Raw genomic sequence first — 57,671 nt, forward strand, 5'->3', positions numbered from 1 at the left:
TATATGCGCTACTACAACGAAGACCGGATTCTCGAAAAATTAGGCTACCTGGCACCCAAGGAATTTGGGGCGCAAGCAGCCTAATAAAGGTGTTTTATATGTGTCTCAAATCGCTATGTCAGTCTAGAAAGGTTTTTGCGTTCTTATTTATTTATCATTTTTTCTTTTTCAGCGTCTTCGTCCACTTTGGAATCTTCTGTTGCATCGTCCATGAGGCCTTTAGTCGAGTTTTTAAATTCTCTCAAAGTTTGTCCTGCAGCACGACCCAACTCCGGTAATTTCGCTGGTCCAAAAAAGATTAATGCAATGATAAGGATTAAAATTAATCCCGGTATACCTATGTTTGGCATAGTGTTCGCCTCCCGTCAATTAGTAATACTATTCCTTTTCAGCCGTTTCTGCAAGTCATTCGTAAAGCGCACTGCAACTTACATTTGAGCAGTGGCTCGTTATGGAAATAAGACTGGAATCTCCATTAGAAGAACGTCAAAAGATTTGTTTTCCTCATGCGGCTATTTTTAATTTAGCTTTAAAAATGGCGGCGTTTATTTTGGTTCCACGTGAACATGCGCTTCAATCACTCCGTGGCGTTTCATCAGGAGATCCTCCACTTCGTTCGAAATATCGTGCGCTGCCGCTATCCCTAATTTAGAATTGACCAATATGACCACATCCACTACAGGGTTATTGCCATATTTTCGCGCCCGGATGTTTTTGACCCCTTTTACCCCGGCTACCGTATAAACTGCTTGCTCATATGTTTTTAGTTTTTCTTCGTCAAAGCCGTCTGTCAAATCATGGGAAGCTTCTCTAAAGATGTCCCACCCGGTTTTGCAAATTAGAAAGCCAACGACTAATGCCGCTGCTGGATCCAGCCAAGGCAAGCCAAACTGAGAACCGAAGATGCCAATTGCGGCCCCAACACTGACCCAAGCATCTGACCGATTGTCTTTCGCTGCAGCCATAAGCGACTGGCTCTGAATTCTTAATGCCAATTTTTTGTTATATCTATATACCATGTAAATAACAACAGCACACAACAATCCAGTCCAAGCCGCAATGGGATCAGGTGCTTCCGGCTGCCGGAGAAAAGCAGAAATAGCAGCTCCATAAAGAACCTGGAGGCCAACTGCGATCATCACAAAAGCCGCCACCAAAGAAGCCACCGGTTCTGCTTTCCAATGTCCGTAATGATGATTTTCATCAGGCGGCCGCCGCGATATCTTCAAGCCAATAAGAACAGCTAAGGAAGCCACTATATCAGTGGTGTTATTAAATCCGTCTGCTTGCAATGCTTCCGAACCGGTCAAATGCCCGACAAGCAATTTAACTGCCGACAAAAAAAGATAAGCAACGATGCTGAGGTATGCCCCCCGTTCGCCGCGTTTTAAATCCTGGTATTTCCGTTCCATGCGGTTCCCTCCAAAAGACGTCCTCGAACAGCATAACAGAGGGATATTGAGTGGGTCTACAGCAATCTTCTTTCCTCAATCAACCAAAATAGCTCTACTAAAATAATTTTTCTCTAAGGAAACAGACGGAAAAATCCAACTTTCGTTATTTATAAAATAATGCGTATTGAAAACTACTCGCTTCTTAAAGATAATTCTGGAAAATTGTCTATTGTTCGCCGGCTTCAATTTTCTTTATCACTTTTGCAGGCACTCCCCCTGCGATGGTGTTAGCCGGAACATTCCGTGTAACGACTGCACCAGCCGCAATAACAGCTCCGTCTCCGATTTCAACGCCGGGAACCACCGTGACGTTTGCGCCAATCCAGACATTTTTGCCAATGGCAATAGGAGCGGGATGCATCGTGCTGCGCTTTTGGGGGGCCATGTCATGATTCAGCGTCGCTAACACGGCGTTATGCCCGATAAGCGATCCATCGCCTATCGTAATGCCTCCCTGATCCTGGAAGCGGCAGCCTGAATTGATAAAGACATTCTTGCCAATACGGATGTTTTTGCCGCAATCCGTGTAAAAAGGTGGGAACAAGGCAAAAGTAGGCTCTACTGGTTTGCCGGTCAACCGGGAAAATAATTCCTGGACTTCTTCAGGCGTATGGTATTCCCCATTCAATTCCACCGTTATTTTTAAGGCTTCCTGCGCCAGATTATGCATCGTTTGGTGCATCTCCGAACCGCCCTCAATTGCTTTCCCACTGTTTAGATGTGCTAAAAAGTCGTTGGTATCCATAGAAATCCTCCTTGTTTTATTAATCAAAAAAACCAAATAGAAAACTCCCGTCATTAGGTTATGAAGAGGAATTCTATTTGGCCGTTGCAGTGAATGGAATGTATTGCTGCCAATCGGTTATTGAAGATTAAGCATTCATAGCAAAGCTCAGCTTATTTCAACGCCATGAATGGCTGGTCTACATCGTGCTGATGTCGATAACAAAGCGGTATTTTACATCTGAAGCCAATACGCGTTCATAAGCTTCGTCAATCCGGTCCGCTGATATCACTTCAATTTTCGGAGCAATATTGTGCTCTGCACAGAAATCCAGCATTTCTTGCGTCTCACGGATGCCGCCAATCATGGATCCTGCAAATGAACGGCGATGGCCGATCAGCGAAAAGACATTTACCGCGAGTGGTTCTGCAGGCGCACCGACGTTTACCAATGTGCCGTCCAGCGTTAACAAAGAGAAATACGCATCCATGTCGATCTTGGCGCTTACCGTGTTGATGATCAAGTCGAACGTACCGGCAAGTTTTGAGAAGGTTTCAGGGTCGCTCGTGGCATAATATTCTTTCGCGCCAAACTCCAAGCCGTCTTCTTTTTTGCTCAAGGTCTGCGACAACACCGTGACTTCTGCCCCCATCGCGCTTGCGATTTTAACAGCCATATGTCCGAGTCCGCCCATACCGACGATCGCCACTTTTTTGCCTGGCCCGGCTCCCCAATGGTTCAACGGTGAATACGTCGTGATGCCAGCACAAAGCAAAGGCGCAGCCGCGTCCAATTCAATGTTGTCAGGAATCCGGACTACGAAATCTTCCGTGACCACGATATGCGTCGCATACCCGCCTTGGGTTGGTTCCCCGTATTTATCTACTCCGGCATAAGTCGGAACATTGCCTTTTAGGCAATACTGTTCTTCGCCTTTTTGGCAATTCTTGCATTCGCCGCATGAGTCCACCATGCAGCCAACCCCTACCCGGTCGCCGACTTTGTATTTGGAAACATTCGATCCAACTTCCGTAACAATTCCGGCAATTTCGTGTCCCGGGACCAATGGATAATTTACAGGACCCCATTCGCCATGAGCCGTATGGATATCGGAATGGCAGATCCCTGAAATTTTGATTTCAATCAGAATATCATTGATATCCAAGTCGCGGCGCTGAATTTCTGTTTCATAAAAAGATTTGTCCGGCCCATCGACCGCTCTTGCTTTTGCTGTAACCATATCGAAAACCTCCAGTATTTTTTAAGAACGCTGTTGCAGGCATCCACGAGGAATCAATTGCAGATTCACTACTAACGCTTTCTACCCTGCTCCGTCCTCTTGAAAACCCATGATAATCCTTAGAGTTAACTCTAGGTCAAGCGATAAACTGCGCGAACCTCACACCGCATTGATTTTGACTTCCGGCGCCATACGTGATAAAGTCTTTCCAAATTCCAGCTTTCATTCAAGGTGGAAGTTGAATGGAGGAACGAACGATGAAAACATATTCGATAGGCGAAGTTGCGAAAGAATTAAATTTAACGGTCTACACGATCCGTTACTACGATAAGGAAGGGCTAATCCCGTTTGTTGAGCGTTCAGAAAGCGGCATCCGTCTGTTTAAAGAAAGCGATATTGCCGCATTGAATGTCATAGAATGCCTGAAAGCAAGCGGCATGCCGATAAAGGAAATCAAAAATTTCATCGACTGGTGTTCGGAGGGGGATGCTACGCTGCAGCAGCGCTATGATATGTTCATGGAGCGAAAAGCGACGGTAGAAGCCCAGATGGCCGAACTAAGAAAGACGATGGAAGTCATTGAACACAAATGTATGTACTACCAAACGGCGTTGGAAGCCGGCACTGAAGACATCCATAAGCAGAAAAATATCGCTGCTTCCATCCCTGCCAGCCGGTAATCAAAAGGAAAACGGCTATCTATTATTCTTTTGGCCATATAGCCACAAGTTTCTTATTTGATGCAGTGTGAGTTACAAATATCTATTATTTATCAATGCCCAACTGGTTGATCCGTCCAATTTTACTTGCAAAAATGAGCCTTTCCACTCGGGAAGGCTCATTTCTATATCTATGTAGGGTCTATCCTTCAAAGCTTGGCATCAACTAATGCCTCTGCCTCTTCACCGCAACAATTCAACATTTCCCATTGGATTTTCTAGCGTCCGGAGCAACAACCCGATCACTACTGGAAAAAGTGCCAGGTAGTCCTGAAGTGGAAAATGATTAAAGCAGGTCTGCGGCCATTCCGTTAACTGTTGCTGCAAGTGCATACCATACAGCACTAGCCCAATCGTAATCGTCCAAATAAGCGTCATATCAATTATAGGGTAAGAAGATGAAACTATTTCATTTGTTTGGAGATAAAATGAGAAATCCACTTATTGTTTCAACGAACGGATATAAAAAAATAGAAGTTATTTTGAAGTATAAACCTTATGTATCTGCGCCTTAGTGAGGCTGGTATTTATGGGTATTTGTGGTATTATTCAGATAATTAAATAACACAAGCTTTGCGAACGGTTTTTAATTGATTTATTACTTAATTTGCGGAAAGGAGCGGATGGATGATGTGGATTTTTTTCATTCCGATAACATTTCTTTTGTCTTTTGGACTAATGATTGAATGGAAGCGAAAAAGAAGAAATGATGATGTCTTTAAAACAATCAACCCCCACACCAGACCTGGAGAAAGCACTAATTACAAAATGGGGGACAACAACTACACCAGCGGAGGAGAGTAAGAATTAACTAGTGTACACTTTGGCGACTCAAGAGAAATGCTTCCAAATTAACGCTTCTTTTTCAAGCTGGAATGCTGTCCATTTCATTGTATTGTTAAAAGTATGTTTAAAAAGAACTGGACTGAGCGGCAATCACTTTTAAAGTGCTGCTATTCAGTCCAGTTCTTTCATTAAATCATTTAAGTTCTTCCACTACTAAATCCTCTAGCTGTTTAACTTGCTGGGATGCCAATGTCTTCAACTCTTCTGACAGGAACAAGAGCCTTTTCTTTATTTCTTCTTTATTGCCATAACGGATCATCGTTTCTTCTGTTAAGTTCTCCGCTAACAGCTGGCGATGGATGTTTGCAATTTCAAGCAGTTGCAGCAATTGTTCCCCTTTGACTTCTGCAGCAACCTTTTGATCCCCTGCACTGTATCCTTCCATAAATCCTTTTGCCATCATTTTTAACTGCCGGTCACATGCTGCAAACCGGTGCTTTTTATAACGCTCCGTTTGCGCCAAAGCGATAAAGTAAGTTTCATAGAGATTCATGAAATTTCCAGCCATCCCTCTCGGGTAATAGATGCTTGGGTAAGGATCTATTAAACACACACGATTGCCGTTCATCAAAATATTTTCAGGAGATGCATCCTGATTTACCAAAAGCAGCTTTGAAAATGATTTTTTTCTTAGGTCAACAGCCAGTTGAATCGTTTGAAAGAGAACTTTGTCTTCGAATTCCGAATAAGCTGCGCATAGGGCTTGATAATCTGCTAAATGCTCTGCACTTTCTTCATCAAGAAACTTCCTTGCGTCTCCGCTTATCTGCCTCGCAATCCCTTTTCTTCTGACCAGGTTAAATAGCCGAAACCGTCCAAACCGTGCGGAACTTCTTCTGTCTTCCGATGAATCTCTCCTATTTCTTTCCCTATCTGAAAAGCGGTTGCTTCTGTCGTACTATGTAAATCAATTTGTTCCCCACCATAAGTTTCCAGCGTATATGCCAGTTCCGTTGAAACATGGAATTTGAAGAATTCAGGAGCTGCTCCTCCCACTGCTTTATTGACGGATCGATAGTACAGTTCCGTTCCTCCATACTCAGCTTTTAATGCTTCTTCGTTGAAAGGAACCGGTTTGCCATAAGCTATATCTTTTGGAATCCGAAGGACCAATTTATCACTGCCTTTCTTTACTTTCCAGGCATAGTGCCAGGCCCCTTCACCAAGAAATTCAACTACTTCAACATCCGCATGCATTGTTGCGGCTTTTAATTTTGACTTTTCCATCCGTGCACCTTCAATCCGCTTAAAATTTTTTCTTCAAAGCAGTTAATCCCTCATTTGCTTTTTCGAATCAGTAAAATCAGTTATCGCGTTCTTAACTTACGCACTAATTTCTATAAAGTTTCACTTTTCTTTTTTCTTTAAAATAGACAGCTTTGCAAATTTCTCGCCTGAACTTTTAGCCGCTGCTTTTTACGACTGATGTTGGTGTAAGTTGCAATAGTTTATCTAACTTCATCTGGGTATTTTAATGCTTGTAAAATTTCGTTGAATGCGAAAAGATAATAGGACATGTGTCCTTTTAATCTCCTTTTATTCCCTGTACATTAAAAATACAGAAAGGTGTGGGAATTTTATGAAAGGGATATTTTTTGCACTGGCTGGCGGTTTTTTCCTGACCTTGCAAAGCGTAGCGAATGCGGAAATCAGCAGCCATATCGGCACCTGGCAAGCGGCCGCCATGACGCAGTTAACGGGATTTTTATTCGCATTGCTGATTGTTGTCCTGATTAGAGACAAAACTTATCGCCAGCTTAACCGGGTATCGCCTCTTTATGCATCCGGCGGGATGCTGGCGGCCATTGTGCTGTTCTGCAATATGACAGCTGTCCACATCATGGGCGTCACGCTGACAATCGGCGTGTTTTTGATCGCCCAGCTTGTTATGGCACTTGCCATTGACGGCAAAGGCTGGTTTGATATGTCCAAAAAGAAAATCAGCCGGACTCAAATCATTGGGGTCTTGTTGATGATTGCCGGCGTTATCGTATTGAAATGGTGAGGAGGAAAACAATGGATCCGCGTGTAATTGATTATTTAAAGCAGTTTCAATTAATGGATTTGTTCCCGCCTGGGGTAACGCAAGAAATGACTCTGGCTACTTTTAAAAATGGTGAACGCCTATTTTCTCAAGACGATGAAGCCCATATCCTTTATTTTCTTGTTAAAGGAAAGCTGAAAATCTCGATGTTGTCTCCGGAAGGAAAACGATTGATCCTGGCTTTCAAAACACCCTTCGATATTGTAGGCGACATTGAATATGTGCGGAACTGCCCTTTCATCAACACCGTGGAAGCCGTTACAGATATTGAAGTGATTGGAATTTCACACCACATCCTGCGTAAGCAGTTGAATGAGAATGCTGCATGGCTGCAATTTTTGCTTCGGACGATCACTCAAAAATTCGAAAGCAAATCCAGAGCGATGAACTTCAACTTGCTATATACCGTCGATGTCCGTGTCGCGAGCTACCTTCATTCCATGACGCCCACGCAGCCGGTATTGGATTCCACATCGCTCGTCGATATGGCAGATTTGATCGGCACCAGCTACCGCCATTTGAACCGGGTCCTGCGGCAGTTTGAAGAAGCGGGTTGGCTTGTGAAAAAGCGCGGAAAAATAACGCTGCTCGACCGAAAGGCACTGTTGGCGCAGGCAGGCCAGAATATTTACGAACAGGAGGAACGCAAATGATTAGCGGCATCTTGCTGGCACTTATCGGCGGCGGATTTGTCAGCCTGCAGAATACGTTTAATGCAAACGTCAAAAAACAGGTCAGCGTCTGGACGACCACTGCACTTGTGCTGATTCTTGGATTTGCTGCATCGTTTGTGGCTGGCCTAGTTTCTAAAGGAAGCGGGTTGTTCAGCTTCCAGGCAGAACCTTGGTTTTGGTTCAGCGGAATCGTCGGAGTCGGAGTGGTGGCTTGCGTCACCCAAGGCGTGCAGATTCTCGGTCCAAGCCACGCCATTTCACTCGTCATGGTTTCTCAGATATTCTTCGGTTTGGTATGGGATGGACTCGGCTGGTTCGGACTCGAGCAAATTCCGTTCACTTGGCAATCGCTTCTTGGCGTCCTGCTGATCAGCGGCGGTGTGCTCCTGTTCCAATTAGGGCCGAAACTGGAACAAAAGCGTTTGCTGAATCCAAACGCATGGCCCATTAAGCCGAACAACTGATGGTAAAACTAAGAAACCCGGCACTCCTGTTCCTAGAGGTTTGCCGGATTTCTTTTGCGGAAAATTTGATTGTTTAGAGCTAAATGAAAAGAATTAAAGTTGGCCCCTGATTCCACTTATTGAAAAAGGCTGTTTGAACCTTGGTTTCCCGAGTTCAAACAGCCTTTTGTTTTTAAAAACCAGATTCTTTAAAGTATCAGTGAAAATATTAGTTTTTCGCCAAATCTTTAGAAGCTTTGTGTAAAGCAAAAACTTTCTTGAAGTTCACTTTCTCTCCTTCTTTCAAACGCTTCTTGTATTCAGCTGTTGCTGTGAAAAGAACGTCTGTAGAAGAGTTAAGCGATGTTTCGAAAGAATCCTGCAATACGCCGATGATGAATCCTACACCGACTACTTGCATCGCTACGTCATTTGGAATCCCAAACAAGCTGCACGCAAGTGGAATCAACAGAAGCGAACCGCCGGCAACACCCGATGCGCCGCATGCACAAACTGCAGCAAGCACACTTAGGATGATAGCTGTCGGAATGTCCACTTGGATGCCGAGCGTATGAACCGCAGCAAGCGTCAAAACGGAAATCGTTACGGCTGCACCGGCCATATTGACCGTTGCACCAAGCGGAATGGAAACCGAATACGTGTCCGGATCCAAGCCCAGTTTTTCACATAGCGTCATGTTTACCGGGATGTTTGCTGCTGAACTGCGCGTAAAGAACGCCGTAATTCCGCTTTCCCGAATACATTTAAATACCAATGGATAAGGATTTTGGCGAATATTGATGAATACAATCAACGGATTGACTACTAAAGCTACAAAAAGCATACAGCCGATAAGCAGAGCAAGCAGTTTCCCGTAGCCAAGCAAAGACTCCAGCCCGTTTGTCGTAATGGACTCAATTACTAAGCCCATGATGCCAAGCGGAGCCAGTTTAATGACCCAACCAACCAATTTGGCCACTGCATCCGAGAAATTTGTGATCAAGGTTTTCGTCGAATCCGCGGCATTTCTAAGAGCTAATCCAAGGACAATCGCCCAAGCCAGGATGCCGATGTAGTTGGCATTGATCAGCGCGTTGACCGGATTGTCGACAACGTTTAAAACCAGAGTTTTAATGACTTCAATCGCATTGCCAGGAGGCGCTAAATCCTTTGCCCCTTCAGTAAGCGCTATATTTAACGGGAAGATGAAGCTGGCAATAACAGCAACCAATCCGGCTAAAAATGTCCCTAACAGATAAAGAAAGATGATCGATTTCATATTGGTCTGCTGGCCCTTTTTGTGTTGTGCGATTGACGCCATAACCAGGAACAATACCAATACAGGAGCGATCGCTTTTAATGCCCCGACGAACAGTGCGCCGAAAATAGTCAACGATTTCGCTGCTTCCGGAATCAAAAGAGCCAAAGCCACCCCAACAACCAAGCCGATCATGATTTGCTTCACAAGACTGATTCGATTCCACGTGCTTAATAATTTCATTAGTGCATCCCCTTTGTTTTTAAAAATCTTGCAGCCGAGCTGTTATTTTGATGTCTAGTCTAGCAGTAAAGTACCTCCTCAAACAGCGGGAATTTTTCAAGCTAATCCTATTCTATACAATTTGTAGCCTGAATAAAACAAATTTTTTATAAAATCAATCATTATAGTTCATTTAATTCGGTTTAAAGTTAGGAATTGAGCGATTGTATAGTGCGTATTCCTTATTAGAAACATATGTTAGTTGCATAGATTTTCATTTTAAGGAATCTTCTCATAAAAAAGCTTTGGACATGTTGTCCAAAGCTTTTACTGTGTTTCTATATACTCGAGGCCGTTGTTTTCAATGACGGTATCGGAAATGCGCAGCTGATTGAGGGCGTCTTCGATATACGGCTCACAACGGGCATCTTCAACTTTTTTTCCACTTTCGATGGAATAGCATTCTCCCGATCCGGGAGCGGTCGTCAAATCAGGTTCGAAATACAAATCTCCTTTGCGGAACGAACCGTTGCGAAAGACGGTGAGGCGTTCGGTATCTGACAACAGCGAGGTTCCAAGCATGAACCCTTGGTCGATGCCTGCCACTTCCAAAATGGTTGGCGCTACATCAATTTGGCCTCCGGCAGTTTCAACGGTTTCGCCTTTTGCAAGACCCGGCGGCTTGACCCACAAGGGGACCGTCCGGAACAGTTCAAATTGTTCCGTTGTGCCTTGAACACTTAACTGATTCGCCATTTCGCCTCCGGCTTCGACTAAGCCGCTGTCATGGTCCCCGTAGAAAATGACGAGCGCATCGTCCCACATGTCCTGTGCTTTCAGTTCATTGACGAAAGACTCGACAGCCCCGTCGACGTAATGGACGGAGTGGTAATAATTGCGGACGAGTTCATCTTCGTAGCCGGGCAGTTCCAATTGCTTTCGATCTTCCGGCATTTCAAACGGTATATGGCTGCTCAAAGCAACCAGGAAGCTGTAATAGGGTTCCTCCAATTGCTTCATGTGCTCGATGGAAGTTAAGAAGAAGTCTTCATCGTTAATGGCCATGCCGATTTTTTCGGTGTCCGGGTAATCCTCTTTGCTGAAGAAATGGGAAAATCCAATGTTCTCGTAGACGGTATCCCGGTTCCAGAAACTTTTTTCGTAGGCGTGCATGGCCGCGGTATCGTAGCCGCCGTCGCGCAAGGTTTCCGGCAAGGAATTGAACGTACTGTCCGCATAGCGGGTGTAGACCGAGCCGGTGCGCAGCGGATGAAGCGATGTGTTGATCGTGAATTCGGCATCCGACGTGCGCCCTTCGTGGGTTTGGTGATGAAAAGCCGGGAAATAAAGCATTTCGTTTTTCAGTTTGTTCAAGTACGGCGTCACTTCCTCCCCGCCGATTTCCTGTCCAATGAGGGAAGACTGGAGGGATTCCAGCTGCACGAGAATGACATTCGGCTGTTCACCGGTGTTTTCCGTGATGCTCGCCGCAAAGGCTTCCTGTACCAGGGCCTGATTTTGCTCGGACGGTGAAGCATCACGAACCAACGAAACGGCTCCTTTTGCGAGGTCATAGCCATGGTAGCCCCAAAATCCAAGTTCGTAGTATTCCCGCATATCACTGACCGCGTTGCCGGAGAGCCACGGTTCTCCTTTTACGACACTGGACAGGAGAGGTGCTGCAAAAATGACAAGTCCACTAGCTAAAATGACGCCTGCCAACTTCTTATTCGATGTACTTGGTACAGGTTTCTGGCGCTTCCGAAGAACCAGGATGAAGGCCAGGAAAACGAAGAAATCAGCGAAGAAGAAAAAATCCGTCCAGCGGATTAGACTCATAAAGCCGCCGCCTACGTCGCTCATTTGCGTCATCGATGATATCAGCTGCACGGACAGCAAATCACCGAAATATCGGTAATACCAAACATCGGAAATCAGCAAGGTGCTATGGAGTGCCAACAGCGAAAGCAAAATCCACCGGCGTTTTTTCGCGCCTATCAATAAAGTCCAGCTTGAAAGGACAAGCGCTCCTGATAAACTGATCAGAAAGAACCTAAAGCTGAACGGTGTGTCGGTGTAGATGCTGAACATATACAACTTGCCTGCAGTAAGGACCAGGTAGACCCAATAGTCGAGTGTTTTCATGATGCTGCTCCCTTTTGCGCTTTGAACGCCCCTTTTCTTATTCACTACCTTTAAAAGAGCTGGAGAAAACATCAAAATGAAGAAAATACCAATCGACCTAGTAGATTTTAAAAACTTATACACAAATTATACAAAAAGAAGCTGGATGGTCCCGGAGGAACATTCAGCTTCTTTTTAAGATTTATGTATAGTGTACTTTTTTAAAGGGATTGTTCTCTTTCATTCACTATTGAATTCAATAGTAGAATAAGCTGATAACCAGGTCTTCTCCTTGTAAATTTAGTTTTTCTTTCATTAAAACATTAATTAGTAATGTTGAAGTATAAAAAATCTTTCTTGTATTATAAGGGACTTACAAGTTTTAAATTTATAAGCATCCACATAATGGAAAACAATACTCTTAATTATTAATCCGATTTCGATATCTTTCCTTAAAGGATTTAGGCAAGAAAAAGGAACTAGCTCCCATTAGTATTCCGCCAAGCCCAGAAAGGATTATGCCAACTATAATCCATGATTCAGTTAAAAAAGTAGAGACATATATGCCTGTAGTTAAAATCAATAAGCCCAGTAACAAACATACAATAACTTTATTCATATTATCCTCCTCTAAAAAAATCCTGTTTATTAGTTTCATCTTCTTTTAAGTAACCAAAAGAATTAAAACGTCATTTAGTGCAAAGCAATTGTTCCTTCTCGCCTCATAAAAATTCTCTGCCAAGTCGCTTATCTGTACTTAGTAAATTTAAAAAACCATCGCCAATATCTTTTTAAATTGTTCTTCGTTTGCTTCTACTCCGACTTTTCGGCATAAAATAAGATTCAATCTTAGAATTTCGGGCACCATGCTCGTTAATATTCTCATAATTTCACCAGCTTCTTTCCCGCATTGCCACTGTTTTAACATAGAGTGTTGTCCTTTAGTCAATAGACTTCTTTTCCCCTCGACTTTTGACCAACTGCCTGGAGATGCATCAAAATGCTGATCCATTTCCATAAACCAGCCAGAAACAATCAACCAGCGAATTCTATCTAGATTAGCTTCGGCATAGTATACTTCTTCTCTCATGACGGCTCGATAAGTTTCATGAACGAAAGCAAGGAGTTTTCCTTTCCAAAGTTCCACATCTTTCGAAAGCAGCTCATAAGAAATAGCAGATGATGACTTAACGACCGGATTTATTAAATCGTTCGGATCATAAAGCACTATTGCCCCTTTTAACCAGATTGAAGGTTGAATTTCTTCAAGGGCATGATACCAGCTATCAACTTTGACGAAACAATCGTAATGAGTAACTACTGCTGGACTTAATGGATGAGCATCCTCATAGAATAGCACTTCTCCCCACATTTTTGCCCTTTTACGCTTATTTTCAATAAATCCGCTTCTTTTTTCAGCTTGAACAATCGTATGCAAATCAATGTCCGAGTAATTGTCGTCATTTTGTTTTGCTAATGATCCACTCAGATAAATAGCAAGAACATCTGCATCTGCTGCTAAATCCTCCAAAGCATTGTGTAAAAGCACTTCCCGTTGTACTGGTAAAGATGCATCTCTTTCCATATGTCCAGTTGTATAGCTCATATATATCAATCCAATTCTTTTGAATTTTACAGACTTTCAATATCATACATTCGTCTTGAAAGAATCGAATTCCTCTTTAGCTGTTGGGCAAAAATCTTGTTAACGTTTATTCAGGCAAGATTATAGAACTCTATGAAACTATGTATTTTATACAAAAAGGAAACCTTCCTAAAACAAAATTTCATAAACTTTCCGACTTGCTTTCGAACCTAATTAGTATTTTGTAAGATTTTATTTTCTGCATTAAGTTCATGTATTACACATGATTTGTAAAAAAGTCTTCACTTAGAAATACTTCGTTTTTCTCGAAATCCAAATGCTATAATAAAGTACTTATTAACAGTACTTGAAGCAGATACAGCAGACAAAATCAAACTGATTTTTCATTTTACATCCGTCAGAAGGAGGTTGAATATGAAACTATTTTTCAAATTTTCGTTTTGGCTGCCTTTCTTTAGTTTTATGCTGATTTTGTTTGAGTTGTTTGTGCAGCCGGCAAAGCCTCTTGTTTGGATGGGATTAGATCCTGTATTCAGTTTTATTCGTTCACTATTGCCGCATATTATGGATACACTCCCCTTTCTTCTGCTTCTCCATTTTCTTTTAGCACTACTTTATGGCTTTGCCTTAGATGCATTAATAAAAAAAATTAACGAAGCGCAAGGAAACGAATAAAATATTATTGCTCCTAGAAAATCAAAAAAATTTAGGCCCCCGCAAACACTTTTAATCTCTCTTAACTTACAAACAGCAGAACTCATATTCATAATGTATCTCCATGCATTTACACCAACTGCTGGATATTATTTATCTTGACCATTAAATAATCCTGATAAAGCCTCTTAAAAAAACGAAACTTTATTGGAAATTAATTGGTATAGTAATAGAACAAACAAAACAAAGAAAGGAGAAGATTTCATGTATGCAGTTGAACCTTCTTTTTGGCTAAGGTTAATTCTCGTGCTCACTGTTTTTATCGGACTGACCACGTTATTTAATGCCATCATACGAAGATGGTTAAAAGTTGAGAAGCCAAAAGCTTTTTCCCATAACCATGTAAATGACCGACATAAAAAAATTGATTGGACTCTAAGGATTTTCTTCATTGTCTTGATGGTAATCGGAGCTTTTGTTAATGCGGGAAGAATCGGCCAGGAACCCTATTTGTTCCTGCAGCCCTGGGTTTTGCTATTTGTGTTGGTGTTCACTTCTGAAATCATAAGAGCCGTCATGGAACGAAAATATGCGGAAAATCCAAATGCCTATCTCTCTACAATCTACCAATCCGCTTTCATCTTAGTTTTGCTTATTGTATTATTCTCCACTGATTTTTTCGGAATTCTGTGACAAGAAGGATCACTTGTAAACTAATAATGGCGCTTTTTAATACATAGAAACACTACTCAATTGAATACGTTTTCGAATCCGTGTCTTTTTCGATGTTCTTATGCCTTCTTTTTCTGCCGTTGTTGGTATACTTGTTTCATGCAGCCTGAAAACGGCGCAAAGAAGGACGGGATGATTTGAAAAAACTAACACCAACAGGTGAATTCCTTTATACATACGCCTATCATCAAGACGAGAAAGACCTATGCTTCTTGGAAATGCGCTCATTTTTTGGAGCGGATTCTGAAGAGAAAGTCGTTAAAAGCACGCGCGGTATAGACCCGAGCAGAAGCCCATTCATCAAAGAGCGCATCGAAGTGCTGTTTGATGGCGCAGAATTATCGGATATTCTGGAGCGGGCTGCCCAAGTGAATATGGGCAGTGCCACGTTTAAAGTGATTTTCCCGAAAATCAACGGGTTGACACTCGAAAATAACGTGGATTATGCGGAAAAACGTGATATTGAACGCCAAATCGGCTTTGTCATCACCGGAAAAGCAGACGTCCATAACCCGGATGTCGCATTCGGACTCATGCCGTTTGGCGGCCGCTGGTATTTCGGCACATACCTGCAAAGTGAGTCGGTCTGGTTCAAGCACCAGCAAAAACCGCGTGAATATTCTACGGCTTTGAGCACAAAAGTGGCGCGTGCGATCGCCAACATTGCCGTTCCGGAACCCGCGGGAGTCAAAGCAATCGATCCGTGCTGCGGCATTGGAACTGTGCTGGTCGAAGCTTTATCGATGGGAATCGATATTGTCGGCCGGGACATCAATCCGCTTGTCGTGGATGGTTCACGTGAAAACATTGCGCATTTCGGTTTGACGGGCAGTGTTGACTTAGGGCCGATTGCCGACATCCGCCAGCAATATGACGTCGCCATCATCGATATGCCTTATAACCTTTATACGCACGCCACACCAGACGAACAACAGGAAATCCTTAGCCATGCCTTGCCCTTCGCCGAAAAACTGCTTGTCGTGACCATTGAGTCCATCGATCACATGATAGAAGAAGCCGGATTCACGGTAACCGACCGCTGCATCGCGAAAAAAGGATTGTTTCTGCGGGAAATCTTGGTGTGTGAGCGAACTATTAAACCAGCCATCTTGGTTGAAGAATTAATAGAAGTTTAAAATCTTTCGCCTAATTGAAAAAAATAGGCTGCCGATAAAATATCGGCAGCCTCGAACTTCCGAAGTCTTAATAATGACTCCGGAAGTTTATTTTTTATAAAATTTAATTTAATGATGATGCCCAGATGAGCCTTGTTCTGGCTTGGATCCTTGCTTCAGACTTTCCAATTCGCTGTCCGAGAGCTCGCCGACGATGAATTGCTGCTGAGGGCTTACAACAGATCCCTTATTCCCGGCATGCACTTCGAAGTAGTAGAGGCCTTCGCTTTCAAATTCAAATTGCATTTGATATACGCCGTTCTCGGTATTTTCCGCTTCCTCCATTGGAAAGCGGATTGAACCATCCTGTTTCTGGACTTCGAAATGGACAAAGTCTGCGCTATCCACCGGCGCTCCATTTTGGCTTAATGAAACTTCAAGTACGACTTCTTCATTCACCGAAAGATCCTCCGGCACGTTCATTTTTACTTGAAGCGGGCTTTCTTGCTTGTACAGGCTAGCTGCATCGCTGTTAAGGGAACATGCGCCTAGAATAAGCATACATAGAAGCAACAATGCCAGCATTCCTGATTTTCTCATTGCGGTCTCCTCCTTTTTGCATTAAGCATTCAGCCATTTTTTTACAGAAGGAATGCGTTGGATTAAGAGCCAATCAATCAGCCAGACGGCGAGTAAGGACAGACCGACCAATGGGAATAAAATCCCCAATCCAATCATAAGGAACAGAAAAGCTTTCGTGTTGAAAAGGGCTGGTGCTGCTGGCGCCCCTATTCCGTTCTGGGGTTTACGTTTCCACCATAAATATATGCCGCTGATGGCTACAAAAACAACGCTTAAGCAGATGAACAAGCTGATCAATTGATTGGCAAGTCCGAATTGAGAACCTTTATGGAGCGTGATGCCCCATGCCACAATTTTCCCAATGACGCCATAGTTTTCGTAACGGTAATCTGCCAAGACAGCCCCTGAATACTGGTCAATATGGATGGTCGCTTCATCCTGCGCTTTTGGCGGGAAGACGGAAAGCGTATAAACACCTTCTGGTTCTTGTGGGATAAAGATGGAATAACTCGGATAAATGCCTTCTTGTTCCGCCACCTCCACTACTTTATCCAGTGAAAGCGGAATTTGGCCTTGTATAGCGGAAAGAGGCACATCCAAAGTTTCGGCAGCCCATGGCACTTCGGCAATATCCTGTGTCTGGATATTCGAAGTTGGTGCATCCCCAATCCAAACGGATGGCGGATAACCTTCCCCTGTATTCGTCGTGAGGGCTTGAAAATTGGCTCCCCACAAACCAGACCAAGGCAGCCCGGTCAGCACCAAGAACAACAGCCCTCCCGTTACCCAAAAAGCCGGAACGACATGGAGATCCCTCCTCAGGATTTTCTTGCCTTTTCGCAATCGAGGGATCAAGGTCCCGGCGATGCCGGTTTTCTTTTTGGGGAACCATAAAAAGAAGCCCGTCACCATCAGCACAATAGCCCAGCAGGCAGCCAGTTCAACAATTCGGTCCCCGAGTGTCCCGGCCATCAATTCCCCGTGGATTTCTTCAATCTTATCCATGATCCGGTCGTCATTGTTCAATTCCCCAATGGATTCTCCGGTATAGGGATCCATAAATACAGTGATGGACTCGCCGTTCGAACTGATGGTCACTTCGCTGGAGCGGGTTTCGCTTTCACCGGGCCGGTATTTCGTCACCACCGCATCCGGATACAGCCGTTTCACTTCATCAAGCTGTTCTGTAACGGCAGCTCTTTCATCCTGCGGACTAACTTGATAGTAATCTTTGTATAGTACTTCTTCAATTTCAGCTTTGAACAAATAAATAGAACCAGTTATGGCTAGCAGCACGAGAAGCGGCGCGAAAATAATGCCTGCATAAAAATGCCATCTCCACACGGTTTTATAGAATCTGCCATTCACTGATTTTTTTGGTGCTTTAGCAGCACTCGTTTTCTCTGTATTCTTTTCCATTTGTTGCTCCTCTTTTCCCGAGCCGCCTTGAAATTTTCCGGTTCTTGATAAGGATTCGAACTTCACTTACTTACATTTTCCATAAGAATTGTTGAAGTTGGTCGGCTGTGCTTCATCAGTACTAACGCAAAGAATTTGGATTTAGATTTCTCTTTTTAAGAAAAGCATTTAAATTTAAGTGCTCATGAAAGTTGTTGAAAGACGCTAATTCACCCGTTGCTCTTCTGATAGAAAACTCGCTGAATTTAATTCAAACCCGCGAAGCTGGTTTTCAGCTTCAGAACGTAGAATGATAAAAATATGGAACGGCCAGCGCTAAAAGCGATAAAAGCCAACCAAAGCCCGTGGTTATCTAATAATGGAACTGAAACAAAGTAAACTACCAAGAAGAAAAGAAAGGCAAAAATCATCGACTTTCGGACAGGTGCAGTTTCTGTAGCTCCTGTAAAAATCCCGTAAAAGATGATGCCGATACTTGTTGATATGGGAAACAATAATAGCCAATCGCTATAAGTCATTGCAATTGCAATGACTTCCTGATTGTTCGTGAAAAGCTGAATGATTCTTTCATGAAATAGTCCGTACAAGACCGTTAGAAAGATGGACGTGTAAACGGCCCACTGTGCTGAAATGGAAAGTGTCTTTCTATGCAGCGGGTAATCTTGTGATCCCACCGCTTTTCCGGAAAGAATGCTGGAAGCATTGGAAAAACCATCGAAAAAGTACGCCATCAAATAATGGATTTGAATCAGCACCGCATTCGCAGCAAGGGTTTCGGTGCCAAAAGAAGCACTTTTGTATGTAAAGATGTTGAATACAAGCAATAAACAGACTGTCCGGACAAATAAATCCTGATTGACCAACAACATTTTCTTTAATGCCGAAGTATCCAGAATATGAGCCATTGATAGGGATTGGAACGTAATTGATGTACTTTTAGCTATTACATATATTCCAATCACCAAGGCCAGGCTCTCAGCAATCAATGTTGCCGCAGCAACCCCCGGGACTCCCCAGGAAAACCCCTGCACGAAAAGGAGATCAAGGAATATGTTGACTAAATTCATCAACACCTGGATCATCACTGCTATTTTGATGCGGGACATGCCCATAAGCCACCCAAGAATAACGTAATTGACAAACGTCACCGGAACTCCCCATATGCGAATTGCAAAATAACTTGAAGCCAATGCCTCGACGTCAGATTCCGGGTTAAGTAATTTTAACGCTGCATACTCAATGGGGTTTTGTAAAAGCAGGAACATAAGCCCGATCAACAAAGCAATAAAAAAAGGCCTTATGAAAGAGAGTCTTTCCTGTAATTCATCCCTTGCTCCAAAAGCCTGGGCAGCAAAGCCCGAAGTGCTGATGCGCAAAAATCCGAATAACCAGTACATGGTATTGAAGATTACCGTACCGATGGCTACTCCCCCAATGTAAGCGGGATTGTCCAGTTGGCCTACGACAGCCGTGTCCACGGCTCCCAATAAAGGGGTCGTAACTGTCGAAAGCGTCAGCGGCAATGCTAATGCCAAATACGATTTGTGGTTCATAGAAATGCTCCTATTCGCTAATCTCTTTACACTCGAAATTTACTGTAACGAAAGACAACGAACATTTCAATCATAGAGAGAAATTAATTGCTTCGTATAAGGGTGACGGTTGCCAGAAAAAAGATCCTTGAACAGCCGCCTCAGCTAGTGTAAAGAAAGTAGAAGACAGCGGAACTATCGAGAGCTATTCAAAGTTACTCAAGCAAATATGGATTTTCGTGTGCAAGCCATCATCAGCATTTTCACCAGAAACACATAGAAGTAGTTCTATTTGTCTTTTCTTAAATCACAAGAAGCTTTTGTGCTCAATAATTACAAAATCAGTGGAGACAGCTGCTATTTGCTTGAGGGTAAATTTCCCACCAACGCAGAGTTGGACCAATTCCTAATCAAGCTGAATGAACACATAAACTATAAACTTTCTATTGTGATCAATAAATAAGCATTCGTTGAAATGCCATTGCACAATCGTCATTCTCCACTTAGTGATTCTAAAACCCATACATTGGCTATAAGCAAAAAAACGGAGAGGGATGCTCTATAGCTAGCATTCCTCTCCGTTTTCTATTTAGTATTGCGGTATCTTAAATTCTTTTATCACTTGACTGTTGCACTCTCCCACCATGTGGAAAAAGGAGAAGACAGGTTTCCATCCAGTGGGACAGTTTCACCCATAGGCGAAGAAGTGAGGGTTACTCCTCTTTCTTCGGCTGCTGCCGCTGCCCGTTCGATCGGCTCTGTCCATCCGTGTCGCGCTAGCGTAAACGCTCCCCAGTGAGTCAACACCATTTTCTTTCCTTGTACATCGATGCTGGCCTGGACGGATTCTTCCGGCTGCATATGGGATTCGGGCCAGCGCGTATCGTATTGGCTCCCCTCTATTAAAGCAATATCAAAAGGTCCGTACGTATCGCCAATTTCCTTAAAATGCGCATCATACCCTCCATCTCCACTGACATAGAAACGGGTTTGTTCTCCGAGAATGACCCATCCGCCCCAAAGCGTCGAATTCTGGTTTAAAAGGCTTCTACCGGAAAAATGCTTGGCGGGCGTTAATGCTACAGTCAACTCTTGGAACTCCGCTTCCTCCCACCAATTCAATTCTGTAATTTTCTCTTTTGCAATGCCCCATTCGATCAAATGGCTGCTGACCCCGTACGGAACAAAGAAATGCGCAACTTTGCTCTCCAGTTGGGTTATGGACTGATAATCCAGATGGTCATAATGGTCATGCGTGATAAAGACCGCATCAATAGGAGGCAGCTTTTCTACAATCCCCAGCAAATCCTCACTGTATCGTTTCGGTCCGATAAAAGAAACCGGGGATGCAGTAGGGCCCAGCATCGGATCCACCAAAATTTTCTTCTTGTCGATGTTTAAGATAAAAGCAGAATGGCCAAGCCAAGTTAAACTGTCTTCATCCGAGTTGATTGCGTTCCAATCAATTTCCGAAACCGGCAAGCGAACGGACGGGCTGGTTTCTTCTCGCGAGGACATTGAAGTAGCAAGTGTCGCAGGAACTTCAATACTGCCGGCTGGTATTTCAGACGGCAGATTGACAAATTTTCCATCCTTGTAATTATCAAATGCCTCATATGATTCTTTTTGCTCTTTGCTTGGATTACCGCCAAAAGTCGGCGATAGATTGATAACCAGTAGAACAGCCATCACCAATACACTGATTATGACTAGCAGGTATATCATGATTTTCTTTAGTATCACTTTTCTAGTGGAGGCATCTTTTCTGTTCTTTTTCTTTGGTATATTGTTTTTAAGATTCGACATTTGATCCCTCGCCTTATGGGTAAAAAATTTCCGTAAAAAACACAGTGCTGCTGTTTCGATAGTGCTTTCCGATAATATATGGCCCAGCCTTTTTCAAGGAAATATGATTTTAGCTATACTTTAGACACACTATTCCTTGGAATATCTATTCTGCATCTGTTTTTCTGCTTTTCTGTCTTTCTCATTAATACACTCTAAGAATATCTAAGGTCCCTGTCATACTAATCAAGTCTATTTTATGGTTCCCTTTTGTGTAATAGACGGAAGCCCCTTCTCTTTCACCTTTTTTCCATCCATTCTTTTTAAGGGCAACTTCATATCCATAAGGTATGCCATATTCTTCCGATGCTCTCTTCCACTCATAGTTCTTCCCAACGCTGCTTTCTCCTACGAGCTCAGCATTTTGGGGAACTGGAAAGCCGAATAGTTCTTCATTTGATTCATAAAGGGATAAGGTTATGAAATAATATGCCACTCCGCTTAACAAAAACATAGTCAAAGCAAGTGTCCAGCCGATCTTTTTCTTCATTTTCTGCTCCTTCCTGAAATACCTTAAATTTCATCTGGTTTTGCCTGTATCTATCCTGCAGGCTCTTTTGAATTCGATGCAATGAACTATAATTCTATCGAAAGATTTTTCTTTGCTTTAAAATCATTTTTTTACAACGAATTTATTATTCCTATTATTTCCTGCCTCGCGTTTCAGAAACTTCGTTCAACATCTTTAATAAATTCCACGCCAGATATATATTACCAGTATTTAGTAAAAAACAAAATAATAATTATTAGATGGCTAGGATAAGCAGATTAAAAAGTTCTTTTAGCTTTTTATCAGCTTTAAAAGCGAATATGCGTCTTATTTGCCTCTTCTATACTATATATCCACGCAACTTTTCATAAGATGGTGATCAATCTATCCAATTCCGACATTAGTGTACAAAAAAAGATGACACAGCACCAATGGTTAAACCACTGTACTGATGTCATCATTTTTAGCAAAAGCTTGTTTCTTAAATAGTGCCGTAGCTAAATCTCATTAAAAAATCATTTCCGTGCCCTGTATTATTCAGCCACCGAGCGAAGCAATTTAATCAACGGGGCCTTTGTTTCAAATCCTATTCCTGGAACGTCCGGTAAACCCACATACCCGTTTTCAACCGGAATATCGTCGGCAAATCCACCGAATGGTTCAAAAATCCCCGGATACGACTCATTCCCGCCTAGCCCCAATCCCGCTGCAATATTCAGAGACAATTGATGCCCACCATGCGGAATGCAACGGCGAGAAGACCAGCCATGTTCTTTCAACATATCCAGTATTCTCATATACTCCACCAGTCCATAACTTAATGCACAGTCAAATTGCAGATAATCCCGGTCCGGCCGCATTCCCCCGTAGCGGATGAGGTTTCGGGCATCCTGCATGGAAAACAGATTTTCCCCTGTTGCCATCGGGTGTTTATAATGCTTGGAAAGCTCCGCTTGAAGTTCATAATCCAACGGATCTCCTACTTCCTCATACCAAAACAAGTTATAGGGCTCCAACTTTTCTGCATACTGAATCGCTGTCTCCAAATCAAACCGCCCGTTTACATCCACTGCCAGAGATTGGCCGGATGGCACCACTTCCAGGACGGCTTCGATTCTTCGAAGATCTTCTTCTAAACCGTTTCCGATTTTCATCTTCACAACGGAATACCCCAGATCCAGGTAGCCTCTCATTTCATCTTGAAGCATTTTATCGTCTTTTCCTGGCTGATAGTAGCCGCCTGCTGCATAAACAAATACTTTATCATCCGGCTTTCCATCCCCGTAACGGTCGGCGAGCAGTTGATAAAGCGGCTTCTCTTCTATTTTGGCAACGGCGTCCCAAATTGCCATATCAAGCGTTCCGACCGCAACCGACCGTTCCCCGTGGCCGCCTGGCTTTTCGCCTGTCATTAAAATATCCCAAATCTTATGAGGATCAAAATTAGATCCCTCATCATTTAAAATATCATTTGTTTCCGCTTCCAACAGACGAGGGATAAACCGTTCGTGAAGCAGTCCGCTTGGCGCATACCGGCCATTTGAGTTAAAACCGTATCCTACCACTCGTCTCCCATTCTTAAACACATCCGTGACGATTGCTACGACCGAAACATTCATTTTTGAAAAATCAATATATGCATTGCTGATACTCGATTTAATAGGTACGGCTTTTTCTTTGATATCAATAATCTTCATCTTGAAACCTCCCATTTGAATTCGTAATCTAGTTTAAGAATAATTAATAAATTTATTAATGTCAATATAAAGCGCTTATTTACTTTAAATTAGTTAAAAAAGTTCAATAATAAATTTTTTAATTTGAATGCATATAAAAAAGACGCTTCTTGTTAAGAAACGTCTTCCATTATTCGTTTTTCTTATTCCTTGGTTTGTTTTCGATAATTCTCAAAATTTCCTGCCCGCCGCGATGCCTGTGGGAATGCATCAAGAGTTGAGCCGCTTTGCTGTCTTGAGCCCGCATGGCAGCCACAATTGCCCGATGTTCCTTAATGGACCGGACAGGAAGCTCTCGCTCATTAATGGTAGACAATCTTGCCCGGTACAACTGATCCGAATGGCTGTCCATTATATTTTTCAGCCGTTCATTCCGTGAGGACTCAACGATCAGATTATGAAATTGATTGTCTATATCTAAATAAGCCTTTAAATTATTTTCTTTCAGATACTTTTCCTGATTCGCAATGAGAGAATCCAGAATTTCGAGTTGCTCTTCGCTGATATGCAATGTCGCTAACTCGGCAGCCACTCCCTCCAGTGCTTCAGCGATTTGGCACAGTTGCTCAATATTTTCTTTGACGATTGGTTCGACGGTAAACCCTTTGCGGGGGATCAATCGAATCCAGCGATCCATCTCCAATCGAATCAACGCTTCGCGAACAGGCGTCCGGCTCATCTCCAGCATTTCGATAATTTCACGTTCCAAAAAAGCCTCATTAGGCTGAAGCTGTAAGTTCCGGATCGCTTTTTGAATAACTATATAAGCCTGCTGCGGCAAACGGTCTTCATTTGTTTCTTCTTTGTATCGCAATAAGGTCTTCTTTAGATCAGAATTATCGCTGCTTCTTCTCTCTTTTTCCTTCATGAGATTCACCAAATTTCAATTTAATAAAAGAGCTGATATTGAATAAATTATATCAGATTTCCACCTGCATAAGCATGGTTTCAAAGGTAACTTCTGTATTAGCATATAACTCTTTATGAAAATTATCTGTCTTAAAATCATTAAAAGCACCGAATAGTTAGCTATCTATTAGTTTTCACATAACTAACCTGATCAAAGTTGAAGACATAGCTGCGATCAAGGCTCAGATCAGCACAGCGACAATGCCAATTACGATAGGCATTTGCTCTATTATTCAATTTTATTCCAGTCCTTTAATATCGTAATTCTCCAATTATAAGCCTGTTTCTGGAATCGCCCTATAATCAGCGATTGTTAAGCTGTAATTATTATAGCTAATAACAGTGCAAATGATTTCAGCATTGGATTTACAAGCTTTTATTCTTTCGACAACTCTTATTAGGTAACCCAGATTCTTTTGAAATGCAAGTTTCAAAATCTTATGATACGGCTATTTGAATCTATCATTTTTTCTTATAAAATCAGTTTTAAGGGATTTTCTAGTAGCGTATGGTATCGGAAGTTTAAATGTAACTTAAATAGCCTTAAATTACATTCAGAATTATTAAAAAATATTCTTCAATTCAGTTATACTAAAGACAATTATTATCTTTTTAAAAAAGATATTCTTCCTAAGCTAGTCCCACTTTAGGATTCAGAACTAGTAATTTTTGAGATAACTACTCTTTGTATAAGAAAAGGGGAGAGTTGGTATGTCGAGACTAGATAATTCCCGATGGAAAATGAGTATGGCTGGCTTTACTGCGTTTGTTTTAGCTACTATTTTCTTCTTAATAACGGGGCCTAATATACCTGGAATACTTGGGTTTTTAATATCCGCAATAGTATTGTTCATTCTAAATGCTATTTATGTTTTATATACAAACAAGAAGTCAGGGAACACAAAAAAATCAAATATAGACTAACTGTTAGACATTTATTTTTATCTAAATTTTGAATGTAACTTAACTGCACAAAAAGTTACATTCAAATCCTAGTCTTTGCCCTAAAACTTCTACTTGGATTTTGCCGCGGCTTTTTTCAATTCATCCAGATCGCTCTGCAACTCACTGATTTTCTGATTCTACCCTATCAGCAATTCGACAATCTGATTTAGCGATTGTGGAGCAACCACCAAATCCACAATTTCAAAAAAATTTTGAACACTTCATTGGTTTCCTGCATGATAGACACTTTTCTTATTTCATCATTTCGCTGTCATCAGCGCTGTGCGTCCACCGAGTCATTTCAATCATACTCCCTTTATATTTCCAATCTGCACAGGCAGCAAAAAGAAGCAGGCAATCGTGGATTTCCATGATTGCCTGCTTCATTCATATCGTCAAGCGCCTTAAGTCGATGAAATCGGCATAAGCCTGGATGCTTTTAGCGAATAAGAAATCATTCAACATTCTTGTCTTCTTCTGCACCTTCAACACCGCCGCCTTAATTTGCTGCAGTAATCTTATAAATCTTACCGCCATCAGTGGCTGCAATAAGCGCGCCATCCTCCGTTACAAGAATATCACGGAAACGTTCGCCTTCATCAGTCAATAGGCGTTCTTCTCCAACGATGGTGTCGCCTTCAATAATGACACGTGCAATATAGCTCGACACCAAACCACCGATGAACAAGTTGTTCTCCCATTCAGGAATTGCGTTGTTATCATAGAATGAACTACCACTTGGCGCACTTGTCGGATCCCAATAATATCTTGGTTCAATAAAACCTTGCGCCTCGTGTTCTGAAATGCCCTCATTGATTAATTCACCAGAGTACTCGAGACCATAAGAAACAATCGGCCATCCATAGTTATTGCCTGGTTCAATAATATTCAGTTCATCCCCAGCTTGTGGACCGAATTCAACAATCCATAAGTCTCCTGTTTCAGGGTGGAAGTCTATACCTTGAATATTACGGTGGCCGTAGCTGTAAATGCCATCCAGTGCTTCTTCATCTTCAACAAATGGATTCGTCTCTACCGGTTTCCCGTCTTGTGTAATGTGAATTACTTTGCCTAAATAAGCATCCAAGTCTTGTGCACGTTCACGAATTGGATCATCTGAGCGCTCACCAGTTGTTAAGAACAGGTTGCCGTCATCATCAAAGATAATACGTCCCCCATAGTGCAAGGTACCCTTATATGCTGGCAATGCTTGGAAGATCACTTCAAATTCTTCAAGTGAGGCTTCATCTTCTGATAAAACACCTTTACCGACAGCAGTGACAGTCCCCCCTTCAACATCTTGGGAAAACGTCAGAAATACCAATCTTGATTCATCAAAATCAGGAGCAATCGTGACATCAAGCAACCCACCTTGATCTTCGCTATTCACTTTGGGTGTACCTGCGATTGGGTCGGAAACAGAGCCATCTTCAAGGTTCACAATAAGAAGTTCTGCTGAATCCCTTTGCGTAACAAGCAAGCGGTTTGGTTCAAACTCTGCCATACCCCAAGAAACGCCAAGCCCCTCAACAACAACTTCCACATCAAGTTCTGTTTCAGTCTTTACTGCAGGTGCTCTTGTTTGTTCTGGAAATGCCGGTTCAAACTCCGTAACTTTCGGTTCGGTCTCTGCTGCTTCTCCCTCTGCACTTTCCTCAACGCCCTCTTCAGTACCTTCCGCTGTGTCAGGGCTCTCGTCAGCACTTTCTTCTGTTGCAGCATCCGGGTCATCCGTTGATTCTTCGTTTGAAGTATCATCATTGCCACATGCTGCCAAAACCAACACAAAAATCAGCATTGTAAAGAACATTAATCTTGACCACAAAGCTTTCGTCATCGTTTTCCTCCCCTTTTCTAAAATATTCAACATACTATACTAAAGTTCATTCCCCTGAAACCCAGTATCAAAAATGGTTAAGACTTTCATATATAACTAAAAATATGAAACTCCTTTGAAAATAACGTTATCATAATTACGTGAAAATAAAAAATAATCTTACTATTTTCATGATAATTGGAAATTATACTTTTAATGATTGGAATACCGGCATCGAGAATTATGAGCCGCTTTTAGATATGGCAGTGATGTATGCTTTCTTAGAAGAGATGAATAACTCAAAACCTCTACCCCATTAACTAAACTCCGACCCGATCGGAGACTCCCAGAATAATGAGGAATACAAAGAGCTAGCTGTTCACTTGGATGAAAGTTCAAGGATTCGCCTAACGCTACTCAAGATTTATTACGGGTTTATAAGTGTATATTTTGAAATGATTCAAAATGTGTTTGCCGCAATATGGTGCTTACTTCAGTAACAGCACTATGGAATACACGAATGCATTTCCACACTAAGCGGTCATATATATACTTTTTAGGAAACAATAACAAAGAGAGAGAAGAATGCTGTATTCAGCTTTTTCTCTCCCTTTGTATATGCGGCTACCGTTAATCCCTCATATGTAAACTCCCATATATAATTTTGAAAGAGTAGGATAATTCCTCTAAAATTATCTATTATGCGACAAGAAAGCCTGTTTGATATACAAGTTTTATATGACTTGGAACCTCTCCACCGGTTCAACTCGATTTTATCGGGGATCGATATTCATCCGATCTCTGGTGTGGTCACGAAAAAGGCCCAGTTCGGGCCCCCGTAAACCTTCAATTATGCGGCGATGATCTATTCATTGATCATTCGTATTAACGTCGGCAGCTGTTGTGCGCCAACTTTCATTTTTCAGAAATGGACAATTCTGCATGAAGACTGCGGTTCTTGTGGAATCAGTGACTGAGTACAGCGAAGGAGCAACGCTGGATGAAAAAGGTGCAACCCACTGAGACCATCCCCCGGAAAGCTTCCTTTAGCATGGACATCACCTCTTTCTTTTGGATACAAAAAGAGATTGTACCCAAAAGTCATTTTTCATGACCTTTTGGAACAACCCCTTTTTTGTTCAATCCATGATTTGATAAACTCTTGCTTCGTAAGGACGGATTTCTACCGGGTCAATTGACTCGTAATTCGACAGCAGCAGTTCATAATTTCCGGGTTCATTCCAGCGGCATCGCTGCGAACCAAGATTTGAGATGATTATTACTTTCGTATTTTCATCTTCTCGTATGTAGGCATAAATACTTTCAAAATCGAGTTCAACTAATTCATATTTACCGTAAATAAGAACTTCCATTTTTTTACGCAGCGCAATCATCTGTTTGTAAAAAGACAGCACGGAGTGTGGATCTTGTTTTTGCGCCTCAACGTTCAGCCATCCATAATTAGGATTCATATAAATCCATGGCTGACTTTCAGAGAACCCGGCATTCGGACCGTCATCCCATTGCATAGGAGTTCGTGAATGGTCCCGGCTTGTCGCTTTGATTAAGGTCATAACCGTGTCATGCTCCATACCTTCTGCGAGATTATAGAAATAAAGGTTATGTGTATGAACATCATCGAATTGTTCGATTTTCTCAAACGGCGCATTTGTCATACCAATTTCCTGCCCTTGATAGATAAACGGAGTGCCTTGCATTAAGAAATACATGCATGCCATTGAAGTTGCGCTTTCACGCCAATAAATACTGTCATTGCCCCAGGTGGAAACCGCACGGGGTTTATCGTGATTTTCAATAAATAAAGCGTTCCAACCAATTCCCTCGACACCTTTTTGCCAGCGTGTCAAAATTCTTTTCAGTTCCGGCACATTGACTCCTTTTCTTATCTTATCATCCCAAAGACCAAGGTCTTCAAATTGGAAAACCATATTGAATTTACCGTTCTCTTCACTGACCCATTCTTCGATATCTTCAGCCAATACGCCGTTCGCTTCACCAACCGTCATAATATCGTATTTGGCGAAGGTCTCATCACGCAATTCCGCGAGAAGCGGCTGAATCCCGTCAACATTCATCATTTTCTCCCAAGCTGGCAGATAGGGCTTTCCTTCTTCCAAAGGCAGATCAGTGAAGTCTTTTTTGATATGGCTAATAGCGTCCACACGAAATCCATCGACACCTTTATCGAGCCACCAATTGACCATACTGTATAAAGCCTTTCGGACCTCCGGATTTTCCCAGTTCAGATCCGGCTGTTTTTTCGAAAAGATATGCAAATAATATTGATCAGTCTTTACATCGTATTCCCATGCCGGCCCACCAAATATACTTTCCCAATTTGTCGGTTTATCCCGCCAGACATACCAGTCGCGTTTCGGATTATCGAGTGATGACCTGGATTCGACAAACCAAGGGTGCTCATCACTCGTATGATTGATGACCAAATCGATGATTAATTTCATGCCGCGAGCGTGGACTTCATCCAGTAGACGGTTAAAATCTTCCATGGTTCCGAGCTCATCCATGATGTCCTGGTAATCACTGATATCATATCCATTATCGTCATTCGGTGATTTGTACATTGGGCAGATCCAGATAACGTCGATCCCTAATTCCTTCAAATAATCAAGTTTGGCCGTTAAACCGTTTATGTCTCCAATTCCATCGCCATTCGAATCCATAAAGCTTCTTAGATAAACCTGATAAGCAACTGCTTCTTTCCACCATTTTTTATTCATAATCATTTCCCTTTCAAAGACTCCGGCATGAACCACGTTCAATCAGCCTTGCAGGAACCGTGATTTCTCTAATCGGTGCCTCCTTGTCTTTAATTTTTTCGAGTACTAATTCAGCTGCATGAAGACCTAGCTCATAAATAGAAATATCAACCGTACTTAACGGCGGTTTCAGATGTGCCGACAGCGAGTGATTATTGAAACTCAATACAGAAACATCGCCGGGAACATCGATTTTCATATCCTGCAAATAACTAATCAGTTCATAGGCAATCAGATCGTCATATGTGACGATTGCTGTAGGAGGCTTGTCCAGCTGCATCAGTCGTCTAACTGACTTCCCTTCCACCCCTGCATTAATCGACTGATTGACGATTAAATCCAGATCATAACCAATAGCAGCTTTCTCAAGTGCTTTTTTATACCCTTTCAACCGGTCCATTGAAGCCACATATTTCAATTCGCCACCTATATATGCGATACGCTGATGACCGAGGCTGACCAAGTAATTGACAACTTCTTCGACAATACCGACATTATCATTATCAACATATGATATCAATCCAGTATGTACATCCGGACGGCCGACGACTGAGAATGGAATATTGCTATTGTATAAATATTCCATGATTTTGTCGCCACTTCTGGAATATAAAAGTATAATACCGTCAACCCTTTTTCCCTGGGTCATTGAAATAACTTCTTCATGGATCTCTTCGGTAGTGGCACCCGTTGATAAATACAGACCAAACTGACTTTCATGAGCCCGGCTGGAAATTCCCCTAAGGACTTCCGGAAAGAACGGATTCTGAAAAGCCAGCATTGCTGACTCTGCCATGATGACACCGATTGTCTGGGATTTCTGAATAACCAGGTTACGTGCCTGGAAATTTGGATAATACCCCATATGCTTCATCGTTTCGCGTACTTTCTTTTTTGTGTCAGCACTGATTCGCGGGTTATCCGCTATAACACGAGACACAGTTGCCGGTGACACCGCCGCCGCTTTCGCCACATCTTTAATCGTGATGGCCATTGGAATCCCCCTTTACTTAATAGCACCATCCGATACACCTTTAAGAATCGCACGCTGTGCGAAGAAATAAAAGATGATGATCGGTATTATGGCTAGTGTCAGTCCAGCAAGTGCCAGATGCCATTGTTTTGTATATTCTCCAAAGAAGAAAAACATTTTCAATGGAATGGTTTCGCTTCCAGTTTGATTGATAACCAAAGAGGGCAGCAAGTAATCATTCCATATCCAGATGATGTTCAGGATTGCTACCGTTACGGTTATCGGTTTCAGCATAGGAAAAATAATATGCCAAAAAATCTGCCACCGATTTGCCCCATCAATGCGCGCTGCTTCATCCAATGATTTCGAAATATTATTTAAGGCGCCATGATAAAGGAAAATCGAAAGACTTGCTCCAAACCCGAGATACATAAAAATCAGGCCGCCCCGATTCAGCATCTCAAACTGGCCAAAAACCGTTACGAGCGGAATCATGACCGATTGAAAAGGAATCAGCATTGCCGCTACAAATACAAAGAACAGGATGGTGCTGATCCGACTTTTCGCTCGGGACAACGCATATGCCGCCATCGCAGAAAAGATGATGATCAACAGGACGCTTGTGACGGTGATTAGCAATGAATTGAATAGGGTCTGCAAAAAATCGAGTTCATGGAATGCGGTGATGTAATTATCAAAACTCCATTGCTCCGGAGGACTTGTCACATCCGTGAATATCTCTTTTTTTGTTTTGAACGAGTTGACGAACATTAGGTAAAAAGGCAATAGCCACAAAATGCCGAGAAGAATTCCGAGAATCTCCAATTTCCAATTCTTCTTTTTTCTCATTACATTTCAACCTCCCGGCGTTTATTCCAATAAACCTGAAACAATGCGACAATTGCAACTATTACAAAGAATATGATTGCTTTTGCCTGCGCATATGCAAATGTATTCTGCACGAATGCTGTATTGAAAATTTCCATGGCTACCATTTCTGTCGAATTATAGGGTCCGCCGCCTGTCAAAGACAAGTTTTGGTCGTATAGTTTGAATGTATTCGACAAGGTCAGAAACATGCTAACGGTAAATGCCGGTGCGACTAACGGAAAAACGATATAACGAAATCGCTGGAAAGATGATGCTCCATCAATTTCAGAAGCTTCCAGCAGTTCATTTGGCAAACCTTGTAAATAAGCTATGTAGATTACCATGATATAGCCCGCCATCTGCCAGCTCATTAAAATGACCAAACCCCAGAACCCGGTTTCTGTTGTGGACAGCCAAACCTGAAGGCTCTCTATGCCAACCATTTCTCCGACACTCGCAAATACTTTGATGAAGATGAATTGCCAGATAAAACCGAGGATTAAACCGCCAATCAAGTTTGGCATGAAAAATGTTGTCCGTAGAATATTGCTGGTTTTTATACGGGAAGTGACAATTAACGCAAGAGATAATCCGATAAAATTAATGAGGATGACGGAAACAATCGAGAACTTTGTGGTAAACCATAAAGAATCCAAGAATCGTTGATCTTTAAAAAGATCTATATAGTTCTGAAAACCGACAAAGTCGCCTGTAGAGATACCGTTCCAGCTAGTAAAGGAATAAAAGACACCGAGCAGCATCGGTACAATTACAACGAGTGTCAAAGCAATTAAAACCGGCGCAAGGAACAACCAATAAGCAAAATCTTTTGTACGCATAAGCTAAGCCCTTCCTTTCTGCATTAGAAGCATAAAGACAAAACAAAGCACCTCAGAGGCTGCTTTGTTCTTGTCTCCAGCTTAATTATTTCATTTTTTATTGTCTGCTTGATTCCCAAGCTGTTTTGGCTGACTCGACAACTTCTTCCCACGTTGCTTCATCACTCAAATATTTTTGGATGCCAGCGCCAAGTTCATCTTCTCCCCATCCAGTTGGATAGCCCATGAAGACCCATCCGATTGTTTCGCCTGCTTCAGATGCATTGTATACTGCTTTTGATAATGGATCTGAAATTTTTGACGCATCGTAACCTTCATATGCTGGGATGAATTTAAAATCTTCTACTACTGCTGTTTTGCCTGCATCAGAAGTATATATCCAATCAAGAAAATCTTTTGAAGCCTGTACAACTTCTTCGTCAAGATTCGAGTTTACTGCCCAGTACATCGGAACACCTACAGGAAGACCGCCTTCTTCATAGCCTTCAACGGGAATTGGCATCATGTCGATGCCATTTGCGGCAAATTCTGGGTCAATGCCTTCAATCGAGCCGTAAGCCCAATTTCCTTGTTGAATGATCGCAACTCGCTCCAATGAAAATAATTCTTCAACTTGCTGTGAGTAGTCAAGACTGACTGTCGGCTGTTTAGAATATTCATTTTGCAAATCCAAAATTTTCTTGAAGGCCTCAGAATAAGTGAAATCGATTGTTGGTGAATCAAATGCATCCAATACATTATTGTTAAATTCAGGTGCGATGAATGTATTTGATAAATGCAAACCTGTTACCCAAGTTTCTTTGGCTGGCAATGCGAATACCGACTCGATTTCAAGTTCTTCTTTTTTCGAATCGAGTGTTTTCACAGCTTCTTCAAGACTTGCAAAGTCTGTGATTGAAGTAGGATCAATTCCCGCTTCTTCAAATAGGCGTGTGTTATAAATGAAGCCGTACCCTTCCTGGTTATATGGCAATCCGAGAATTTCTGAATCCACTGTTACCCCCTCTAATGTCCCATCTAATGCTGCTTCTGCTGCGGCTGTGTCAGACAAAGGCGCGAGACTATCTTTCCAGTCAGCGACATCTTGAGGTCCACCAATATTAAAAATCGCAGGCTCGTTGCCTGAAGCGAATTTCGAACGGAGTGCAGCTCCGTAATCTTCTCCTCCTCCTACTGTGGTAATCTCAATATTTATATCCGGGTTTTCTTCTTCATACAATGCAACTACATCTTCGAATTGATTTTTAAATTCCACTTTGAACTGAAATACGTCAACTGTAGTTTTATCTCCCTCAGCCACTGAACCTTCTTCCCCACTATTTCCACAAGCGGCAAGTAGACTTGTTGTAACCAGTAACGAAGCTAACAATCCTTTTTTGTACTTGAATTCTTTCATGTGTATAATCCCCCTTTGAGTTTTGCGCAATCGTTTGCACAATGAAGAAAATAAAAAATGGAAACTTTCTAAGAAAGCTTACCATCTTTCAACTATTTGTATCGTATCACAATGAAAACGTTTGCACAATATAAATAAAAAATATTTTTACTTTTTAGAAAAGTGCATTAAAAGAGCATTATAAGATGTTTTCCAATAGCTAATCATTTAAAGTAAGTTAAACTTCCCCATCTAGTTGGACCGACGAAGACGCCGGATTCCTCAACTTCGATAGTCAAGTCGAAGTTCTTCACTGCTATCGCTTTACTGTTGTATACCTTAATCAATTAGTCCCTTAATAACTACGCCACAATTCTACTTTTCTTCTAGTACAAGTAATGCAGCGCCTAATACTCCAGCATCGTTACCGAATTTCGCTACTTGAATATCCAAGGGATTGAGCAGCAATGGTTCGAGTTGCTTCTGCAATTGCGCCCACCAGTATTCAGCTGACTCTGACACGCCGCCTCCGATGACAACCGAATCCAGATCAAAGGCCGCTTGCATCGAACTGATGATGATAGATAAATCATAAGTGAACGCTTCTACTAGTTCTCGTGAACGTACGTCTGTTGCTGCCTTTTGAAACACTTCGAGCGGTGTCATTTCCAGCCCGGCTTCACGGATACGGCGCTGAATTCCTGTACCCGAAACATATTGTTCATAACAACCTTTGCGTCCGCATGCACAATCCGCGCCACCTGGATATAATGTAATATGACCAAGTTCAGCTGCGCCGCCGTGCGGACCACCGCTCAGTAATTTACCGTCCCAGATGATGCCTCCGCCTAGCCCTGTGCCGAGTGTCAGGCATACAATACGATCCAGCCCTTTCGCTGCTCCGAATTTCGCTTCTGCCAGTGCAGCACAATTGGCGTCATTTTCAACTTCCACCTGTATGCCGGTGGCCGTTTCCAATTGTTCTTTCACTTTCGTACCGCTCCAGCCAGGCAAGGCATCTGTGGAAAAGATGATGCGCCCTTCTTTCGGATCGACAAAACCATGTGTGCCGATCCCTACAGCTGCAACTTCAGGATAATCCTCTAGAATACGAAGGACATTTTCCTCAAGATAGGGATACAGCGGAAATTGAGTCGGTATTTTTTCGTCATACAGAATCGTGCCGGCGGAATCAATTATGCCCAGGCGAATTTTCGTTCCCCCTATATCTACACCCATTACGTTAATCATCGTGTTCCCCCTTCTGTTATATGAAGTCCTCTTATCATAACTTAAAAATTTCAATTTCTAGATTTTTTTATGGAGCACAACCGTTTCATAAGGACGTAAAATTAACTTTCCGGTGCTTTCAAGCTTTTCGTAATTATGGATTAAAAGCTCTCCCTGCGGCATCGGGAACTCGAGCTGCTGCTCTGAAAAATTACAGTAGACTGTTAATTTCTCTCCAGAAATTTCACGGGTATAGGCAAAAATATTTTCATCCTCACGGTGAAGCAAAGTAAACTTGCCATGTGTGATGATTTCCATCGATTTACGCAATTGAATCAATTTTTTATAGAACTGATAAATCGATTGGCTGTCGTCTTTATCCAAAGTATTGATGGTGGAATAATTCGGGTTCGAAGCGATCCAGGGAATGCCGGTTGTAAAACCGCCATGTGCTTCCGCATCCCATTGCATCGGTGTGCGGGCATTGTCCCGGCTTTTGGCATATATCGAGTGCATGATCTTTTCGTGCGGTACGCCAAGACTTCTTTTTTCCTTATACATATTCAGAGTTTCGATATCCTTATACTCTTCGATAGAATCAAAACGGACATTTGTCATGCCGATTTCTTCGCCCTGATAAATATAAGGCGTACCTTGCATGAAATGAAGGCAGGCTGCCAGCATTTTTGCTGACTCGATGCGGTATTCACCATCGTTGCCGAACCGCGACACGATTCTTGGCTGGTCATGATTATTCCAGTAGAGGCTGTTCCATCCTGAATCATGCAAGGCATGCTGCCAGTGCTCGAGGTTGAATTTCAAATCTGTTAGCTGAAGTGGCTTCAGATCCCATTTTTCTCCGCTCGCCTGATCAAGTCCCATATGCTCGAACGTGAAAATCATATTCACTTCTTTGCGCTCTTTATCGGTATATTTGATAGCATCCGAAATTGTTGCTCCTGGCATTTCGCCAACCGTCACAATGTCGTATCTTGATAATACTTCCCTGTTCATTTCCTGTAGGTAATCATGTACTTTCGGGCCGTTCATATAAAATGCTCCGCCATCGCCATCTGGTCCGTCCGGGAAATCCTGATCCTTGGAAATCAAATTGATGACGTCCATCCTGAAACCGTCTACACCTTTATCCAGCCACCAGCGCATCATCGCATAAACCGCTTCACGCATCTCCGGATTCTCCCAATTCAAATCGGGCTGTTTCTTTGAAAAAAGATGAAGGAAGTATTGGTCCCGTTGCAGATCGAATTTCCAGGCAGAGCCGCTGAAAAACGAACGCCAATTATTCGGCTTATCGCACCATATATAATATTCCGGTTTGCTGCTGAACCATTCATGCTCATCCGAAGTATGATTGACGACTAAATCCATCATCAGTTTGAGTCCTCTTCTATGCATTTGCTCAATCAATTCCTCGAAATCCTCCATGGTTCCAAAATCATCCATGATTTTTTGATAATCCCGAATATCGTAACCGTTGTCATCATTGGGAGAATCATAAATCGGTGACAGCCAAATAACATCAACACCAAGGTCTTCGATATAATCCAATTTTTGAATAATTCCTCTTAAATCACCGATGCCATCGCCATTTGAATCCTTAAAACTTCTAGGATAAATCTGATAGACTGTCGACTTTTTCCACCACTCTGTCATGTAGTTGCTCCTTTCCTAAGTAAACATGAGATATTCTAACATAAAGATTGCAAGAAAGGAAAGAGACCCTCCAATGCGTTTTTACTGACAATATTTTTATTAACTTAAAGCATTTATTAAGTTGACTCATTGCCTAAAATAAGAAGAACGAACCGGAACCGATTGGATTTGATACCCATTTTGCGCCAACCTGCGTACGCGAACACAGTTATCGGTACTACAGTTACGATAAAAAGCACGAAAACCTAAAGTATAGCCGTCCCAGCCAATTTGATATTTGGAAGGAATCTGCGTTTTCGTATCAGGATAAGTAATTATTGCTTCAAAATTTGTAGGGCCTCCTGCCTTCTGTATAGCATTTTCCAAATACGCTTGATTCCCATACCAATTCAAGGTGCTTTCCTGTGGTAATATTATAAGCGTTAGAGACCCCTCCTAGAGACTTGGTCTGGAGCACTGATACGGGTCGTTATATATTCTTTATGATCAACAGTCAATCAATACATCACTTGTAGCTGAAGCCTTATAGCGTAATATTTTTTGTATTATTAACTGTTCATAGCTATTCGCAATCACGCCCTTTTCTTTAGCAACGTACATATAAAACATCCTCCTATCGATTTATGAATAGTTGATATCTGTGCAAACGTTTGCACAAATAAAAAAATAAAAAAATAAAAAAATAAAAAAATAAAAAATAAATGCTAGCTACATATAGAAATATTTTTATTTATGAACTTTTTTCATTTAAAACATCCCTCTATCCATTATTAAGAAAAATTTAAACTCTGAATCTAGACAACCGTTTACGCAAATTCGGCAAACAAGAGATTGCAATTATTTAGTTCCTCCCTCTATAAATATTGATGTATTAACGGTTTGCACCGTTTTCAGGGTGCCAAAAAATATTTTTTTGGTCCTGTTGAATCCAGTAATTATAAAACCTGTGAATCTCTGGTAACGCAAGAATACGCTCCGCTAAAACCAATTCCAATTATTGGTTCTAATCCGCTATGTCATGCACAATGGATCTCTGCGTCGCTTATGATGACGTACCCTCCCATGTCTCGGGGCATCGAATGCCTACATTCCTTCGTTCGGTCTAGTCATAAGGCAGAGGCCAGCGAAGCTCCTTTAGGGACTCAAGGGTCGGATGGAAACAATGGTGCCGGCTTCTCCGTGTCACTCTCATGTCGTTGATCTTCCGTAAAATGCAGGATTCTTAAGCTGCCTCGGCGAGGCAATGGCTGTCGTTCATCAGGCGGTTGGCGTCAAAATGAATCTGTTTGGTACAAAGCGTATGGAGCACTTTCAGTAATTTCCCGCATAACACCACGATGGATTGCTTTTTCCGCAGGGGATTCTGCGGACGGGTCGTATAATAGGCGTGCAGCTTCCGGAACGCTTCATTGTGGCGGATGATCGGCATCATGACCCGGAACAATAGGGCTCTGAGCTTGCGTCTGCCCCGTTTCGAAATGCGTTTCCGGCCTTTATGCATGCCTGAGGAGTTCTCCCGCAAGGTGAGTCCCGCTAGCTTGATGAGTTGGCGTGGATCCCGGTAATGGGAGAAGCTGCCGATTTCGGACAACAGGTCAATGATGGTCGGTGTGCCGAGTCCCGGCACGGTGGCCAGGTATTCGTATTCCGGTGTTTTCTGGACCATGGCTTCAAGTTCAAACGTCAATGCATCGATTTCTTGTTCCAGTTGGCGATACCGGCTAAGAAGCGTGGCGATTTCAAGTTGGGCCATCCTTTTCCCTTCCGTGATGCCAATGGACAAAGAAGCGACTTCAATCAACTGCTTCGCTTTCGGCCGTTGTGGCGACTTCATTCCGTCTACCTCCCGGTAGAGGGCAAGCAACTGATCCGGCTCTTGTCCGGCAATGTCGCTGGGGAACGGCGTGCGTTCGAGCGCCGCCAATGCCATTTTGCCGAACGTCGGGAAAACCTGGACAAATTCTGGAAAATACCGGTCTAGCCAACGGATCATCTTGTTTTTGATGGAACCGAATTCCTCGGTCAGTTGAGCGCGTAGCGTAGCCCCGACGCGAAGCTCTGCTTCCAAGTTTTCCAGTAGGCGTGGATAGCTGAACCGCCCGTCTTTTACCAGGCGCGCGATGACCAGCGCGTCTTTCTGGTCGTTTTTCGTCTGTAAATTGTCATCCAGCTCTTTCGAGCGTTTTACATGCATCGGATTCGTCATGACGAGCGGAATTCCGTGATCGTTCAGGAAGTGGGACAGGTTGAGCCAGTAATGTCCGGTCGGTTCGATGCCGACCAGCACTTCCGTCTTTCCGGTTTCTTTCCTAACGTTCATTAGAAGTTCGTAGAACTCTTCGAAGCCCGCTTTCGATTGGTAGACAGGAAATGCCTTTACCAGCTGCCGTCCGCGGTCATCGACAAATGTGGCGTAATGTTTCCGTTTGGCAATATCCATGCCAACAACGAGTGTTTTTTCAGTGTCTTGATTAATCTTTTGATTCAGTTTAGAATTCAATTTGGAGTCCTCCTTGGTTCAAATTAGGGGTCAATTCGTTCGGATTTGACACCCCACATCATACCAAGAGGGCTCTTTCTATTTCAATCCCCCCTAAATCCTTCTAACAGGAATGCTCCTTTTTTATATTCTGATGATCGGTGAGAAAGTAATTGCCTTCTATAAATGCCTCGGGCTGATTGAACGGTGAGTCCAAATAACGCGTCGGATTGAATAGTTGATGAACATCTTCAATATATTCAAGCTGCTGATTCCACAATTCTCCAATGAGTGCATTGAAAGCCGTTTCTTCTATTTCCTCTTCTTCGTTGAATATATACTGCTTTCCTACATTCGATACATAGGTAAAATTAATAATTTTCTTTTTCATAGATTTTAATTAGTATTTGTTTTCTTTCAGCGTTTCTTAACTTTTTCTTCATCGCTCTGCTTTTTCAGTTCGATATTGATTTATCTTACACGGCTTATTATTTCAAAAAAGAAGAGAAAAAACTTTATACAAAGTTCCTCACTACCGATAAGCCCTCATATGTAAACTATAATCTGCGTTCTTATCAATCCGTTAAATGGATGGATCCTGGCACAGCTATAAAACTTCTGTTTGCCTTACACACCCAACTTTTCGCTATTATAGCCAATACTTAGAGAAATGAAGCATTTCTTCTTGTTGCATGCCCATCTGCTCATACAATTTTTGCGCTTGATGATTGTCCTTAGCCGTCTCAAGTGTGATATAGCGTGCCTTTCTTTCAACACAATAGGTGTAGCATTTCTCCATTAAACTTCTCCCGACACCTTGTTGCCGAAATCTTTCATCGACATACAAATCATTTAGGATAAAAGCTCTTTGTAGTGCGACTGATGAGAATGTTGGATAGAGCTGTACAAACCCGGCTGGTTCCCCGTTAATTCTTGCTATAAAAATAACGGATTCATTCTTTGAAACTCGTTCTTCTAAAAACTGTTGTGCTGCCTGTTCATCGCCTTGCTGTTTGTAAAATCGTCTGTACGCATCGAATAATGGTACGACTGAATGTAAAGTGTTGCCTGTAACCTGTTCGATCTGCATATCTTCGCCCTCTTTGCTTTTTAATGGTCTTGCTGTAACATATTGTACGAAAACATCTGCCATTCAAAAAGAAACAGTTTTGAAACTTTCAAGATGTCAGAAGAGGGGATTCATATTAAAGAATTTTTATTTTCTTTCCAAGAAAACGAAGCCAAATACAAACAAATTTATGAGCAGATCAAATTGCTGATAGAGACAGGACAGCTAATGCAGAACGAATCAATCCCTTCTATCCGTAAGCTTGCCGATACACTAGGTGTAAGCAGAAATACAACCTTAACCGCGTATGAACAGCTTGTGGCAGAGGGATATATCCGTGGTGAAACGAAGAAAGGCTACTTCGTTAATCCCTATGAACCTATTCACTTACAATCACCTGCCCATCAAAACAAAGAACGAACAGAACCAGTTTCGACTATCCGCATTGATTTCCGAGCAGGGGCAGTCGATTCAGATCATTTTCCTTTGAAGCTTTGGCGAAAATACGCAAACCAGGAGTTAAAAAAAGAGACAGCTTATACCTATGGGGAATTGCAGGGGGAACTAGCGTTGAGACAACAGATTGCAACCTATTTACTGCAATCCAGAGGAGTAAAAGTAGATGCTGGTGAAATCATCATTGGCAGCGGAACACAACAATTACTGTTGTATTTATCCCTGTTGCTAAAAGGAAAATTTGATTCCATTTTTCTAGAAAACCCAGGCTACAATGGCGCTCATACTGTTTTCTCCATGCAGCAATTTCACATCCATCCTTTGACAGTAACCGATCAAGGGTTTCAATTAGACGAATTGACCGAGCAAGCCCGGCTCGTTTATGTCACTCCTTCACACCATTTTCCCTATGGTGTTTCCATGCCCGTCCAGCAGCGATTGGCACTGGTAAAGTGGGCAGCCAATGACGGCTACATTATCGAAGACGATTATGACAGCGAGTTTCGCTATACACAAAAACCCTTTCCAGCTTTAGCATCGATTGATCGGGAACGGGTTATTTACCTCGGCACGTTCTCCAAGTCGTTTTTGCCCTCCATTCGATTGAGTTATATGGTATTGCCAAAATCGCTGGCACGAGAATACCAAGAGAAGTTTTCTGTCATGGAGCAGACGGCCTCCTCCCTGCATCAGCAGACAATGGCACAGTTCATGAAGATGGGGGAATGGGATAAACACATTCGAAAGATGCGCTTAGTCTATAAACGAAAAATGATTCTTACGGTGACCCAGTTACGGCTTCATTTCGGTTCTAGAATCACGATCATCGGGGAGCAATCCGGATTATACGTGCTGGTTCGTGTCCACACGGACCAATCTGAACAATGGCTGATAGATGAAGCGAATCGGAATGGTTTGAAAGTTTACCCGACAAGCCCCTACTTTTTCTCTTCTGCAGAGGAACCGTTGCTGCAATTAGGCTTTAGCAAATTGACCTTCGAAGAAATCGAGGAAGGCATAAAACTCCTGAAAAAAGCTTGGGGATTCTTTTAAGAAGACAGAATAGAGCTGTGCCGTTAATCAGCGGCACAGCTCTAAAAATTTGGATGATAATTTATTTGTTGTCTCACTTTTCTCTGCTTCTACTTCCTATAACTTTTGATATGTAAACTACTATTTATATGGCGCACTATCCTTAGAGTAAAAACTCAAAACTGAAACAGGTCTTAAAATAAAAATATTTTATAAATTATTACTCTATTAATATCTTGTGGAAGCGTTCTTTGACTTGTGGCCAATCTTCTTTTGTCACACTGTACATGACGGTATGTCGAATTGTTCCTTCTTTGCGAATCATGTGGTTCCTCAAAATCCCTTCTTTAATGGCTCCGATTCTTTCAATGGCGCGTTGTGAACGGATATTTTCATGACCTGTCTTGATTTGGACGCGATTCAATCCCAGTTCTTCAAAACAATACGTCAACAATAGAAACTTGCAATTGGTGTTGATATTCGTTCGCCAACTTTTGGGATTTAGCCATGTTGAACCGATTTCTAATCTTTTATGTGGCATGGAAATATCGAGAAACCAAGTAGCCCCAATAATCTTCTTTGACTCGATATCTACAATCACAAAAGCAAACTCTGTTCCAGCTGCTCTCTTTTTTTGAGCATCTTTTACATATTGTTCAACATTCCATTTGTCCGTCAAATCCACCGACATGTGTTCCCAAATTTTGTGGTTATTCGCTGCCTCCCAGATTTCTTCTATATGGCTGCTTTCCATCGGCACAAGCTTGACAACTTCATTCTCTAAGGTTTTCATTTCCCTCACTCCTTTCTATCATTACACTTCATTTCTGGTATGCTTAACATAACCAATTTAGATTAATTATTACATACCAGGGAGTGCTTGAAGTGGAACTGCAAGTAACATTTCCAAAAGGAACCACGAAATATATGGCCATTTATGAACACATTAAACAGCTCATTCTGCAACAACAGTTAAAAGCGCATTCAAGAATGCCCTCCAAACGCGAATTAGCCAATCAACTGAATGTCAGTATATTTACCGTACAGGAAGCATATGCCCAATTGCTGAGTGAAGGTTATCTGTACTCAACAGAGCGAAAAGGTTATTTTGTAGGCGAGATTGAAGTCCCCTTCCAAGAAGAAGATGTCCTTCAAAAAGAAGAATTTCTGCCAACGATAAAAGAAGAGTCCTTGAATTTTAGAAACGGGCAAGTTGATCCAATAGAATTTCCATACAAAGTTTGGAACTGTCTGTATCAAAAGTTTCTGGCTCCTGCCCATGTTGCAAATGGTTGTTGGCAAGGGGAACCCGAATTACGGAACGAAATTGCAAACTATTTGCGCCAATCCAGAGGATTGCATTGCCAGGCAAAACAAATTTTCATTTTCAGCGGTACCCAACAACAATTAAGTTCCCTGTGTCAATTCCTCCTTCCTTCTAAAATAGGAATGGAGGAACCGGGTTTTGTTCGAGCAAATGTGGTATTTCACCAATTAAACATACCGGTTTTACCTCTAAGGTTGGATTCTGAAGGCTGTACCGTACCGAAACAGGCAGTGACACTTCTATATACAACTCCAGCTCATCAATATCCACTTGGCACCGTAATGTCGATCAACAGACGCCTTGAATTGTTATCGTGGGCAAAAGCTTCTTCCAGTTACATCGTAGAAGATGATTATGATTCAGAATTCCGTTATCGAGGCGCCTCAATTCCAACGTTGGCTCATTTAGACGCTTTGAATCAGGTAATTTATTTTGGGTCATTCTCTAAAACCTTGCTGCCTTCTATTCGAATCAGTTATCTTGTCCTCCCCTTATCTTTAATGAAAGAATATGAAGCATTCAATGCACTGCAAAAACCCACTGTTTCCAAAATCGATCAGTTAGTCGTTGCAGAATTCATTAAAACAGGAGGGTATGAAAAGCACATCGCCAAAATGCGAACCCTTTACCGCTCAAAGAGAAAGTGCTTGATTGAAGCGATAGATGAATTTTTGGGAGAAGATTTTTCTGTTAAAGGAGATGAGGCTGGACTGCATATCATTGTCCAATTACCTGCCTACTTAACGGAACAAGAAGCAATTGCAAGGGCTGATTCGCTCGGCATTGAAGTTGATTCCGTATCCCATATGTATCAAGAAACAAAATCCACCGACCGAGTGATCATTGGTTATGGGGCTCCGACTATTGGAGAAATTCGGAAGGGCATTCAATGGCTTGCATCGGTCTGGAAAAGTCCCTAAGTTAAATTTTTAAGGATGGGTTTCATACTTATCAACCGTTCGTAAAAGCACACCTTTCCGAACGCTCTAATTCTGCTCCAAAACCCCAAAAAAAAACGTCCGTAAAAGTGCTAGAGCACTTTACGAACGTTCGCTTTTTTGCTAAGAGGTTTACGAACAGTATTTAGATTTTAATGGGCCGTTAAAGACCAATTAGATTCCATCCGTTGAATTGCTTGGTCTAATCAAGCAGTTACCGTTTCTTCAATCCCCTTCATCACAGCAGCGACTTCCGGTGCTGTAATTGGTTCTTGCCTTAACACATGAATTGTTTCACCAACGCGTGTGGACTGGATGGCAATGTCTTCGATCCACTTGCTCGGAACCCCCACTTCTTTCAACGTAGACGGCAATCCAATTTTCTTATAAAAAACTTTTAATTTTTCCACTTCATCGGTTTTGCCTTCGAGCAGCAATTGGACCAGGACGCCGTAAGCCACTTTGTCGCCATGCAAGGCGTGGTGCGATTCCGGTGAAATGGTCATGCCGTTGTGGATGGAATGGGCACCTGCCGTTCGGCCAAATTTGTCGCCGAATCCGCCGACCATGCCGCCCGCCATAATGATCGTTTCGGCCACTTTGATGAAGGCTTCTGACAAAAGGCCTTGTTTCGCATCCTGAATGGCAACTTCCGCATGTTCAAACATTTCATCGGCACAGAGCTTCGCGGTGTAATGGGCGATTTTCAAGGCAAGCGGCGGGTTATCGAAGCGGCTGATTTGGACGTCCGCTTCGTACCATTTCGCGATGGTGTCCCCGATTCCCGCAACCAGCAGCGGTACCGGAGCTCCGAGCAGAACGCGCGGTTCGACCAAAAGCAGATCGACGCTTCCGGGGAAAATGGTGTAATGGGTCATCGTCCCTGCTTCGGTATAAACCACACTAAGCGGTGTCCACGGCGCACAGTTAGAGGCGAGTGTCGGAATCAGCACCGACTTGATGCCGGTGTCATGGGCGACAGCTTTAGCGATATCAAGCACTTTGCCGCCACCCGCTCCGATAATGGCATCCGCACCGATGGCTTTTGCAATTTCTGCCACTCGGGCAATTTCAGGCAGCGAGCATTCCCCGAGGTAATTTTCAAAGGCTACTTCAACTCGTTCCAGTTTTGGAAAGAACGGACGCAGCGCTTGCCACGACTTGTTGCCAGTCAGGAGCAACGCTTTGTTGATATTACGCGCCAACAGTTTGTCCTCGAGTCCTTCGAGAACATGGGTATTGCAGATATATTCAGCAGGTGCGCCTTTTACGATAATGTCTTCCACAAACATTCTCCTCCCTTAGCGGTTGGCCATCCATTCCGGTTTGCCGAAGCCTTCAAAATCAGAATCGATCAATGCTTCAAATTCCGGCGATTCCACAATTTCGACTAAGTCTTTTGACAGCTGTGTATCTTTGTTTTCCGTTTTCACTGCGACCAAGTTGCGGTATTGGTCTGGCATATTTTCAAGTACCAGTGCATCCAGCAAGTTCATGTCAGCTGCCAAGGCAAAGTTTCCTGGCACGGCTGATAAATCAGAGCTTTCCACTGCACGCGGCAAGCCGCCTGCTTCGATCGGCTGGAACACCAGGTTTTTCGGGTTTTCCTGGATGTCTTTTTCTGAAACCGTCAATTCTTCCGCTGCCGGATCAAGTGTAATCAAGTTGTTGTCCTGCAAGACCAGGAATGTGCGGGCTGCGTTTACCGGGTCGTTCGGAATCGCAATCGTCGCTCCGTCTTTGATGTCTTCCAGTGAGTCAAAGCCATTCGAGTAAATGCCCATTGGCGCTGTCGGAACCGTAATCAGGCCGGTCAAGTCCATGCCGTTTTCTTTAGAGAAGTTTTCCAGGTACACCGAGTGCTGGAACAAGTTGGCGTCAAGGTCGCCGTTATCAAGTGCATTGTTGGGCTGGATGTAGTCGCTGAATTCCACGATTTCCACTTCGTATCCTTTTTCTTCAAGCGCCGGTTTGAAAGCTTCGTTCAGCATGTCGCTGTATGGGCCGGCGGTGCCGCCCAGTTTGATGGATTTCGAGTCGGCGCTTGATTCTTCTTCGCCGCAAGCTGCAAGAATTGTGAGTAAAACGAGTAGGATGGCTGGCAATAAAAATTTCTTCATGTGAGTTTCTCTCCCTTTTTTATCGTTTGTCTATTGCTTTTGACGTCCAGTCACCCAATTGCTGAAGGATTTGGACGAGAACAATTAAAATGACGACGGTGACGATCATGATTGTATTGTCGTAGCGGTAATAGCCGAAGCGGATCGCCAAGTCGCCGATGCCGCCGCCTCCGACAACGCCGGCCATCGCGGAATACGCAACGAGTGAAATGATGGTGATTGTAATCCCTTGGACAATACCGGCTTTCGCTTCCGGCAGCAGCACGTCTTTGATGATCATCCACGGGGTGGCTCCACAAGCAACGGCTGCTTCAATGACGCCTTTATCGATTTCACGCAGTGAAGTTTCCACAATGCGGGCGAAAAACGGAATCGCTGCAACCGACAACGACACGCTGGCTGCCGCCGGCCCGATGGTTGAATCCACCAACATCTTTGTCAACGGGATTAACGCCACCAGCAGGATGATAAACGGAATCGAGCGGATCATGTTGACCACAAAACCCAATACCGATTTCACAAAACGGTTTTGCAGAAACAGGCCTTTGTCGGTGACAAACAACACGATGCCAAGCGGCAAGCCGATGACAATGGCAATTGCGAGCGAGACGCCGATCATATACAAGGTTTCGCCGAACGCTTTCGTGATGTCCGGCCACAATTCCATCATATGCTGAAAATCAAATCCCATTTGAAATCACCTCCACAGTTGCTCCCCGGCCTTCCATATAGGTAATGGCCCGGTGGATATTGTCTGGTCTTCCCTGGATTTCCATCAGGAACAAACCGAGCGGCTTTTCCTGGATGTACTCGATCGAGCCATGAAGGAAATTGCCTTTGACATCGAAATGCTGCACCGTATCGGTGATGATGCCTTCTCCGGCAACTGCGCCCTTGAACTGCACTTTGATGACGCTGCCGGTGCACGCTGCCAGAATCGGCTGCGGCACATCAAACGACACGACCGAAGAGATGAATTCCTTTGTGAGTTCCGCTTTTGGATCCGAAAATAAATCGTAGACGTCGCCTTCTTCAATGACCCGTCCGTCCTGCATGACCGCCATGCGGTCGCAGATTTCCTTGACGACATTCATCTCGTGGGTGATGAGAACGATGGTGATATTCAGTTCGCGGTTGATCTTTTTCAGCAGCCGCAAAATGGAAAGAGTGGTATTCGGGTCGAGTGCGGATGTCGCTTCGTCGCACAACAGCACCGATGGATTATTCGCCAGCGCCCGGGCAATGCCCACACGCTGCTTTTGCCCGCCGCTCAGCTGCGCAGGGTAGACGTCCCGTTTATCGGTCAAGCCGACCATCTCGAGCAGTTCGTCAACCCGTTTGGCGATCTGGTCTTTTGGAAGCTTCGCCGCTTTCAAAGCGAAGCCGACATTTTCCCCGACCGTTTTTTGGCTGATCAAGTAGAAATGCTGAAAAATCATGCCGATTTTCAGCCGCGCCTGGCGCAGCCCTTCACCTTTCAGCTTGGTGAGGTCAAGGCCGTCCACTCGGATTTCGCCGCTTGTCGGGCGCTCCAGCAAGTTCATGCAGCGTAGCAGCGAGCTTTTTCCTGCCCCCGAGTAGCCGACGATGCCAAACACTTCGCCTTCGTTCACGGTCAGAGAGACATTGTCCACGCCGGTGATGGTTCCTTTTTTTGTTTTGTAGTCCTTCGTAAGATTCGTGATGCTGATCATGGTGGGGTCCCTCCTTTTTTGGCCATTAAAAAATGCCTCTTTCATTTAGAAAGAAGCACCATAACGGAATAGGTTTATCTCTCAGAATGAAATCATTCTGCAGGAATTAGCACCTTACAGATTGCTCTGTAGGTTGCTGGACGTCATTGGGCCTGTCCCTCAGTCTCTCTTGATAATGTTCCTTATGTAATTGGTTTTAACTTGGTTCTAATAGTAGTCAACATTTTGGCTGCTGTCAAACCTTTTTTTGAAAAATATCAATTATTGAATTTCATTTTTTCTCTTACAGGGACAATTCTTCGTCCACGCGGTCAATCACGACAAACGGCATCGAGCCGTCAAAATAAAAGCCGTAATCTTCGTCTTCTGCGGTTTGGATTGCTGAAGGAATTTCCATTTCCATCAGTATTTGCTTCACTTCTGCCATTACCAGCAAAAACGTTTCTTCCGGAACGCCGGTAACCACATGCGTGAACAAAAAATAGTCTTTCAAAGCCAAGGGTGTGGCGGCTTGCCCTTTCCGGGTCTTGACGAGCAGGTAGCGAAGCAGATTCGCCTGTACCGGCGCCATTTTTTCGGAAATGCCGTTGTAAGTCAAGACGGCGCCGAATTTATTGAACTTCAGTGAAATGACATCCTGCATCGGCGCTTCGACGCTTTCTTCTTTCGAACAAAGCACAGAACCGAACGGTGTGGTAATGCGGTAAGCCTGGCTCTTCAGCATGCCATCGTTGTAGCAAAGCTGGGTGGACAGCGAAGTGGCATGCTCAGCGGTGGCCATAAAATCCATGGCTGGCACTTCACCTTGGATCGCCGGATGGAGCGCGCAGTTGGTAATATACAAGACGGCGCGGTTGATTTGCTCCGCATTCAGCAAGTAACGCTCATCGGTATAAAAAGTCTGGCTGTTCAGCGCTTGCTGGAGATAGGCCGCCGCATCAGAGAAAGCTCCTGAACGGTAAGCCAAAAACCCCAAACGGTAAGCTGCGATCGGGTTTTGCGAGTCATAGGAAAGTACTTTTTTCAGGACTTTCTCGGAATCTTCGTAAATGGTGCGGTCACTGCCAGAAACAGGAGCGCCGTAGCGCAACAGGTAAGACACCAACTTTTTCTTGATGAAGGTGTAATAGGCACGGTAATCTTCATCCTCTTGCACTAGCGCTTCTAATTGACGGTGCATGGCCTCATACACTTCTATTTTAGAATAGCTTAAACTGCCGAGCCTCGTTTCACCGAGGCCCAGCAGTTCCTGCTCTAATTCTTCTAGTTCTTCTAAACTGATTCCCTGAAAGCTCATGACGTTCCTCCTGAACAAAACTGATCGACTTAAAATTAATAAAAAAACTCTATGTAAAATAATTTTATGATTTAATAAAAAATAAAATAAGATAAATTTTACATTTTTAATAAACTTGCATCGTTTTTTATGATACCAATGCCAAGAAAGATTAACAATAGGGCAAAAGATAATTTTATTGTAAAAGAATTTTATAAGTTCTTCAAAACCATGTCTTTTTCCCTACGAAATCAAAAGCAGCCCTTGCTTTCCATTTTGGAAGCTGGGGCTGCTTTTAGCGATAGTCTTTGGATCGTCAAGGACTTTGACTTCATTCTAGACCGGTGCCACCATACTGCCGATTTCTTTCTCAAGAATCGGCACTACTTGAGCAGCCAGCATTTCGATGTTTTCCTGCACTTTGCCGAACGGTATGCCGCCAATATCCATTTGGGCCATAAAGCGCCTGTGGCCGAACAATTCGTGCTGCTGGAGTATTTTCTCCGCAACGTGTTCCGGGCTCCCGACAAACAAAGCGGTTTCCGGACCCGCTAACTGTTCAAAATCATTCCGTGTCATTCGCGAACTCATTCCGCGCTGGCGATTGACGTAGTTCCAGTAGTTGGCATAGTACGGATAAAACTCCTCTTTCGCTTGCTCTGTAGTTTTTGCCAGGTAAGCGTGGCCGGTCACCCCGACTTGTAACGATGCCGGCGAATGCCCCGCTTCGATTCCCGCCTGCCGATAGATATCGACAAGCGGCTTAAACCGTATGGGATCACCTCCAAGAATAGCAAGCGCCATTCCGACGCCCATGCGTCCGGCGCGGGCTGCACTTTCAGGGGTTCCGCCAACCCCAATCCAGATGGGCAGTTTGCTTTGCAATGGCCGCGGCGCAATTTCCGCGCGCTCTATCGGTGATCGGAATTTACCTTTCCACGAAACAATGCCGCTGTCGTTCAGTTTCATTATTAACTCCATATGTTCACTAAAGAGCTCATTATAGTCTTTCATGCTGTATCCAAACAGAGGAAACGATTCAATGAAAGCTCCTCGGCCAGCCAAATTCTCAGCACGGCCCCCGGAAACCAAATCCAAAGTTGCAAAGTCTTCGTACAACCGGACCGGATCCAGTGTACTCAAGACGCTGGTCGCACTCGTCAAGCGGATTCGTTCGGTCGCTTGGGCAATTGCAGCCAGCACGACCGCAGGCGAAGAAACCGCATAATCCAGGCGGTGATGCTCACCTACCCCGAAGATATCGAGGCCAGCCCGGTCCGCCAGTGTTCCCGCTTCTATAATTTCGTCCATCCGCTGTTTGGGGCTGATCATTTCTCCTGTCAGGGGATTCGGTCCGATATCCGCTAACGTGTACATTCCGACTTCAAAGCCTTGTTGTTTTAATTTAGCCACTTAATTCGCTCCTTCTTACGCTGCTGTCCGCAACGGCAAATTATAAGTTACTTTATGTAACTTACTGTATTATGATTATCCAATTATGTCAAACCTTCGTCTTGCAGAACCAGCTTTTTGTGCCGTTCCCCTTTTTTTATGGACACAACTGCAACACAACATTTAAAAAAGTTCTGCTAAAATCTGATTGAATGAAACTTTTGCCGCGTTCCATACGTAACAACAACAAAGAAACATTTTCAACGATTTGAACTTAAATTCTCAAGGGTTTGAATCCCCGGAATTTAAGGAATACTATGAACCTGTTTTAAAATCCAAAGGAGACGATCGATGTGAGAAGTGGAAATCCGAGTTTGAAAGATGAAGTATTTGAAAAAGGCGGTTATGCCAATTCGGGCCGCACGATGACCATTCAAGGAACGGTCAATAAGACGTTCATATTATTGCTTTTGGTATTGGCGACAGCGGTCTATTCCTGGAATCAGTACCTCAGCAATCCTGAAACCATCCTGCCCTTGATCCTGGTCGGCGGCATCGGCGGCTTTGTCGTCGCGATGATTACGATTTTCGTGCCGAAAGCGGCTCCGTTTACAGCTCCGCTTTATGCATTGCTGGAAGGTTTGTTCATCGGGGCGATTTCGGCCCAGTACGAAGTGCAATACGGCGGCATCGTGTTCCAGGCCGTCCTGTTGACCATCGGAGTGCTTTTAAGTTTGTTGCTTGCCTATAAGTCCGGATTCATCAAAGTGACGCAGAACTTCCGCTTGGGTGTAGTCGCTGCGACCGGCGCCATCTTCGTTGTGTATTTGATCTCGTTTGTCGGCAGCTTTTTCGGCTTTAACATCCCGCATTTGCACGAATCGACGCCGCTTGGCATTATCATTAGCATCGTCATTGTCATCATTGCCGCATTGAATCTGGTGCTGGATTTTGATTACATCGAAAATGCTTCCGAAAAGCGTGTTCCGAAATATTTTGAATGGTACGGAGCTTTCGGCCTGCTGGTAACGCTCGTTTGGCTGTATCTTGAAATTCTTCGTTTGCTTGCTAAATTGCGCGACAGATAAAACAGCGGATAACAAAACAGCCGATTTCCCTCGTTTCAGAGAGGAAATCGGCTGTTTTTATTTTCTCTAAAAAAGCAGCGCCTTAAAATTAAATCCAAAACTCTGGTTCGCTCGCTCCAATAGCGGCATCCAATGCCTGATAAGCCTAATTGAACTGCCATTTTGCCTATTCAGTTTCTTCCTTCAAGCAATTGCCTAGCCTCGTCGAGAGAAGGGATTGACGGTATCGCACCTTTTTTAGTGGTCCCCAAAGCCGCAACCGCGTTGGCGAATAATATCATGGCTTGCAGCTCTTCAGCTTGTATTGCCTCCCATAAAGCATCTTTCTGAAGAAATTGATGCAAAAAAGCACCCAAGAACAGATCACCTGCTCCCGTGGTATCGATTGCCTCCACTTTGAAACCCGCAATATGTCCCGTATCTTCTCCAAATCGGTAGAAACAGCCTTGAGTCCCCAACGTCACTAAGACAATTTTTAATCCGAATTTCTCAAACAAAAATCGAGACCCTTCTTCCAGATCACGGATGCCCGTAGTGAATTCCAGTTCTTCATCAGATAGTTTTAAAATATCCGCATACTGCATCCCCGCAAGGATCGTTTCCTTAGCCTGGCTTAAACTTTTCCAAAGCGCCGGACGCAGATTTGGATCATAGGAAATTAGAACATCGTTCTCTTTTGCCGCTTGCAGTGCTTTTAATGTGGCCGTCTTGGCCGGTTCATGCGTCATCGAAAGCGAACCGAAATGAAAGACCTTTGCCTGTTGCACCAATGCAACATCAACTTCCTGTTCCTGCAGCATAATGTCAGCTCCAGGAGAACGGTAGAATTGGAAAGAACGGTCGCCGTCTTCCTTCAGATGCACAAATGCCAATGTGGTATTTACATCCTTTGAGTAGATTAAGCCTTGTGTATCAATTCCGCTTTTTTGGAGTGTCTCCCCTAAAAAAGAGCCGAATTGGTCATTCCCCACTTTTCCTATAAATGCGGTCGATGCATTGAATTTAGCCAGCGTGGCAAGAACATTAGCGGGTGCTCCGCCAGGGTTGGATTCAAACAAGGCATTTCCATTTGCCGATTTTCCGGCTGGTGTAAAATCGATCAGGAGTTCACCCAGTGCGACGACGTCAACCATATTCCCTTCCCCCTTTTTGTATATACTGCATAACTGGCGAGTAAACCGAATTAGGAAACCCGCTCTATCCCGGCGCCAGCTTCTTCACAAAGCCACCGGCCGAAATCGCTTCGGCCAGTGGCTTGTGTTACAGCTCTTTCGGATTTCGCAAATTCCACTTTTCAAGCGTTGCATCAACCCGCCCATTTGCCGTGAAGATGACATCTACATCATCTGCTTCAGCAAAGAACCGGGCCGTAAATACTTCCTCTCCTCCATTGACAAACAATTCAATCGAGCTGGTGTCGAGGAAGATATGAAGGTCTTCAAGCTTATCCAAAAAGCAGCTTCGGCTTTCAATCTTGCCGTCTATGAACCGTTTTCTTTCCAAGGTCAAGCGCTTCATATGCTTGGTATAGACGATTGACAAGTTTTTACGGATTTCGATTTTTACTGTGTCGGCGAGATTTTGGTGGAAACAAGCTTTGATTTCACTGACTGTCCCGGCCAGTTCCGGCCAAGTCTTTGTTTCATTTTCGATGCTTGTTTTGCACCGAAACCCCTTTCCTTCCCGCAGCTTTTTGAGTTCCTGCACCGGCTTTTGAACAATCCGGTTGATTTTCAATTCGATTTCCCGCGGAATCGTCAAGGCATGCACCCAGCCTTTTTCAATGGTTGGCTGGTGGGATTCCTGTTCGTCTGTAATTCCCATCCAGCCCAGCATGATTCTTCTCCCTAGCTGATCTTGAAACGTTTGGGGGGCGTAGAAATCAAACCCACGGTCCAGTTCAATAAATTCGCCGTGTGGAAACTCAGTGGTTCCGACTTTCCATTTCCCTACAAAATAACCTGACTGAAACATATTGTGGTAAAAGCTTTCTTTTGCTTCCAACCCTTGAGGCGACACGATCAAAATGTCGTTTCCATCCAGTTCAAAAAAATCGGGGCACTCCCACATATAGCCGAAATCCATCAACCCGTTAAGCCGGTTCCCGGCAAGCGTTCCTTTCAACTCCCATTCCTTTAGATCGGATGAAGCAAACAGGACAACGGCACCTTCCTGAGAAAAGGTTTGTGCTCCTATAACCATGTACCAGACGCCATCCCGTTTCCATACTTTCGGGTCCCGGAAATGGGACGTGTATCCTTCCGGCAGCAGAACAACAGGGCCTTTTTTCTCGAAAGTAAATCCGTTGTGTGAAACAGCCATACATTGATACGTTTCAAGTATGTTGTTGTCATGCCCAACGTTTCCGCTGTAGAACAGCACCATGTCTCCATCAACTTCAACAGCACTACCGGAAAAACATCCGTCTCTTTCGTACCACTCACTCGGAACGAGCGATGGCGGGTGTTCTTGCCAATAGATGAGATCTTGGGATGTGCAGTGGCCCCAGCATTTAGCACCGTGTACGGTCCCAAACGGGTTCCATTGGTAAAACACATGATAGGTGCCTTTATACTGGATGAGTCCATTCGGGTCATTCAGCAAGCCGACTGCAGGCATCAAGTGGTATTGCAGCCGGTGCGGGTCAACGTAGTTATTTTTTTGATAGGTTTCCAGTGTATGAGTCAGTCTTTCAATCCAGTTTATAGTGTTCATCGCAAACTCCCATTTCTAGTGAATTTTCAACTAGATTTCCCCTAAACCGCTACGTGTTCGTTTCCACAGATTTTACATTCCCGGCTTCTATCTTTGTACTCCCCCAGCAAACGGGACAACAGAATGCCCCATTGTCTGCCGCTGCAACTTCAGCCCTGAAATTTTTTATTTCTTATTTCTGGCCCTTATGATAAAAGTTGTGAAATTCATGCCTTCAAAAGCTGCTTCCTGCATGTTAATTCCCCCTCATATTTTATTATTTATCTTTTCTAATAATACGATAAAATGATTTAAAAGTTTCATAAAAATTAAAAAAATATTACTTTTTCTTTAGCTTTGTGACTATATAGTTACAATATTTTAGGATTTCACTTTTTCCTTTAAAAATTCAAAATAGGCTATCTGGCAAGATCAAAATCTTAATCCTCTTTACTTCCTCCACCCCTTCCGCTACACTAGACCCATCGGGGCAAACCCCGGACCACAAAAAAACTGCATACCGTTTTCTGCACTGGGGGTGCCCGATTTTCGGCTGAGATGCAAGCGCAAGCTTCGATCCCTTATGACTCGATCCAGGTAATACTGGCGTGAGGAAGTGCGGTGACTTTCCGCAATTGGATCTTTCCCCGAATTTAATTGGCATGGAATAGTGGCTGCATCTTCACGGATGCAGCCTTTTTTTGTGTAATTTTTTTGAGGAGGAGAATTTATATGGAACCATTGCAATGCGGCACAAGCCCGATCGTCGGATTTCGCTTTTCTTTGCATCCGATGACCGGCGATTTTATCAAAGTAATTAAAGGGGCTTTAAACGAAACGGATACCTCAAACGTCTGGATGCATACCGATGACGTCTCGACGGTCATCCGCGGGAAACAGAACCACGTCTTCAATGTGGCAAAAGCACTGACGCTGCATGCAGCCAAGACCGGCGAGCATGTCGCATTGTCCGGCACATTTTCGATTGGCTGCCCGGGAGATTCTGCGGGCGATGTCTACTTGGACAAAGATGACGTGCTGCTGAACACCGATGACACAAAGCAATACGTATCTTCACAATTTGCCCTGTATCCAATGAACGACCCGGATTACATGGCCGTTATTTACCGTGAAGTCGACCGTGCCAAGGCACAAGGCGTCTTCAACGAATCGATGCATTACGCAAGCGGCATCCACGGCGATATCCATGACGTCTTTGCGTTTTACGAGGAAGCATTTACGAATGCCCGCTCCGAAGAGCACCGCCATTTGGTCATGACGGTATCAATGAGCATCAACAGCCCTTCGCACGGAGGAAAAAAAGATGCTTAAATCATGGAAGCTGAAAGAAGTTGTGCTGATGTCGCTGTTTGCCATCGTCTTTGGCATTGTCTATTTGCTGTTTGTCCATCTTTCGAATATCTGGGCCGGCATCATCGGGCCCATTGCCTATGAATGGCTGTTCGGCATCTGGTTTATCGTATCGATCATTTGCATGAACATCATCCGGAAACCGGGAGCTGCCGTGCTGTCGGAATCGATGGCGGCGGCAATCGAAGTGCTGCTCGGCAATGCAGTCGGTCCGCGCCTGCTGTTGTCCGGCATTGTCCAGGGACTCGGAGCGGAAGCGGCGTTTGCAGTGACCGGCTACAAGCATTTCAATCTGGCGGTGTTTATGCTTGCCGGAGCCGGTTCTGCTGTGTTCAGTTTTGTGTACGGCTATTTCATCTCCGGCTATGCAGGGCTTGATCCCTCATTTGTGGCCTTGATGTTTACGCTGCGCGTCTTAAGCGGCATGGTCATCGCCGGCATCGGAGGCAAGTACATTTCAGACGGCTTGCTCGCGACCGGTTCGCTGCGGGGCTATGCGATTGCCCGCGCAGAAAAAGGTGATGCCGGTGCATGAGCCGGTGTTTTCATTGAAAAATATCCATTTCCGTTTTCCGGATGACCAGGAAAACATCCTGAAAGATCTCACATTCGACATTTTTCCGGGAGAACGCGCCGTCATATCCGGGCCGAGCGGCTGCGGCAAAAGCACCTTGCTGTACTTATTGAACCGGTTGTATCCGCTGAACTGCGACGGAATTCTTAGCGGCAGCATCCATCTGTTCGGCAAAAAAGCGGAAGACTATGCCCCCGGAGAAATCAATCACCGGATCGCGACCGTGTTCCAGGACCCCGATTCCCAGTTTTGCATGCCGACCGTTGAAGCAGAATTGGCGTTTACCTTGGAAAACCTTCATGTCCCTTTTGCGGAAATGGAGAGCCGGATAACGGATGTCCTCTCATTGACCGGCTTAACCCCGCTGCGCCATGCCGTAATCCAGTCTTTATCCGGCGGCATGAAACAGCGCGTGGCAACTGCATGTGCGTTGATCATGAAACCCGAAGTGCTCCTGCTCGATGAGCCCATTTCCCACCTCGATCCCTTAACAGCCAAGCAGTTTATCGCCTGGCTGGACGGACTGCAGAAAAAATTCAGCTTGACGGTTGTCGCTGTGGAACACCGGCTTGATCTATGGGAATCGTTTTTCGACCGCGATATCCAACTGGACGTAAGCGGGCGCATACTGGCAGACCAGCGCTTTATCCCCAGAGCGGCAGTGGCATTTCCGAAGCGGCGAACTGCCCTTCAAACTGCCCTTTCTTTGGAGGTTTCCGGGCTGTCCACTAGCGTCAACGGGAAAAGCTTGCTCAGTCCGTTATCATTTTCCGTCCATCGCGGTGAAGTTACAGTCGTTGCCGGACCAAACGGCAGCGGAAAATCGACTTTGCTGAAAACGCTGTGCGGCATCTACAAAAATTCTGGCGGAACCGTCGAATCGAACGGCGCCGGCTACGTGCCGCAATCGCCTGAGTACCTGTTTCTGACGCAGCGGATCAAAGATGAACTAGCGTATTCGGCTTCGTCAACTCCAATGGAAATCCAGGATTTGATGGAGCGCCTGCGGTTAACGGATATCCAAAACGCGCACCCGTTCGCTGTCAGCCACGGGCAAAAACGGCGGGTCGCCATCGCGTCGATGCTCGCAGACAAACGGCAAGTACTGCTGATGGATGAACCGACTTCGGGACAGGACGCTGCGGCGTTGCAGGCATTAGCGCTGTTGATTGCAGAACGGGCAAACGAAGGCATTTCTTTTTTGATCGTCACGCATGACATGGAATTCGCAGCGGCCGTTGCCGATTCCATCCTTCTTATTAAAGACGGTGTA

General features: G+C 43.7%; 53 protein-coding genes, 2 pseudogenes and 2 riboswitches (1 of these 57 running past the window's edge). Of the genes and pseudogenes, 15 read left to right on the forward strand and 40 right to left on the reverse strand.

All coding sequences use genetic code 11. The annotated features are described in order from the left end of the window. Positions 1 to 3: 3 nt before the first annotated feature. Positions 4 to 84, forward strand: coding sequence for a hypothetical protein (locus HU147_RS19600; RefSeq protein WP_369075686.1), 81 nt, complete (start codon positions 4 to 6; stop codon positions 82 to 84). 59 nt (positions 85 to 143) lie between these two features. Here the strand turns inward: HU147_RS19600 and tatA are convergent, their stop codons facing one another. From tatA to HU147_RS15205, 4 genes are all read right to left on the reverse strand, one after another. Further along, entirely contained in the window at positions 144 to 350 is a 207-nt protein-coding gene (gene tatA / locus HU147_RS15190; RefSeq protein WP_176294985.1) for a twin-arginine translocase TatA/TatE family subunit, read from the reverse strand. A 195-nt stretch (positions 351 to 545) separates the two neighbouring features. Next, positions 546 to 1,412: a cation diffusion facilitator family transporter gene (locus HU147_RS15195; protein ID WP_224077020.1), complete on the reverse strand. Its 867-nt coding sequence runs from the start codon at positions 1,410 to 1,412 to the stop codon at positions 546 to 548. Between the two features lie 208 nt (positions 1,413 to 1,620). Then, positions 1,621 to 2,199, reverse strand: a complete 579-nt coding sequence (locus HU147_RS15200) for a DapH/DapD/GlmU-related protein (protein WP_224077021.1) — start codon at positions 2,197 to 2,199, stop codon at positions 1,621 to 1,623. Positions 2,200 to 2,377: 178 nt separating this feature from the next. Beyond that, complete coding sequence (locus HU147_RS15205; protein ID WP_224077022.1) at positions 2,378 to 3,418, reverse strand: NAD(P)-dependent alcohol dehydrogenase; 1,041 nt, start codon at positions 3,416 to 3,418, stop codon at positions 2,378 to 2,380. 257 nt (positions 3,419 to 3,675) lie between these two features. On the opposite strand from HU147_RS15205, the gene HU147_RS15210 reads away from it, so the two are divergent. Further along, positions 3,676 to 4,098 carry a MerR family transcriptional regulator gene (locus HU147_RS15210; protein WP_036803327.1) on the forward strand — a complete coding sequence of 141 codons (423 nt, stop codon included), beginning with the start codon at positions 3,676 to 3,678 and terminating at the stop codon, positions 4,096 to 4,098. Positions 4,099 to 4,320: 222 nt separating this feature from the next. Here the strand turns inward: HU147_RS15210 and HU147_RS15215 are convergent, their stop codons facing one another. From HU147_RS15215 to HU147_RS15225, 3 genes are all read right to left on the reverse strand, one after another. Continuing rightward, positions 4,321 to 4,515, reverse strand: coding sequence for a hypothetical protein (locus tag HU147_RS15215; protein ID WP_224077023.1), 195 nt, complete (start codon positions 4,513 to 4,515; stop codon positions 4,321 to 4,323). A gap of 601 nt (positions 4,516 to 5,116) precedes the next feature. Beyond that, positions 5,117 to 5,587 carry a hypothetical protein gene (locus HU147_RS15220; protein ID WP_224077024.1) on the reverse strand — a complete coding sequence of 157 codons (471 nt, stop codon included), beginning with the start codon at positions 5,585 to 5,587 and terminating at the stop codon, positions 5,117 to 5,119. A gap of 158 nt (positions 5,588 to 5,745) precedes the next feature. Then, a complete protein-coding gene (locus HU147_RS15225; protein WP_224077025.1) occupies positions 5,746 to 6,210 on the reverse strand; it encodes a hypothetical protein in 465 nt (154 codons plus the stop codon). Positions 6,211 to 6,562: 352 nt separating this feature from the next. On the opposite strand from HU147_RS15225, the gene HU147_RS15230 reads away from it, so the two are divergent. The 3 genes from HU147_RS15230 to HU147_RS15240 are packed head-to-tail and all read left to right on the forward strand — an operon-like array spanning position 6,563 to position 8,165. Further along, a complete protein-coding gene (locus HU147_RS15230; protein WP_036803325.1) occupies positions 6,563 to 6,988 on the forward strand; it encodes a DMT family transporter in 426 nt (141 codons plus the stop codon). Between the two features lie 11 nt (positions 6,989 to 6,999). Continuing rightward, complete coding sequence (locus HU147_RS15235) at positions 7,000 to 7,680, forward strand: Crp/Fnr family transcriptional regulator (protein WP_224077026.1); 681 nt, start codon at positions 7,000 to 7,002, stop codon at positions 7,678 to 7,680. Then, a complete protein-coding gene (locus HU147_RS15240) occupies positions 7,677 to 8,165 on the forward strand; it encodes a DMT family transporter (RefSeq protein WP_224077027.1) in 489 nt (162 codons plus the stop codon). The genes HU147_RS15235 and HU147_RS15240 overlap by 4 nt, the downstream gene beginning before the upstream one ends. A 208-nt stretch (positions 8,166 to 8,373) precedes the next feature. Here the strand turns inward: HU147_RS15240 and sstT are convergent, their stop codons facing one another. From sstT to HU147_RS15260, 4 genes are all read right to left on the reverse strand, one after another. Continuing rightward, on the reverse strand, positions 8,374 to 9,645 hold the full coding sequence (gene sstT, locus HU147_RS15245; RefSeq protein ID WP_036803318.1) for a serine/threonine transporter SstT: 1,272 nt from the start codon (positions 9,643 to 9,645) through the stop codon (positions 8,374 to 8,376). A gap of 306 nt (positions 9,646 to 9,951) precedes the next feature. Next, positions 9,952 to 11,769, reverse strand: coding sequence for an LTA synthase family protein (locus HU147_RS15250; protein WP_224077028.1), 1,818 nt, complete (start codon positions 11,767 to 11,769; stop codon positions 9,952 to 9,954). 400 nt (positions 11,770 to 12,169) lie between these two features. After that, entirely contained in the window at positions 12,170 to 12,367 is a 198-nt protein-coding gene (locus tag HU147_RS15255; protein ID WP_220628512.1) for a hypothetical protein, read from the reverse strand. A gap of 147 nt (positions 12,368 to 12,514) precedes the next feature. Then, positions 12,515 to 13,354: a hypothetical protein gene (locus tag HU147_RS15260; RefSeq protein WP_224077029.1), complete on the reverse strand. Its 840-nt coding sequence runs from the start codon at positions 13,352 to 13,354 to the stop codon at positions 12,515 to 12,517. A 414-nt stretch (positions 13,355 to 13,768) separates the two neighbouring features. Here HU147_RS15260 and HU147_RS15265 point away from each other — a divergent pair, with 414 nt between their 5' ends. The 3 genes from HU147_RS15265 to HU147_RS15275 all read left to right on the forward strand — a co-directional run bounded on the left by HU147_RS15265 (position 13,769) and on the right by HU147_RS15275 (position 15,876). Then, complete coding sequence (locus HU147_RS15265) at positions 13,769 to 14,029, forward strand: hypothetical protein (RefSeq protein WP_224077030.1); 261 nt, start codon at positions 13,769 to 13,771, stop codon at positions 14,027 to 14,029. A gap of 186 nt (positions 14,030 to 14,215) precedes the next feature. Continuing rightward, on the forward strand, positions 14,216 to 14,701 hold the full coding sequence (locus tag HU147_RS15270; RefSeq protein ID WP_224077031.1) for a DUF4181 domain-containing protein: 486 nt from the start codon (positions 14,216 to 14,218) through the stop codon (positions 14,699 to 14,701). 176 nt (positions 14,702 to 14,877) lie between these two features. Further along, positions 14,878 to 15,876, forward strand: a complete 999-nt coding sequence (locus HU147_RS15275; protein WP_224077032.1) for a TRM11 family SAM-dependent methyltransferase — start codon at positions 14,878 to 14,880, stop codon at positions 15,874 to 15,876. Positions 15,877 to 15,984: 108 nt separating this feature from the next. Here the strand turns inward: HU147_RS15275 and HU147_RS15280 are convergent, their stop codons facing one another. The 3 genes from HU147_RS15280 to HU147_RS15290 all read right to left on the reverse strand — a co-directional run bounded on the left by HU147_RS15280 (position 15,985) and on the right by HU147_RS15290 (position 19,409). Then, a complete protein-coding gene (locus HU147_RS15280; RefSeq protein ID WP_224077033.1) occupies positions 15,985 to 16,455 on the reverse strand; it encodes a FixH family protein in 471 nt (156 codons plus the stop codon). A 21-nt stretch (positions 16,456 to 16,476) separates the two neighbouring features. Further along, on the reverse strand, positions 16,477 to 17,856 hold the full coding sequence (locus HU147_RS15285) for a PepSY-associated TM helix domain-containing protein (protein ID WP_224077034.1): 1,380 nt from the start codon (positions 17,854 to 17,856) through the stop codon (positions 16,477 to 16,479). Positions 17,857 to 18,101: 245 nt separating this feature from the next. Continuing rightward, a complete protein-coding gene (locus tag HU147_RS15290) occupies positions 18,102 to 19,409 on the reverse strand; it encodes an MATE family efflux transporter (protein WP_224077035.1) in 1,308 nt (435 codons plus the stop codon). A gap of 268 nt (positions 19,410 to 19,677) precedes the next feature. Between HU147_RS15290 and HU147_RS19605 the strand changes: the two are divergent. After that, positions 19,678 to 19,851, forward strand: a pseudogene (locus tag HU147_RS19605) (Lrp/AsnC ligand binding domain-containing protein); the annotation flags it as partial. Positions 19,852 to 20,006: 155 nt separating this feature from the next. On the opposite strand, the gene HU147_RS15300 reads toward HU147_RS19605, so the two are convergent. From HU147_RS15300 to HU147_RS15375, 17 genes and pseudogenes are all read right to left on the reverse strand, one after another. Next, positions 20,007 to 21,113 (reverse strand): MBL fold metallo-hydrolase, encoded by a 1,107-nt coding sequence (locus HU147_RS15300; RefSeq protein WP_224077036.1) that lies wholly within the window; start codon positions 21,111 to 21,113, stop codon positions 20,007 to 20,009. Between the two features lie 265 nt (positions 21,114 to 21,378). Then, the gene (locus HU147_RS15305; RefSeq protein WP_176294998.1) at positions 21,379 to 21,723 is read right to left on the reverse strand and encodes a hypothetical protein; all 345 of its coding nucleotides are present in this window, start codon (positions 21,721 to 21,723) and stop codon (positions 21,379 to 21,381) included. Positions 21,724 to 22,256: 533 nt separating this feature from the next. After that, a complete protein-coding gene (locus HU147_RS15310; RefSeq protein WP_053167348.1) occupies positions 22,257 to 23,420 on the reverse strand; it encodes a mandelate racemase/muconate lactonizing enzyme family protein in 1,164 nt (387 codons plus the stop codon). Positions 23,421 to 23,589: 169 nt separating this feature from the next. Then, entirely contained in the window at positions 23,590 to 24,273 is a 684-nt protein-coding gene (locus tag HU147_RS15315; protein WP_224077037.1) for a GntR family transcriptional regulator, read from the reverse strand. A 1,292-nt stretch (positions 24,274 to 25,565) separates the two neighbouring features. Next, positions 25,566 to 25,700 (reverse strand): hypothetical protein, encoded by a 135-nt coding sequence (locus tag HU147_RS19435; RefSeq protein WP_263427882.1) that lies wholly within the window; start codon positions 25,698 to 25,700, stop codon positions 25,566 to 25,568. A 112-nt stretch (positions 25,701 to 25,812) separates the two neighbouring features. Next, positions 25,813 to 27,150 carry a PQQ-dependent sugar dehydrogenase gene (locus tag HU147_RS15320; protein ID WP_176294999.1) on the reverse strand — a complete coding sequence of 446 codons (1,338 nt, stop codon included), beginning with the start codon at positions 27,148 to 27,150 and terminating at the stop codon, positions 25,813 to 25,815. 1,118 nt (positions 27,151 to 28,268) lie between these two features. Further along, positions 28,269 to 29,888 (reverse strand): glycoside hydrolase family 13 protein, encoded by a 1,620-nt coding sequence (locus HU147_RS15325; RefSeq protein ID WP_224077038.1) that lies wholly within the window; start codon positions 29,886 to 29,888, stop codon positions 28,269 to 28,271. A 13-nt stretch (positions 29,889 to 29,901) separates the two neighbouring features. Next, positions 29,902 to 30,921 (reverse strand): LacI family DNA-binding transcriptional regulator, encoded by a 1,020-nt coding sequence (locus HU147_RS15330; protein WP_224077039.1) that lies wholly within the window; start codon positions 30,919 to 30,921, stop codon positions 29,902 to 29,904. Positions 30,922 to 30,933: 12 nt separating this feature from the next. Beyond that, positions 30,934 to 31,749 carry a carbohydrate ABC transporter permease gene (locus HU147_RS15335; RefSeq protein WP_224077040.1) on the reverse strand — a complete coding sequence of 272 codons (816 nt, stop codon included), beginning with the start codon at positions 31,747 to 31,749 and terminating at the stop codon, positions 30,934 to 30,936. After that, positions 31,749 to 32,609: a carbohydrate ABC transporter permease gene (locus HU147_RS15340; protein ID WP_224077041.1), complete on the reverse strand. Its 861-nt coding sequence runs from the start codon at positions 32,607 to 32,609 to the stop codon at positions 31,749 to 31,751. The genes HU147_RS15335 and HU147_RS15340 overlap by 1 nt, the downstream gene beginning before the upstream one ends. A 97-nt stretch (positions 32,610 to 32,706) precedes the next feature. Beyond that, positions 32,707 to 34,005, reverse strand: coding sequence for an ABC transporter substrate-binding protein (locus HU147_RS15345; RefSeq protein WP_224077042.1), 1,299 nt, complete (start codon positions 34,003 to 34,005; stop codon positions 32,707 to 32,709). Positions 34,006 to 34,359: 354 nt separating this feature from the next. Next, a complete protein-coding gene (locus HU147_RS15350) occupies positions 34,360 to 35,235 on the reverse strand; it encodes an ROK family protein (RefSeq protein WP_224077043.1) in 876 nt (291 codons plus the stop codon). Positions 35,236 to 35,292: 57 nt separating this feature from the next. Beyond that, positions 35,293 to 36,888: a glycoside hydrolase family 13 protein gene (locus HU147_RS15355; RefSeq protein ID WP_224077044.1), complete on the reverse strand. Its 1,596-nt coding sequence runs from the start codon at positions 36,886 to 36,888 to the stop codon at positions 35,293 to 35,295. Between the two features lie 270 nt (positions 36,889 to 37,158). After that, positions 37,159 to 37,330 (reverse strand): annotated as a pseudogene (locus HU147_RS19640) (DNA/RNA non-specific endonuclease); the annotation flags it as partial. A 780-nt stretch (positions 37,331 to 38,110) separates the two neighbouring features. After that, positions 38,111 to 39,388, reverse strand: coding sequence for an IS110 family transposase (locus HU147_RS15365; RefSeq protein ID WP_224077045.1), 1,278 nt, complete (start codon positions 39,386 to 39,388; stop codon positions 38,111 to 38,113). Positions 39,389 to 39,491: 103 nt separating this feature from the next. After that, positions 39,492 to 39,758, reverse strand: coding sequence for a hypothetical protein (locus HU147_RS15370; RefSeq protein ID WP_224077046.1), 267 nt, complete (start codon positions 39,756 to 39,758; stop codon positions 39,492 to 39,494). Between the two features lie 258 nt (positions 39,759 to 40,016). After that, positions 40,017 to 40,457, reverse strand: coding sequence for a GNAT family N-acetyltransferase (locus tag HU147_RS15375; protein WP_224077047.1), 441 nt, complete (start codon positions 40,455 to 40,457; stop codon positions 40,017 to 40,019). Between the two features lie 114 nt (positions 40,458 to 40,571). On the opposite strand from HU147_RS15375, the gene pdxR (HU147_RS15380) reads away from it, so the two are divergent. After that, positions 40,572 to 41,945, forward strand: coding sequence for a MocR-like pyridoxine biosynthesis transcription factor PdxR (pdxR, locus tag HU147_RS15380; protein ID WP_224077106.1), 1,374 nt, complete (start codon positions 40,572 to 40,574; stop codon positions 41,943 to 41,945). Positions 41,946 to 42,144: 199 nt separating this feature from the next. On the opposite strand, the gene HU147_RS15385 is transcribed toward pdxR (HU147_RS15380), so the two are convergent. Then, a complete protein-coding gene (locus HU147_RS15385) occupies positions 42,145 to 42,717 on the reverse strand; it encodes a GNAT family N-acetyltransferase (RefSeq protein ID WP_224077048.1) in 573 nt (190 codons plus the stop codon). A 92-nt stretch (positions 42,718 to 42,809) separates the two neighbouring features. On the opposite strand from HU147_RS15385, the gene pdxR (HU147_RS15390) reads away from it, so the two are divergent. Continuing rightward, entirely contained in the window at positions 42,810 to 44,171 is a 1,362-nt protein-coding gene (pdxR, locus tag HU147_RS15390; RefSeq protein ID WP_224077049.1) for a MocR-like pyridoxine biosynthesis transcription factor PdxR, read from the forward strand. A gap of 224 nt (positions 44,172 to 44,395) precedes the next feature. On the opposite strand, the gene HU147_RS15395 is transcribed toward pdxR (HU147_RS15390), so the two are convergent. From HU147_RS15395 to HU147_RS15420, 6 genes are all read right to left on the reverse strand, one after another. Then, positions 44,396 to 45,475, reverse strand: a complete 1,080-nt coding sequence (locus HU147_RS15395) for an iron-containing alcohol dehydrogenase family protein (protein ID WP_224077050.1) — start codon at positions 45,473 to 45,475, stop codon at positions 44,396 to 44,398. Positions 45,476 to 45,490: 15 nt separating this feature from the next. After that, positions 45,491 to 46,309, reverse strand: a complete 819-nt coding sequence (locus tag HU147_RS15400; protein WP_224077051.1) for a MetQ/NlpA family ABC transporter substrate-binding protein — start codon at positions 46,307 to 46,309, stop codon at positions 45,491 to 45,493. Positions 46,310 to 46,328: 19 nt separating this feature from the next. Then, positions 46,329 to 47,000: a methionine ABC transporter permease gene (locus HU147_RS15405; RefSeq protein WP_036803285.1), complete on the reverse strand. Its 672-nt coding sequence runs from the start codon at positions 46,998 to 47,000 to the stop codon at positions 46,329 to 46,331. Next, complete coding sequence (locus tag HU147_RS15410; protein ID WP_224077052.1) at positions 46,990 to 48,003, reverse strand: methionine ABC transporter ATP-binding protein; 1,014 nt, start codon at positions 48,001 to 48,003, stop codon at positions 46,990 to 46,992. Before HU147_RS15410 ends, HU147_RS15405 begins: the two co-directional genes overlap by 11 nt. A 71-nt stretch (positions 48,004 to 48,074) precedes the next feature. Continuing rightward, positions 48,075 to 48,182, reverse strand: a riboswitch (SAM riboswitch). Between the two features lie 104 nt (positions 48,183 to 48,286). Beyond that, positions 48,287 to 49,300 (reverse strand): tetratricopeptide repeat protein, encoded by a 1,014-nt coding sequence (locus HU147_RS15415; RefSeq protein WP_224077053.1) that lies wholly within the window; start codon positions 49,298 to 49,300, stop codon positions 48,287 to 48,289. A 315-nt stretch (positions 49,301 to 49,615) separates the two neighbouring features. Beyond that, positions 49,616 to 50,656, reverse strand: coding sequence for an LLM class flavin-dependent oxidoreductase (locus HU147_RS15420; RefSeq protein WP_224077107.1), 1,041 nt, complete (start codon positions 50,654 to 50,656; stop codon positions 49,616 to 49,618). A 368-nt stretch (positions 50,657 to 51,024) separates the two neighbouring features. On the opposite strand from HU147_RS15420, the gene HU147_RS15425 reads away from it, so the two are divergent. Continuing rightward, positions 51,025 to 51,759 (forward strand): Bax inhibitor-1/YccA family protein, encoded by a 735-nt coding sequence (locus HU147_RS15425; protein WP_440137307.1) that lies wholly within the window; start codon positions 51,025 to 51,027, stop codon positions 51,757 to 51,759. Positions 51,760 to 51,929: 170 nt separating this feature from the next. Here the strand turns inward: HU147_RS15425 and HU147_RS15430 are convergent, their stop codons facing one another. After that, positions 51,930 to 52,892, reverse strand: coding sequence for a PfkB family carbohydrate kinase (locus tag HU147_RS15430; protein ID WP_224077054.1), 963 nt, complete (start codon positions 52,890 to 52,892; stop codon positions 51,930 to 51,932). Positions 52,893 to 53,019: 127 nt separating this feature from the next. Continuing rightward, complete coding sequence (locus HU147_RS15435; RefSeq protein WP_224077055.1) at positions 53,020 to 54,474, reverse strand: glycoside hydrolase family 32 protein; 1,455 nt, start codon at positions 54,472 to 54,474, stop codon at positions 53,020 to 53,022. A 503-nt stretch (positions 54,475 to 54,977) separates the two neighbouring features. Beyond that, positions 54,978 to 55,085, forward strand: a riboswitch (TPP riboswitch). A gap of 100 nt (positions 55,086 to 55,185) precedes the next feature. Here HU147_RS15435 and HU147_RS15440 point away from each other — a divergent pair. The 3 genes in view from HU147_RS15440 to HU147_RS15450 are tightly spaced (each overlapping or abutting the next) and all read left to right on the forward strand, a layout consistent with a single transcriptional unit that may run on beyond the window. Further along, complete coding sequence (locus HU147_RS15440; RefSeq protein ID WP_224077056.1) at positions 55,186 to 55,785, forward strand: Ykof family thiamine-binding protein; 600 nt, start codon at positions 55,186 to 55,188, stop codon at positions 55,783 to 55,785. After that, on the forward strand, positions 55,778 to 56,359 hold the full coding sequence (locus tag HU147_RS15445) for an ECF transporter S component (protein WP_224077057.1): 582 nt from the start codon (positions 55,778 to 55,780) through the stop codon (positions 56,357 to 56,359). The genes HU147_RS15440 and HU147_RS15445 overlap by 8 nt, the downstream gene beginning before the upstream one ends. Continuing rightward, positions 56,346 to 57,671 carry the 5' portion of an ABC transporter ATP-binding protein gene (locus HU147_RS15450; RefSeq protein WP_224077109.1) on the forward strand. The gene runs 111 nt beyond the window's last position, so only the first 1,326 of its 1,437 coding nucleotides appear in the window; it begins with the start codon at positions 56,346 to 56,348; the stop codon falls past the right edge of the window. Before HU147_RS15445 ends, HU147_RS15450 begins: the two co-directional genes overlap by 14 nt.

Source organism: Planococcus chinensis (genome assembly GCF_020071995.1).
Lineage (GTDB): Bacteria > Bacillota > Bacilli > Bacillales_A > Planococcaceae > Planococcus > Planococcus chinensis_A.

What these genes read in the sequence shown, in the direction of transcription:
- HU147_RS15260 (WP_224077029.1), bottom strand. Translation starts at nt 13,354, where the DNA reads ATGAGCTATACAACTGGACATATGGAAAGAGATGCATCTTTACCAGTA.
- HU147_RS15370 (WP_224077046.1), bottom strand. Translation starts at nt 39,758, where the DNA reads ATGAAAAAGAAAATTATTAATTTTACCTATGTATCGAATGTAGGAAAG.
- HU147_RS19600 (WP_369075686.1), top strand. Translation starts at nt 4, where the DNA reads ATGCGCTACTACAACGAAGACCGGATTCTCGAAAAATTAGGCTACCTG.
- HU147_RS15325 (WP_224077038.1), bottom strand. Translation starts at nt 29,888, where the DNA reads ATGAATAAAAAATGGTGGAAAGAAGCAGTTGCTTATCAGGTTTATCTA.
- HU147_RS15265 (WP_224077030.1), top strand. Translation starts at nt 13,769, where the DNA reads ATGAAACTATTTTTCAAATTTTCGTTTTGGCTGCCTTTCTTTAGTTTT.
- HU147_RS15440 (WP_224077056.1), top strand. Translation starts at nt 55,186, where the DNA reads ATGGAACCATTGCAATGCGGCACAAGCCCGATCGTCGGATTTCGCTTT.
- HU147_RS15310 (WP_053167348.1), bottom strand. Translation starts at nt 23,420, where the DNA reads ATGAAGATTATTGATATCAAAGAAAAAGCCGTACCTATTAAATCGAGT.
- HU147_RS15345 (WP_224077042.1), bottom strand. Translation starts at nt 34,005, where the DNA reads ATGAAAGAATTCAAGTACAAAAAAGGATTGTTAGCTTCGTTACTGGTT.
- HU147_RS15410 (WP_224077052.1), bottom strand. Translation starts at nt 48,003, where the DNA reads ATGATCAGCATCACGAATCTTACGAAGGACTACAAAACAAAAAAAGGA.
- sstT (WP_036803318.1), bottom strand. Translation starts at nt 9,645, where the DNA reads ATGAAATTATTAAGCACGTGGAATCGAATCAGTCTTGTGAAGCAAATC.
- HU147_RS15240 (WP_224077027.1), top strand. Translation starts at nt 7,677, where the DNA reads ATGATTAGCGGCATCTTGCTGGCACTTATCGGCGGCGGATTTGTCAGC.
- HU147_RS15330 (WP_224077039.1), bottom strand. Translation starts at nt 30,921, where the DNA reads ATGGCCATCACGATTAAAGATGTGGCGAAAGCGGCGGCGGTGTCACCG.
- HU147_RS15405 (WP_036803285.1), bottom strand. Translation starts at nt 47,000, where the DNA reads ATGGGATTTGATTTTCAGCATATGATGGAATTGTGGCCGGACATCACG.
- HU147_RS15335 (WP_224077040.1), bottom strand. Translation starts at nt 31,749, where the DNA reads ATGAGAAAAAAGAAGAATTGGAAATTGGAGATTCTCGGAATTCTTCTC.
- HU147_RS15200 (WP_224077021.1), bottom strand. Translation starts at nt 2,199, where the DNA reads ATGGATACCAACGACTTTTTAGCACATCTAAACAGTGGGAAAGCAATT.
- HU147_RS15300 (WP_224077036.1), bottom strand. Translation starts at nt 21,113, where the DNA reads ATGATATACCTGCTAGTCATAATCAGTGTATTGGTGATGGCTGTTCTA.
- HU147_RS15340 (WP_224077041.1), bottom strand. Translation starts at nt 32,609, where the DNA reads ATGCGTACAAAAGATTTTGCTTATTGGTTGTTCCTTGCGCCGGTTTTA.
- HU147_RS15215 (WP_224077023.1), bottom strand. Translation starts at nt 4,515, where the DNA reads ATGACGCTTATTTGGACGATTACGATTGGGCTAGTGCTGTATGGTATG.
- HU147_RS15290 (WP_224077035.1), bottom strand. Translation starts at nt 19,409, where the DNA reads ATGAACCACAAATCGTATTTGGCATTAGCATTGCCGCTGACGCTTTCG.
- HU147_RS15355 (WP_224077044.1), bottom strand. Translation starts at nt 36,888, where the DNA reads ATGACAGAGTGGTGGAAAAAGTCGACAGTCTATCAGATTTATCCTAGA.
- HU147_RS15280 (WP_224077033.1), bottom strand. Translation starts at nt 16,455, where the DNA reads ATGAGAAAATCAGGAATGCTGGCATTGTTGCTTCTATGTATGCTTATT.
- HU147_RS15255 (WP_220628512.1), bottom strand. Translation starts at nt 12,367, where the DNA reads ATGAATAAAGTTATTGTATGTTTGTTACTGGGCTTATTGATTTTAACT.
- HU147_RS15230 (WP_036803325.1), top strand. Translation starts at nt 6,563, where the DNA reads ATGAAAGGGATATTTTTTGCACTGGCTGGCGGTTTTTTCCTGACCTTG.
- HU147_RS15210 (WP_036803327.1), top strand. Translation starts at nt 3,676, where the DNA reads ATGAAAACATATTCGATAGGCGAAGTTGCGAAAGAATTAAATTTAACG.
- HU147_RS15430 (WP_224077054.1), bottom strand. Translation starts at nt 52,892, where the DNA reads ATGGTTGACGTCGTCGCACTGGGTGAACTCCTGATCGATTTTACACCA.
- HU147_RS15195 (WP_224077020.1), bottom strand. Translation starts at nt 1,412, where the DNA reads ATGGAACGGAAATACCAGGATTTAAAACGCGGCGAACGGGGGGCATAC.
- HU147_RS15400 (WP_224077051.1), bottom strand. Translation starts at nt 46,309, where the DNA reads ATGAAGAAATTTTTATTGCCAGCCATCCTACTCGTTTTACTCACAATT.
- HU147_RS15320 (WP_176294999.1), bottom strand. Translation starts at nt 27,150, where the DNA reads ATGACGAAAGCTTTGTGGTCAAGATTAATGTTCTTTACAATGCTGATT.
- HU147_RS15225 (WP_224077025.1), bottom strand. Translation starts at nt 6,210, where the DNA reads ATGGAAAAGTCAAAATTAAAAGCCGCAACAATGCATGCGGATGTTGAA.
- HU147_RS15415 (WP_224077053.1), bottom strand. Translation starts at nt 49,300, where the DNA reads ATGAGCTTTCAGGGAATCAGTTTAGAAGAACTAGAAGAATTAGAGCAG.
- HU147_RS15375 (WP_224077047.1), bottom strand. Translation starts at nt 40,457, where the DNA reads ATGCAGATCGAACAGGTTACAGGCAACACTTTACATTCAGTCGTACCA.
- HU147_RS15385 (WP_224077048.1), bottom strand. Translation starts at nt 42,717, where the DNA reads ATGAAAACCTTAGAGAATGAAGTTGTCAAGCTTGTGCCGATGGAAAGC.
- HU147_RS15285 (WP_224077034.1), bottom strand. Translation starts at nt 17,856, where the DNA reads ATGGAAAAGAATACAGAGAAAACGAGTGCTGCTAAAGCACCAAAAAAA.
- HU147_RS15235 (WP_224077026.1), top strand. Translation starts at nt 7,000, where the DNA reads ATGGATCCGCGTGTAATTGATTATTTAAAGCAGTTTCAATTAATGGAT.
- HU147_RS15205 (WP_224077022.1), bottom strand. Translation starts at nt 3,418, where the DNA reads ATGGTTACAGCAAAAGCAAGAGCGGTCGATGGGCCGGACAAATCTTTT.
- HU147_RS19435 (WP_263427882.1), bottom strand. Translation starts at nt 25,700, where the DNA reads ATGAAGCAGGCAATCATGGAAATCCACGATTGCCTGCTTCTTTTTGCT.
- HU147_RS15445 (WP_224077057.1), top strand. Translation starts at nt 55,778, where the DNA reads ATGCTTAAATCATGGAAGCTGAAAGAAGTTGTGCTGATGTCGCTGTTT.
- HU147_RS15435 (WP_224077055.1), bottom strand. Translation starts at nt 54,474, where the DNA reads ATGAACACTATAAACTGGATTGAAAGACTGACTCATACACTGGAAACC.
- tatA (WP_176294985.1), bottom strand. Translation starts at nt 350, where the DNA reads ATGCCAAACATAGGTATACCGGGATTAATTTTAATCCTTATCATTGCA.
- HU147_RS15305 (WP_176294998.1), bottom strand. Translation starts at nt 21,723, where the DNA reads ATGAAGAAAAAGATCGGCTGGACACTTGCTTTGACTATGTTTTTGTTA.
- HU147_RS15350 (WP_224077043.1), bottom strand. Translation starts at nt 35,235, where the DNA reads ATGATTAACGTAATGGGTGTAGATATAGGGGGAACGAAAATTCGCCTG.
- HU147_RS15420 (WP_224077107.1), bottom strand. Translation starts at nt 50,656, where the DNA reads ATGTACACGTTAGCGGATATCGGACCGAATCCCCTGACAGGAGAAATG.
- HU147_RS15250 (WP_224077028.1), bottom strand. Translation starts at nt 11,769, where the DNA reads ATGAAAACACTCGACTATTGGGTCTACCTGGTCCTTACTGCAGGCAAG.